Source organism: Actinocrispum sp. NPDC049592 (assembly GCF_040675465.1).
Classification (GTDB): Bacteria; Actinomycetota; Actinomycetes; order Mycobacteriales; family Pseudonocardiaceae; genus Kibdelosporangium.
Genome location: NZ_JBFAPA010000001.1, coordinates 1 through 57671 on the forward strand (window position 1 = coordinate 1; position 57671 = coordinate 57671).

Sequence of the window (57671 nt, forward strand, 5' to 3'; positions counted from 1 at the left end):
GCCCTGGACGCCGAGCACATCCAGGCCGGCTACGAGGCGGGTGTGCTGACGTTGCGGATCCCGGTCGCCGAGCGCGCCAAGCCCCGCAAGATCGCGATCAGCGCCAGCGGCGGCACCAAGCAGATCAACGCCTGATCAAGACGGTCCACACCGACCCCGGGGGACAGTCGTTCTCCGGGGTCCGGCCGGAACCTGTGCTGGTGGGAGGAGGATTCTGATGAGCCTGGACAAGCCGTGGAACGACGTGGCCGACCAATTGCGCCCCGCCCAGCCCGATCTCGATCTTCCGGACGACGAGTTCGTCGACGACGACCTCGTCATGGGGACAGAGCCGATCGAGGCCGATCCTGCCGACTTCGCCGACCAGCACCGCGTCGTGCCGTTGCCCGACGACCCCCTCGACGATCAAGCGTGGCCCTGACCGGCGGCGAGGTGTGGCGATGAGCGGTTGCTGCCCAGGATCGTCGCTGTCCACGCTGGACACGACCACCTGCGAGCGCGTGCGATCCGATCACTCGGCCGGGCAAGTCGCCAACACCTGCCGGGTGCTGCGTCACGCAACCGACGACGGCAAGCGTGCCACTCGCAAGATCCACGTCACGCCCGCACCGGATGTTCGAGGGCCTGAATCATCCGGTGACGCCCACTACGTTCCCTGTCGCGACGAGGGCTGAGTCATGCCGCCATCGCCCTTCCCGCCGCGCGATCCGTACGACGTACTCGGCGTCGCGCGGGTGGCCACATCCGCCGAGATCGCTGCGGCCTACCGGGCGCTGATCCGCGCCCTGCATCCCGACACCCAGCACGAACCCGCTGACCCTGCACGCTTGGACGATGTCATAGCCGCGTACGCGCTGCTGCGGGATCCGCACCGCCGAGCCACCTACGACAGCCGGCATCCGGTGGCCGGGCCACCGGACCCCATCTCGATTCCGGTCCGCGTGCACCCGGCCCGTCCGCGGCGGCAACCCGACATCCGGGTGGGTCCGGTCCGCCACCATCCCGAGTGACCTATGCGTGATGGCAAAGGAAGGGGACACCTGCCGGTCCACTCCAGACCAAGGCCGACCGGCACGCGGTCCTATTCGGACACGGTGACCGCGGCGAGGCGGAAGTACGACCCCGCCTGCGGCAGCCTGAAATCCCCATTGTGTGATCCGAACACATCCTGGTGATCCTTGTTTGCGGAGGCGTGGGATGGCTGCGGACCGCGCCACCGCAGCCATCCCACATTTCAGCGACCACAAGGGTCGAGGTTCACCGTTCCGAGGTAGCGCTCGGCGATCCGGCCGGCTTTGTCCATCGCGACGACGGCGACCCGGATCGGTCCGCTCGCGTCCTTCTTTCCTTGGTACGGGCCGACTGTGCCGGTCCACGTCGAGCCGCCGGCGTTGCGCATCTCGCTGTTGGCCGTTTTTCCACCCGTGTAGGTGCCCAGCCGGACGATGTACACGCCATCCGGTGATGTGACATTCACCCGGATCGTGGAGGTTTTCGGCCCGGGGCACCCGGTTGGGGAGATCTCGGTGCGCTCGATCGCGTCCGGGCCCGCGGTGATCGTGAGGCCCGGGTTCGGCTGCGCGGCGGGTGCTTGCGATGCGGCCACGGACGCCGCCGGGGTGTTGATCGGCGAACGTGGGCTGGGCAGGGTCGTCGGTTTGGGAGTGGCCGAGGTCGTTTCGCCTTGGGGCGCAGCGGACATCGACGGCGGGGCGGCCGCGACGACGGTCGGGGTCACGGTGGAAGGCGTTGGCGCGGCAGGAAGATCGGTCGCGTACGGCGCCGGCTTCACCACCGCGAAGGTCAGGCACGCGGCCGCACCCACACCGGCGGCGATCAGGCCTTTCTTGACCGCCAGGATCTTTCCCGCGCCGCCCATCGGCACGGTGAGCAGGCCGGGAACCGCACAGAGCAGCTCACGTGTGCGGTGCTTCTCCTTCTCGTGCCGCTCAGCGCACGGCGCGCAGCCGCGGATGTGCTCCTCGATGCCGCGCAACATCGACGGGGACGGCTCCTGCTGCGCCAGGCCCGCGAGGTACTCGCAGGTGGGGTTCGCGATCAGCCGGGCCGCGACGGCCGCCTCGGTGAACGTCTCGGACATCTTGCCGTCGGTGGCGCGCAGGCTCGCCTTCTTGATCTTCAACGCCTCGGCCGCGTCGTTGTCCGACATCCGGCCGGCACCCTCGGCGATCCGGATCCGCAGCCGTTTGTACTGCTTGCTCGTCAGGAACGGGCGCATCTGCTCGGCGAGCTGGTTCACCGCGATCAGGGCCAGGCGTTCCTCGGCCTCGTCCGGTGAGGCCTGCGCGGGAACGAGTTCCTCGGGCAACGGCCCGGTCTCCAGCCGCTTGAGCTTGCGCTTGAGCATCTCGTACGAGGTGTTGCGCGCGGCGGTGGTCAGGTAGGCCGAGGGCTTCTCCACGGTCCGGCCGTGCAGGTAGCGCGTCGCCCGCTCGAAGACCTCCTGGGTGGCGTCCTCGGCGTCTTCGTCGTTGCCCAGGATCTGCCGGCAGGTTCGGAACACCAGCGAGCGGTGTGTGACGGCCAGCAATGCCAGGCTCTCGGACTCTGTTGTCACGACTCATAAGACTTCGGAGAACCCGGTTTGGAGCATAGAAACCGGCGAGTAGTGCCCACACGTGTCAAGCACCAACCAGTCGAGTGAAACGTGGTCACTTCCCGTTAACCTCAACCCCATGTTCTTGTGGGGAGTGGCGGGATCCGGGTTCCAGTCCGAGGGATCGGCTCCGGACAGTAACTGGAAACGATACGCCAGGAACTACGGCGACTCGGTGGACTTCTTTCATCGCTGTGCCGAGGACATCGCGCTCGCCGCGGACCTCGGTGTGCGGGTGTTCCGGTTCTGCGTCGAGTGGGCGCGGGTGCAGCCGAAGCCGGGATCATGGGACTTCTCGTTCTACGACGAGGTGATCGCGCGGGTTCGCGCGGCCGGGATGCGTCCGATGATCACACTGGACCATTGGGTGTATCCGGCGTGGGCGGGCAACTGGGGTTCGCCGGAAATGCTCCAGCGGTGGCTGGACAACGCCGCGCAGGTGATCCGCCGGTACGCGGGCGACGGGACCCTGTGGATCACGTTCAACGAGCCAACCGTCTACATGGCACAGGAAATGCGGCTCGGGTCGTTCCGCCCGCAGATGCCGTTCCGGCTCGTGCGGGCGCACAAACACGCCTACCGGCTGATCCACGCCGCGGACCCGGACGCCTTGGTGTCCAGCAACGTCGCGTACATCCCGGTGGTGAACCGGTTGGCAGATCTGGGTTTCCTCGACTGGGTCAGCGACAGTCTCGATTTCGTCGGCATCGACTACTACTACGACGTCCGGCCAGGCAATCTCACCGCGCTGCACGGGGCTTCCGGCGAGCTGTGGCGGATCGACCCGGAGCCCCAAGGGATCTACCGCGCGCTGCGGCACTACGCCCGCCGGTTCCCGAAGCTGCCGCTGTACATCGTCGAGAACGGGATGCCGTCCGACGACGGCGCACCCCGGGCCGACGGCTATACCCGATCGGACCACCTCCGCGACCACGTCTACTGGATGCTGCGTGCGCGGAGTGAAGGCGTGCGGCTGATCGGGTACAACTACTGGAGCCTGACCGACAACTACGAGTGGGGCAGCTACCGGCCCCGGTTCGGTCTGTACACAGTGGACGTCGAGACCGATCCGGCGCTGGCCAGGAAGCCCACCGACGCCGTCGGCGCCTACCGCGCGATCGTCGCGGCCGACGGCCTCCCCGAAAGTTACCGGCCGGTCCGCTGACATTCCCAGAGCGCATTCCCGGCTGGGAACCCTTAAGGAATCCTGTCATTGTGGCCGGGCCGACACATTGGCCCGGATGGCCGGGTATCCTCGGCAACAACGAGTAGTCGCCGTAGAGGGGCTGTGTAAACGATGGCCGTGACCCGGGCAGCTGGAGTGGTGCCGCTGGTCGGCACACTGGCCGCGGCGGCGGCGCTGGCGGGAGTGGCCGTGTTCAGCGCCTCCAGCGCGGGGTGCGCGAGCCCAGGGCAGTACGTGCAGCGTGACGGGTATGTCGAGCTCGTCGGCGGCTGCATCGACCCCAAGAACCTGCCCCCAGCCCCGGCGACCCAGCAGGCCCCCGCCGCCCCAGGCCAGCAACCCGCCTTCTTCCAGCAGTAACGCACACACCTGCGCTACCGGCGCTCGCACACGCCCCGCCGCGGCCCCGGCTGATCACGCCCGTTCCTGAGACAACACCGAGTCTTGGCTTCCTGCCGGGCCCTGCGGTGCTCGACCGCCCTCACCCCGGGACCCACCACCTCGGCTCGCCCCTGGGCCCTCTGCATCGCCGCCATCCACCGCACTCGTTGCAGCCTCGGGACCCCCGCACTCGCCGCGGCCGACGATTCCCCACCAATTCCCTGGTACCAGCACCGCCGCAACCCCCGCCAGCCCACCGCGGACGCGCGCCAGGTAGTCCTCCGGAGCGAACACCGCGGCCCCAGCTGCCAGCTCGGCATGCCGCCTCAGGCAGCCCTCACACGCACACCGCAGCCTGATCGGCTTGGTCTCCCGGCCCCCGGCCACCAGCCCAGCATGCCGCTCAGGCAGCCCTCACAGGCACACCGCAGCCTGATCGGCTTTGATCTCCCCAGCCCCCGGCTACCAGCCCGGACGCCACCTCAAGCAGTCCTCACACGCACACCGCAGCCCTGATCTCCCCAGAGAACCGCCCCAATCCGGCCAGCCCACCACGGCGCGCAACGGTCACTCTGCGCCGTCCGGCCCACCGCACCCACGGCCCCCGCCCATGCGGCTGCAGGGGTCCCGCCGGGGGACCCCTGAATTTCACGTTACCAATGGGCACCGACGGAAATCGGCGCCCAAGATCGTCAGCCGAGGGCCTGCAGGAGGTCCTGCACCAGGTCAGTGCCGTCTTCGATGCCCACCGAAAGCCGGATCAGGCTGTCAGGGACCTCCAGCTCGGAGCCCGCGACGCTGGCGTGCGTCATCTTGTGGGGGTGCTCGATCAGGGACTCCACGCCGCCGAGGGACTCGGCCAGGATGAACAGCTTGGTCTTGGCCACGACGTCCAGCGCTGCCTGTTCGCCGCCCGTGACGGTGAACGACACCATGCCGCCGAACCGGCGCATCTGCTTCGCGGCGACCTCGTGGCCCGGGTGTTCACGCAGGCCGGGGTAGTACACGCGCTCGACGCGCGGGTGGCCGAGGAGGGCTTCGACGATGCGCTCGGCGTTGTCGGAGTGCCGCTCCATCCGCACCGCGAGGGTCTTCACGCCGCGAAGGGTCAGCCACGCGTCGAACGGACCGGGCACAGAGCCCGCGGCGTTGCGCAGGAACCCGAACCGCTCGTGCAGCTCATCGTCCGACGTGATCAGCGCGCCGCCGACGACGTCGGAGTGCCCGCCGAGGTACTTGGTCGTCGAGTGCAGCACCACGTCCGCGCCCAGGCCCAGCGGGGACTGCAGGTACGGGGTGGCGAAAGTGTTGTCCACCACCAGCTTCGCGCCCGCTTCGGCGGCGATCGCGGCCAGTCCCGCGAGATCCGAGATGGCCAGCAACGGGTTCGTCGGCGTCTCGCACCAGATCACCCGGGTGTTCGGGCGGATCGCGGCGCGCACGGCGGCGAGGTCGGACTGGTGCACGGGGGTGTGCTCGACGCCCCACAGGCTCAGCACCTTGTCGACGAGCCGGAAGGTGCCGCCGTAGGCGTCGTCGGGGATCACGATGTGGTCGCCGGGGCGCAGCAGCGTGCGCATGGCGACGTCACTCGCGGCCATGCCGGACGGGAACGCCAGCGCGTGCCTGCCGCCCTCCAGTGAGGCCAGACACTCCTCCAGGGCGGTCCTCGTGGGGTTGCGCGTACGCGAGTACTCGTAGCCGCCTTCCCGCAGGCCACCGACGCCGTCCTGGGCGAACGTCGAGGTCGCGTAGATGGGCGGGATCACCGAGCCGGTACGCGGGTCAGGCTGTTGTCCCACATGGATTGCCCTGGTCTCGAAACCGAGCCGGGTGTCCTCTTCTGACATATGCCAACTCTACGTGGAACGGGCCGGGCGACCACATCCTGGGATGGTTCGCCCGGCCCGGGTGAGGGGTCTCACCAGCCTTGCTGCTGGGGTGGATAGCCACCTTGCTGTGGGTAACCACCCTGTTGGGGATACCCGCCTTGCTGGTAGCCCTGCTGGGGGTATCCGCCCTGTTGGTAGCCCTGCTGGTAGCCGGGCTGCTGGAACGGGTCGGAGTCCGGGTTCGGGTTGTAGGCCTGCTGTTGCTGGAACCCGTCCGAGTTCGGGTACGGGTCATAAACAGCGCCACTGTCCCCGGTGTCACGCCGCAGGTGCCGGCGCGTGGACGGCAGGATCGCGAAGATGAGCGCCAGCGGCGCGCCGATCAGGGTCAGCGCCTGGAACGTCGACAGCGTGTCGCCGAACTTGAAGACCTCGGACACGAAACTGCCGATGGCGCCGGCTCCGCCCGCGCCCAGCAGCGGGAACAGGAAGAACCCGACGATCGCGAACAGCGCGCCGAACACGATCAGCACGGTGCCGGCGATCTTGCGGCCGAAGGTGAACATCGAGCCGAGCAACAGCAGCAGCGCGCCGACCGCGGGCACCGCGACCATGATCCAGAGCTTGACGGTCAGGTTGCCCAGGCCGATGGGCTTCATGATCAGCTCGTAGAACCGGACCAGGAACACGATCTCGAACGCGGTCACCGCGAGGGCGAGCAGCGCGGTGATCACCGCTGTCGCCGGGTTGGTTCTACTGCCGGACGGTGCCGAGGGGTAGCCACCACCGGAGTAGGGCTGTTGCTGGTAACCACCCTGTTGTGGATAGCTCACGACTGTCCCCCAAACCGCCCTTTGGGCTGGGTTGGTTGCTGGAGTTGGCGCGGCCACAGTAACCCAGCAGGGCGGCGATCAGGGGAGGTTTTGACTTGTTGACCAGACCGTGGCCAGCGGTTTTGACCCGATGGGGCAACAAAAGGGGCGTCCCGGCCAGCCGGCCGGAACGCCCCGTGCTCGTTCAGTCACTCACCATTGCTGGGGAGGCTGCTGCTGTTGCTGCTGCCCGTACCCAGGAGGTGGCGGCTGCTGGCCGTACCCGGGCGGCGGGCCGTAGCCGGGGGGCGGCTGCTGGCCGTAGCCAGGCGGGGGCTGCTGCCCGTACCCGGGCGGCGGCTGCTGGCCGTAGCCCTGCGGCGGCTGGCCGTACGGCGGCGGGCCACCGAAGGACGTCGGGCCGAACGCGGAGGCCTTGGGGTCCAGGAACTTCTTGGTCGCCGGGATGTAACCCATCGCGCCGACACCGCCGACGATGATGCCGGAGATCAGGTAGAACGGGGCGCTGAAGCCGGACGCGGCGATCATGAACACGATCGCGCCGACGAACAGCGCGGCGCCACCGGCGGCCGTGACCAGCACGGACAGCTGGTGCTTGAGGAAGATCAGCACCGCACCGGCGACCGCGGCGACGCCACCGAGGATCGCCAGGATCTCACCGATCCACAGCATCGCCGGGCTCGGCGCACCGGTCTCGATCCCGGCGGGCAGGCCCGCGATGGTGTCGCTGTACCGGCTGATCAGGCTGATGTCGCTGAGCGCGATGATCGCCGAGATCAGGCCGAGGATGCCGACGACACCGGCCAGGCCCCAGGTGATCATCTGCGGGTTGACGGTCTGGCCGCCGTACTGCGGGGCCGGGCCGAAACCCTGCTGCTGCGCGAAGCCGCCCTGCGGGGGATACCCGGGTGGCGGCGGCTGCCCATAGCCGGGCGGCGGCTGCTGGCCGAACGGCGACTGCTGCTGCGGCTGACCCGGCTGGCCGATCTGCTGGGTGTACTGCTGGGCCCCGGGGAACCCACCGGGCGGCGACGACTGCGGGTCGACCGCGCTGGGCGGCGGCTCGTACTGCGGGGCCGGCGGCGGCATCGACCCGGGCGGGACCATCTGGGTCGCGTCACCCTGCTGCGGCTGCTGCTGTCCCCCGCCGGGCTGTACGACCTGGGTCTTCTCCGGGCCGGGGTCCTGCGGCTGGCCCGGCTGCTGCTGGCCGGGCTGCAGAACCTGGGTGCGCTCGGGTTCCTGCTGCTGACCGGCCGGCTCCTGCGGGGGCTGGCCGCCCTGCCATGGCTGGTTCGGCGGCTGCGGAGCACTCATTGGGTAACAACTCCCTTGGCCTCTACCTGACGATCGGGTGTAACGCTAGTCGATGCACCGGCGATTCGCCCGGAACAACCCCGGTTCGGGAGTTACGAACTCACCATTGCCGTGGCGGTTGACCGTACTGCGCGGGGTACGCCGATGCGGGCGGACCCGCCACCACGACCACTGTGTTCACGATCCTGTCGGAGAACGTTCGCCGCTGCTCATCCCACAACGGGGCGAAAAACCCAGCGCAGACGGGCAAAGCGTCGACGATGTGCAAGAACGCGCGGCCCAGCGCGAGCCCGAACCCCACCGGCTGCCCGGTGTCCGCCCGGACCAGCTTGATGCCCGAAACCTTCTTCCCCAAAGTCTGCCCCTGCCCACCCAGATAGGCGACGTTGTAGAAGACATTGGCCAATGCGACCAGCTCAACAACCAAGAGCAACATAAGGTCACTGAACGTGGCGATCGCCGTCAAAGCCGCGATGACCCCATAGTCGACAAGCCCCGCCAGCGCCCGAGAACCCCAACTCGCGAACTGCCCCACGGGCGGCTGGCCGTAGGCGAACTGCGGCGGAAATGGCTGGGACTGTTGGAAAGGCTGGGGCGGAAAAGGTTGCGGAGGCTGGGGTTGCGCGGCTCCGGGGTAGAACGGCTGGAAGGGTTGCGGCTGAGCGGGTCCGGCCGGAAATGCCGGTGGCGCGGGCTGAACGGCCTGGAGTTGCTGGAACTGGGGAGTCGCGGTTGGGAACGGCTGGGGTCGGGCGGTTGCGGGCCGGACCACTTGGGTCGCTCCGGAAACGCCGCCGGACCGCATGGCCTGAGTGGCGTCCGGAACGCCACCAGGCTGAACCACCTGCGTCGCCTCCGGAGCACCGCCGGGCCGAACCACCTGAGTCGCCTCTGGAACGCCCCCGGGCCGGATCGCCTGCGTCGCTTCAGGAACACCGCCAGGCCGCACCATCCCAGTCGCCCCAGGTTGAACCACCTGCGTCGCTTCCGGGAGATTCCCGAGCCGGATCGCCTGCGCCCCTACCGGAACACCATCCGCGCCGACGACCTGAGTCGCCTCCACAGCACCCGCAGGGCGGACAACCTCAGTTGCCTCGGGGATACCGCCAGGCCGCGCAATCTGAGTCGCCGCCGATGCACTGCCTGCCCCTACGAGCTGCGTCGCGTCGGTTCCGGGCATCAACGCATGAGTCGCCTCGGCGGCACCACCGCCCCCGGATAACCGCGCCGCATCCGCCTGCGCAACAAAAGCCGCAGCCGCGGCACCACCCGGTGCCACTACCTGCGTCGCATCCGGAAGCGCCGCCCCGGGCCGCATGACCTGCGTCGGCTCAGGCGCACCTCCGGCCCCCACAACCTGCGGTGGCACTCCTGCCCACGGCGTCCCCACAGCTCGCGTCGGTTCCGGCGCCCCAGCCCCAAACCCACCAGCTCGCGCCAGCCCGGCACCGCCGCCTCGCATCGCCTCAGACGGCCCCGCACCGAGCCCGCCAGCCGGGCTCACAACCTGTGTCGCCTCGGGCAGCCCAGCGGGCCGCAGTGCCTCCGGAGCCCCGCCCAGGCCGACCAACTGCGTCGCATCCGCCTGCCCGATCAGAGCCGCAGCAGCCGCACCGCCCGGAGCCACCGCCTGCGTCGCGTCCGGAAGACCTGGCTGCGCACCAAAGCCTGGCCCGCCACCCAACCGGGCGCTCACATGCTGGGTTGCGTCCGGGTCGGGTGGCTGCTGGGGGCTGTTCAGGGTCTGGGTCCGGTCCTGGACCGGCTGATGATGGCCCCACTGGGGTTGTTGTGGTGCGCTCATTGGGACCCCCTCAGGTCACGTGGCGGCCCACGCTAGCTGAAGGGGTTCACCCGTTAGTGGGCGGCCAGGTAGCCCAGCAGGTCCTGGCGGGTCACGACGCCGGCGGGTTTGCCGTCGATCAACACCAGCGCGCCGTCGGCGCCGGCGAGGGCCTTCATCGCCATGGTGATCTGCTCCCCCGCGCCGATTGTCGGCAGCGGTGGGGACATGTGGCGGTCGAGGCGGTCGGCGAGGGCGGCCTTGCCGGTGAACAGGGCGTCGAGCAGGTCCCGTTCGTTGACGGCGCCCACGACCTCGGCGGCCATCACGGGCGGTTCCGCGCTCACGACGGGCATCTGGCTGACCGAGAACTCGCGGAGGTAGGACACGGCGTCCGCGACGGTCTCGGAGGGGTGCGCGTGCACCAGCTCGGGGATGCGGCCGTCCTTGCGGCGCAACACATCCCCGACGGTGGCGCCGGAGTGCTCGGGCGGCAGGAACCCGTACGAGGACATCCAGTTGTCGTTGAACACCTTCGACAGGTAACCGCGGCCGCCATCGGGCAGCAGCACCACGATCACGTCGTCCGGACCGCACCGCTCGGCGAGCTTCAACGCGGCCGCGGCGGCCATCCCGCAGGACCCGCCGACCAGCAGCGCCTCCTCGCGGGCGAGCCGACGGGTCACGGTGAACGACTCGGCGTCGGAGATCGCGATGATCTCGTCGCAGATGCCGCGGTCGTAGGTGTCCGGCCAGAAGTCCTCGCCGACGCCCTCGACCAGGTACGGACGGCCGGTGCCGCCGGAGTACACCGAGCCCTCGGGGTCCGCGCCGACGATCTTCACACGCCCGCCGGACACCTCCTTGAGGTACTTGCCGGTGCCGGAGACCGTGCCGCCGGTGCCGACACCCGCGACGAAGTGCGTGATCCGGCCTTCGGTCTGCCGCCACAGCTCCGGGCCGGTGGTCTCGTAGTGGCTGCGCGGGTTCTCCGGGTTGGCGTACTGGTTGGGCTTCCAGGCGCCGTCGATCTCGCGGACCAACCGGTCGGACACGTTGTAGTACGAGTCCGGGTGCTCCGGCGCGACCGCGGTCGGGCACACCACGACCTCGGCGCCGTACGCCTTGAGCACGTTGCGCTTGTCCTCGCTGACCTTGTCCGGGCAGACGAACACGCACTTGTAGCCCTTGCGCTGGGCGACCATCGCCAGGCCGACACCGGTGTTGCCGGAGGTCGGCTCGACGATGGTGCCACCCGGCTTGAGCTCGCCGGAGGCCTCGGCGGCCTCGATCATCCGGCTGGCGATGCGGTCCTTCACGCTGCCGCCCGGGTTGACGTACTCCACCTTGGCCAGCACCAGCGGCTGCAGGCCCTCGGCGACGGTGTTCAACCGGACCAGCGGCGTGTTGCCGATCAGGTCGACGACATGCTCGACGTACTCCACCACTGACTCCTTCGCGGCACTCCTGGGAACCCGTTCAGCCTAACCGCCTGCGCCGAGCCAAGTGAGGGCCGCGACGGTCAGCGTCTCGACACCGGTCCGCAGGGTCGGCTCGATCAGCGGCGCGAACTCCGGGGAGTGGTTGCTGGGCAACGAGTTCACCGTGTTCGTGGCGAGCGCGTTCAGCACCCGGTCGCGGTCGATGCCACCCCAGAACCAGAACACGGTTGGCACCCCCGCGGCCTCGCCGTAGATGCCGACGTCCTCACTTCCCGTGACGACCGGCATCGGGAACATGTTCTCCACACCGAAGTGCTCGGTGAACGCGGCCACCGTGGCCGCGGTCCGGTCCGGGTCGGAGACCAGCAGCGGCGCACTCGTGTGCCACTCGATCAGGGGTTCCTTCTCGGTGCCGCTCGCCGCGGCCTCCGCGCGCACGATTCGCTCGATCGCGGCTTTTATCTGTACCCGGACGTGTTCGGCGTAGCTGCGGATGTTGATCCCCAGCTCGGCCGTGTCCGGGATGATGTTGTCCTTGGTGCCCGCGTGCAGCTTGCCCACAGTGACCACGGCGGTATCACTTGGGTGAACTTCCCGGGCCACGATTCCCTGCAATCGCGTGACGATGTGCGCGGCCATCAGGATCGGGTCGACCGTGGTCTCCGGCCTCGACCCGTGCCCGCCCCGGCCGAACAACGTCACGTGCAGGTCATCCGAAGTGGCCATGATGGGTCCGCTGCCGTACCCGACCATCCCGGCCGGGAGCGGCCCGACGTGCTGACCGAGCACGATGTCCGGCTTGCCGAACCGGTCGAACAGACCGTCCGCGACCATCGCGCGGGCGCCGGTGGACAGCTCCTCGGCGGGCTGGAACACGATCAGCACCGTGCCCGACCAGGAGTCCTTCGCCCGGTCGAGCAGCGTCGCCGCGCCCAGCAGGCACGTCGTGTGCATGTCGTGCCCGCACGCGTGCATCACGGCCGGATCCGTGCTGGCGTAAGGCAATCCGGTCTTTTCCTGCATCGGCAGGGCGTCCATGTCCGCGCGGAGCATGACCACCGGACCATCACCGTTGCGCAGGACGCCGACCACGCCCGTGCCGCCGACACCGGTCGTCACCTGATAGCCCAGGGGTTCGAGGGCGCCGGCGACCTTGGCGGCGGTGCGGTGTTCCGCGAGCGACACTTCGGGGTGCCGGTGCAGGTCCCGGTAGAAGTCGGCCAGCTTCGGCCCGAGCCCGGGATGCCACTGGCGCAGAACGTCGTTCACCGTCCCGAGCCTACCCACGAACCGTGCACACCCTTACGTACCAGCCGTTTCACCCTTCTGGATCTTCACTGCACCAGGTAGTGGACGTACCTTTTGACTACAGGGGGTGTTTCGCATGAAACTGAGCGTGCACCTGTTGCTGGACACCTTGGTGGCCCAGACCGGCCCCGCACCGCGGCGGGAGTCGCTGGTCCCGGACTTCGGCATCCGGGTCGCCGCCAATTCGCTCTATCTGCCGTCGATCGGCCTTGACCACGAATGGTTCCGGGCACTCGCACACGATGGGCTGGTTCGCGGGATGACCGGGTCGCACATCGTGCACGTCGAGGATCCGCGGCTGCCCGTTCCCGAGCTGCTGGCGGAGTTGCGCTCGCGCTATCTCGCCACGCGCTACCGGTCGGACGTTCCGTTGCTGGACATCCTGCATCCGGTGCGGCCGGACATGAACGTGGTGGCACAGCTGGATTTGACGCTGGAGCACCGGGTGCGGACCGGTCTGCACGTCGGGCTGGACTGGGCGGTCGAGGCCGCCGACGGGATCCGGGCGTTCCGGATCCACGGCGACGGAGTGCCGCCGCTGCCAACGGACCGGCCAACGCTGAACTGGGTGCGGGAGTATCTGGCCCAGTCGGCCAGCGCCAGAGTTCCCCGGCTGCGAGTGGATGCGCTCGACCAGCACGGGAATGTCGTGCACACCAAGCCTTTGCGCGAGTGCGTGTCCGCGGAACTTTGGCACCGCGGGGAATTCTACGTGCTCGCGGACGGACGGTGGTTCCTCGTCGATCGGGCCCATCTTGCCCACCTGGAGGGTGAACTTGGTGGTTTACCCGATGTGACCGCGGAGCTCGCACAACGCACCTTCGTGGTGTCTTTGCCGCATCACGCCGATTTACTCACCGAAGAGATGGATTTGGTCTTCACCAAAAAGACATTCGCCCGGGGCAGTCAGACCGCGAAGCGATACCGGGAACGTGCGGAGACCCGGGCCGAACTCGCCGGCATTCACCGGCGCAATTGGCCTGCCGCACCGGCCAGGGAACCGCGGTTCGTGTACGCCCTGGCGGGACATCCGGGGACGCTGCCGTTCTTCAGCAAGGTCACCCTGCTGCACCATGTCGACCGGATCCGCGCCGAGGAGTTCGAAGTGGCCGTCGCCCGGCACCCCCTACCTGCGGTTACAGTGCCGTCACCGCGGACCGAAGGTCTGCCCCTAAGGGACCCGATCTAAGGGGCATTACTGGTGGGTCGCCTGGGTTTTTCCGTGTTTAATTCATGGCACCGGAGGGGAGGCGATCATGGGAGTCCTGGGGAGTATCCGGGTGGCGGCCATGACCGTCTTCACGGTCGGCGGGCTGTCCGGGGCGATGTACGGGTTCCTCGACCGGCAGGGCAAACGCGCGCGGACGCTGATCGGGCGGCCGACCCGCGACCCGCACCTGGCCGACGGTGTGTACGGAGCGCCAGGCCCGGCCCCGTTGAGGTTCGCTGTATTGGGTGACTCAGTTGCGGCTGGGCTGGGCGCGGAGAGCACCGACATGCTGCCGGGCGTGTTGCTGGCCCGTGGCCTGGCGGAGGAGTCGGGTCGCCCGGTTGAGCTGACGACGTACGCGATCGTGGGCGCGAACACGCGAACGTTGATCGCCCAAGTCGACAAAGCGATCTTGAATCCACCCGATCTGGTGCTTCTGATCATCGGCGGCAACGACGTCACCGGGAAGATGCGGGTCCGCACGTCGGCCGCGTTGCTGCGGATCGAGGTCGCCCGGCTGCGCAACGCGGGTGCACAGGTCGTGGTCGGCACCTGCCCCGATCTGGGGACGATCCGGCCGATCCCTCAGCCGTTGCGGTACATCGTGCGCAAGTGGGGGCAGATGCTCGCCCGTGCCCAGCGGGCGGCCGTGGAACGCGCCGGAGGCGTTCCGGTACCGATCGCCGACCTGGTCTCGCCGGAGTTCCACATCCGGCACTACGAGCTGTTCAGCCCGGACCGGTTCCATCCGAATGGCGCGGGATACCGGCACGCCGCGGACATCCTGCTGGCACCTTTGTGCGCGGCTGTGAAAAGTGGTCTTCACCGCGTTGCCACCCAGTGCTCCTGATGTAAGGCTGCGTACTGACGAGTAACTGTTGGTAGCGCAAAGGAGCTCCGCCATGCCCGAGGCCGTCATCGTCTCCGCCGCCCGGTCCCCCATCGGACGTGCCGGCAAGGGGTCCCTGGTGGACATCCGGCCGGACGACCTCGCCGTGCAGATGGTGCGGGCCGCCCTGGCCAAGGTGCCGCAGCTGGACCCGAAGCAGATCGACGACCTGATCCTGGGGTGCGGCCTGCCCGGTGGCGAGCAGGGCTTCAACATGGGCCGGATCCTCGCGGTGGAGCTGGGCTACGACCACCTGCCGGGGTGCACGGTGACCCGGTACTGCGCGTCCAGCCTGCAGTCGACCCGGATGGCCTTCCACGCCATCAAGGCCGGTGAGGGCAACGTGTTCATCAGCGCCGGCGTCGAGACCGTGTCGCGGTTCGCCAAGGGCAGCTCCGACTCCTGGCCGGACACCCACAACCCCCTGTTCGCCGACGCCGAGGCCCGCACCGTCGCCACGGCCGAGCACGGCGCCGACGAGTGGCACGACCCCCGCGAGGACGACCTGATCCCCGACGCGTACATCGCGATGGGCCAGACCGCCGAGAACCTGGCGCTGCTGAAGGACGTCAGCCGCGAGGAGATGGACCACTTCGGCGTGCGGTCGCAGAACCTGGCTGAGAAGGCCATCGCCGACGGCTTCTGGGCCAAGGACATCACCCCCATCACGCTGCCCAACGGCACGGTCGTCTCGGCCGACGACGGCCCCCGCCCCGGCGTGACGTACGAGAAGACCGCCGGTCTCAAGCCGGTGTTCCGCCCCGACGGCCGCGTGACCGCGGGCAACTGCTGCCCCCTGAACGACGGCGCAGCAGCCCTCGTGATCATGAGTGACACCAAGGCGGCCGAACTCGGGATCACCCCACTGGCGCGGATCGTCGCGACCGGCGTGTCGGGCCTCTCGCCCGAGATCATGGGCCTCGGCCCGGTGGAAGCGTCCAAGCGCGCCCTCGCACTCGCGGGCATGTCCATCAACGACATCGACCTCGTCGAGATCAACGAGGCGTTCGCCGCCCAGGTCATCCCTTCGTACAAGGACCTCGGCATCGACATCGATCGGCTGAACGTCAACGGCGGCGCCATCGCCGTGGGCCACCCCTTCGGCATGACCGGCGCCCGCATCACCTCGACCCTGATCAACAGCCTGCAGCACCACGACAAGCAGTTCGGGCTGGAGACGATGTGCGTCGGCGGCGGTCAGGGCATGGCCATGGTGCTCGAACGCCTCAGCTGAGGCCGTTTGGCCGACGTGGTTTGGCGCCGCTCCACGGCTCTTGGGCTGGTGGGGCGGCGCCTTCTGCTTGTGGTTCTTGACTGCGGTGGTCGGCCCGCAGCGGTGGGCGCGGATCGGTGTGGTGGCAATGGAAAAGCCCCCGCCGGGGCGGGGGCTTCTCGGTGGGGTGGATGTCAATCGCTGCTTTGGAGGGCCCAGAGGAGGCGCAGGATTTCGACGTAGAGCCACACGAGGGTGGTCATCAGGCCGAAGGCCGCGTACCAGGCCCACTTGCTGGGCAGGCCCTGGCGGATCATCTGGTCGGCCTGGTCGAAGTCGAGCAGCAGCATGAACGCCGCGATGCCGATGACGATCAGGCTGAACACGATCGCGAGGGGGCCGTTGCCGCGGATGCCGAGGGACACGCCGAACAGCGAGAAGATGAGGTTGGCCAGCATCAGCAGGACCGCGGCGCCAGCAGCCGCGATGACCCACTTGGTGAGCTTGGGGGTGACCTTCACCGCACCGGTGCGGTACACGACCAGCATCACGCCGAACACCAGGGCGGTGCCGAGCAGCGCCTGCAGGCCGAGGCCCGGGTACAGCGAGTTGACCACGGCCGTGAGGGCACCGAGGGCGACGCCTTCCGCGGCGGAGTAGGTCAGCACCAGCGCGGGGCTGGGGGTCTGCTTGAAGATCACGATCAGCGAGACGACCAGGCCGACCAGGAAGCCGATGATCAGCGGCGGGTAGGGGCTGATCGCCCCGCTGAGCACCATGACAGCGGTGATCACGCCGGTGAGCAGGGCGACGCCCAGGGTGATGGCGGTCTTCATCACCACGTCGTCGACGGTGATCGGCCGGTCGGCCTCAGCCGGCGGCGCCTCGTAGGTATAGCCGCCACCGTACTGCGGTGGCATGCCTGCCTGCGGGTTGCCGAAACCCGCGTATCCAACGCCTCCGCGCCCGGACAAGTTGCGGAACGCGGGGTTGCTCGAAGAACGCACCTGATCCTCCATGGGCCTGTTGTGGCCTTCATCGGGTTCAACGGCCGGGCGAGCCGGTTAGTTCCCGTCGGGTAAAGCCGACTTTACTCTCATTGGACCGTCTGTCGATCGCCGGTCAGCCTAGTAACCCCACGCCTGTGCATGTCACTCGTTCGAGCGTCTACCTTGAGGGCGATGTCAGCACAGCGAGCGAGGAACTGGCGGCCCATCAGCCTGTGGGCCGCGCTCGTGCTGACGTTCGTGATCTTGATAACGCTCGGCACCGTGCGCCCTGGCCAGGACAAACCCACCCCCGCGCCGGCGGCCGCGACGCAGGAGTGGCTGCACACCCTGCGCCCCGGCGAGAAGCCGCCACAGTTCGTGCTGTTCTCGTTCGACGGCGCCGGAGCGCACGAGCACTGGCAGAAGATGCTGGAGATCAGCCAGCGGTCGAACGCCCGGTTCAGCGCGTTCCTTTCCGGCGTCTACCTGCTGGCCGACGACCAGAAGACCCAGTACACCGGCCCCGGTCACCCGGCAGGTAAAGCTTCGATCTCTTTTGGCGGATCCCCGGACGAGGTGCGGACCCGCATCGCCGACCTGAACACCGCCAAGGACCACGGCATCGAGATCGGCACCCACTACAACGGCCACTTCTGCAAGGGCGCGGAGCCGAGCGTCGGCAGGTGGAACACCCAGCAGTGGCAGCTGGAGATCGACCAGTTCACCAAGTTCGTCACCCAGGCGGGCAACCAGGGCCTCAAGGTGGACCCGGCGGACATCAGAGGTGGCCGCACGCCGTGCCTGGAAGGCAGGTTCGACGCCCTGTTCGCCGCGCTGGCCAGCCGGAACATGACCTACGACTCCAGCAAGGTCTCCGACGGGATCGCCTGGCCCACCAAGGACAACGGCATCTGGGAGTTCTGGATGCCCGAGGTCCGGATGCCCGCCGTGGCGAACAAAAAAGTGATCATGATGGACTACAACCTCTGGTACGCGCTGAACAAGGCCAAGGACGACAAGTCCAAACGGGACGAGTACGCCCGCGCCACCACCGAGGTCTACCGGGCCGCCTACAACGCCGCGTTCAACGGCAACCGCGCCCCGCTGGTGGTGGCCAACCACTTCAACGACTGGGCCGGGGGCGCCTTCGACCTCGCGACCGAGCAGTTCATGGGCGAGGTCTGCACGAGGCCGGAGACCGTCTGCGCCACCTACTCGGATGTCATCAAGTGGATGGAGCTGCAGACCCCGGTCACGCTCGAAGGTCTGCGCAAACAGCCGAACGCGCAAACTTAGTCGCCGATCAGGCGGTCGCCGGGCACACCGTGAGAGGGGCTGGGACCGGAGCACTCAACCGATCGGGTGATCTTCCCGGTCCAACTGGGTTCGCGGTGCCTGGCGGACGAGGTTCCCGTTTCAGGATTCTGGTGTGGTGCAGGACGGCGATGCGCTCACGCTGATCATCAACGGCCCGGACGACGTGGCCGCGCTGACCGGCAGCCCGTTGCTGGACCGGGTGCTGCGCGTCGAGTTCAACTCCACCGGGCAGACCGTCGCACCGATCCTCCGGATGCTGCCGAACGTGCGAAGTGTGACCTTTGTGGACGATCCGCACGCCGCGCAGACCGTGCGAGCCGTCGACGAGCAGCTCCCTAACACCGTTAGAGCGCTGAACTTCGCCGGGTTCATGGCGACCACGTTCGACGACGACACCGCCGCCACCCTGTGCCGCTCGCCCCAAGTCGCTCAGCTGGAGCACTTGGCGCTCTACAACTGCAATCTCACCCGAAGAGGTGCGGAAGCCATCGGTGGTGGCACTTTCCGTGACCTCAAAGCACTTCATCTGGGCATAGGTCATCCGACGACGAACAGGATCGGCCCCGAAGGTGTGGCCGCGCTGACGCCGCTCAGCCACCTCGTCACACTGGATCTCGGCTTCAACCACATCGGCGACCAAGGCGTTCGGTCACTGCGCGCATTCCGGAACCTCGTGGAACTACACCTTCAGGGGAACGGCATCACCAACAAGGGCCTCCTCGCCCTCTGCGACATGCCGTTCCTGCGCCAGCTGACGTTCCTGGATCTGAGCCAGAACCGGATCACCGCCCGGGCGATGCGCCACCTGCACCGGACCGCCCCGCGCCTGGCGTCCTGACCCCGGAGTGCCGCACGCCCGCGCGTGCGGCACACTGAACCCCGCGCAAGCCTCTGACCTGCGACGATGACACGTTTCGGTGACCCGGGTTGCGCACGGATAATGAAAACCGATATCAATGTCGGGGTGAAGATCGCCTTCGTCGGAAAGGGAGGCAGCGGCAAGACCACGCTGGCCTCGCTGTTCCTCCGCCACCTGGCCGCGCTGAACCGGCCGACGCTGGCCGTGGACGCCGACATCAACCAGCACCTGGCCGGCGCCCTGGGCGCGTCCGAGCCGGAAACCGTTGCCCTGCCCACGCTCGGTGAGCACCTGCCGCTGATCAAGGACTACCTGCGCGGGGACAACCCGCGGATCGGCTCCGCCGCCGAGATGGTCAAGACCACCCCGGCCGGCCGTGGCTCCCGCCTGCTGCGCGTGGTCGAGGACAACCCCATCTACACCGCCTGCGTCCGCGAGGTTGACGGGGTGCGGCTGGCGGTGACCGGGCCGTTCGGGGAGGACGACCTGGGCGTCGCCTGCTACCACTCCAAGGTCGGCGCGGTCGAGCTGATGCTCAACCACATGGTCGACGACCGCGGCGAGTACGTCGTGGTGGACATGACCGCGGGCGCCGACTCGTTCGCCTCCGGCCTGTTCACCCGGTTCGACGTGACCTTCCTGGTCTGCGAGCCGACGGTGCGGTCGATCGGCGTGTACCGGCAGTACCTGGGCTACGCGCGGGACTTCGGGGTGAAGGTCGCGGTCGTCGGCAACAAGGTGTCCGACGACGAGGACCTCGCCTTCCTGCGCCAGGAGGTCGGCGACGACCTGCTGACCTGGGTCACCCGGTCGCAGCACGTGCGGGCCGCCGAGCGCGGGGACGTCCGGCCGATCGACGCGTTCGAGCCGGAGAACCGGGACGCGCTGCGCACCATGCACGCGCTGGTCGACGAGACCGCCAAGGACTGGGCCCGCTACCAGGAACAGGCTGTGGAGTTCCACCTGCGCAACGCCAAGGCTTGGGCCAACGAGCGCACCGGCCGCGACCTGGCCGGCCAGATCGACCCGGAGTTCACCCTTGGGGCGGTCCCCATGGCGGCCTCCGGCGTCAACGCTGGGTAAGCAACCAACCGCGAACACGGAGGTTATCCATGTCCTTGGACGTGCCAACCGCGCTGCTGGAGAAGGCGGAGCGGGGCGAGGTCACCGACGCCGAGTTCGTCAACTGCGTCCGCGTGTCCCTGCCGTACGCGTGGGACCTGATCAGCGAGGTGGCCGGGCGGGCCAAGCAGGGCGCCGCCCCCTTCGCCGACAACACCACGCCGCCGCCCAGTGAGGCCGAGCGCGGGCAACTGCTGCGGGCGCTGGCGTCCGACGCCATCCGCGGCGGCCTGGAGCGGCACTTCGGTGTGAAACTGTCGTTCCAGAACTGCCACCGGGTCGCGGCCTTCCTGCCGTCCGCTGTGGACACCGATGCCTACCGCGCGTTCATCTCGCCGCGCGGCCAGCTGCTCAACCAGTCCCCCGAGCTGCGGGACTGCTGACAATCCGCTGATTCAGCACGTTCCCGATGTGGCGCCACGGCGTCACATCGGGGGCAGAATCTCCGGTCATGGCGACCTATCTGGTGACGGGTGCGACGGGGCTGATCGGCCGACACCTCCTGCGGCGGCTGCTGGACGACGCCGGGCTCGAGCGGGTCTGGCTGGTCGTGCGGGCCGGGTCCCAGGACAAGCTGGCCAGGCTGGTGCGGACGATGCCGGCGCCCCAGCGGGTTACCACGATCGTGGGAGACATCTCCGAACCGAGATTGGGGATCTCCGAGCGGGAACTGACCACGCTGCGTGGCCGGGTCGACCACATCGTGCACCTCGCGGCCCTCTATGACGTGACAGCCGACGATGAAACGAGCGTCGCGGCGAACGTCGACGGCACACGGAACGTGATCGACCTGGCCGAGGACATCGAGGCCGGGTGCCTGCACCACGTGTCCTCCGTCGCGGTCGCCGGCGACTACCAGGGCACGTTCACCGAGGAGATGTTCGACGCCGGGCAACGCCTGGTCACGGCCTATCACCGGACGAAGTTCGAGTCCGAGCGGCTGGTGCGCGAGCAGGAGGCGGTGCCGTTCCGGATCTACCGGCCGGCGATCGTGGTCGGCCACTCGGTGACCGGCGAGATGGACAAGGTCGACGGGCCGTACTACTTCTTCCCCGCGCTGGCGCGGCTGGCAGCGTTGCCGAGCGTGCCAGTGGTCGCGCCGGACATCGGGAACACCAACATCGTGCCGGTCGACTACGTGGCGGATGCGTTGGCACGCCTGGTGAACAGGCCCGGGCTGGACGGCCGGACGTTCCACCTGGTCAACCCGGCGATGCAGTCCGCCAAGTCGGTGTACAACGCGTTCGCGCGCGCCGCGGGAGCGCCGACGGTGACCTGGGAGCTGGCCGAACGGGTCAGCAAACCGTTGGTGTCGTTGGCAAAGCTCTCGGAGTACCTACCCGGGTTCACTTTGGCTCGCGATGCGCTGCTGGATCGGCTGGGAATTCCCCCGATCGTGCTGTCGGCCCTCACTTTCGAGTCGAATTTCACCTCGACTCCGATCGAGGGACTGGAGGTTCCGTCACTGAACTCCTACGCGGACGTGTTGTGGCGGTACTGGCGTGAGCACCTGGATCCGTTCCGCGCCAGGCGTTCCGCGCGGCACGGGTCGCTCGACGGCCGCCGTGTGGTGATCACCGGCGCCTCTTCGGGGATCGGGCGAGCGACCGCGTTGAAGGTCGCCGCGGACGGCGGGGTGCCGTTGCTGGTCGCGCGGCGGGAGTCGGAGCTGGAGGAGGTGCGCGCGGAGATCCGGGCCGCGGGCGGGCACGCGTACGTGTACCCGTGCGACCTCACCGATGGCGAGTCGGTGGCCAAGACCGTCGCGGCGATGCTGGCCGAGCAGCCCGGGATCGACATGCTGGTCAACAACGCGGGCCGGTCGATCCGGCGGTCGATCCGGTTGTCGTACGACCGGTTCCACGACTACGAGCGCGCGATGGCGATCAACTACTTCGGCGCGGTGCGCCTGATTCTGGCCTTGTTGCCGCATATGACCGAACGGCGGTTCGGGCACATCGTGAACGTGTCGTCGATCGGCGTGCAGGGCATCGCGCCGCGGTTCTCCGCGTATGTGGCGTCGAAGGCGGCGCTGGACTACTTCAGCAAGATCGCCGCGACCGAGACGCACGGCGCCGGGGTCACGTTCACCACCGTCCACATGCCACTCGTGCGCACGCCGATGATCCGGCCGACCAAGATCTACGACGCCTTCCCCACGAAATCACCCGATCAGGCGGCGGACATGGTGATGGATGCGCTGCGTGACCGTCCCAAGCACATCGGCACCCCCACCGGCCTGGCCATCCAGGTCGCGTACACCTTGGCTCCCGGCCTGGTCGACGCCATCGCCTACCAGGGGTATCGCGTGTTCCCGGACTCCGCCGCCGCTGGTGGGAAGGGCCGTGTACAGGTCGGAAAGGGTGAACGGCAACTGTCCGCCGCGGCCGCCGCCCTCATGCGGATGACGCGTGGGTTCCACTGGTAGCCCTGGACACGGTGGGTATCGTCCTGCCATGGCCGACCCCTCAAACCCGCTCGGTTTCGACGTGGTCCGCCACGGTTTCGACCGTGGCCAGGTCCAGCAGCACGTCGCGAACCTCGAGTCGAACCTGCGCCTGCTGACCCAGGACCGGGACGCGGCCAGAGCCGAGCTGGCCGCGCTGATCCGCCAGGTGAACGAGCTGCGCGCGCAGGCCGCCGACAAGACGGTGCCGCTGACCGGCCGCAAGGAAGTCCACGAGCAGATGCGCGTGATGCTCGAAGTGACCAAGAACGAAGCCGCGGCCATCACAGCGGCGGCCCAGGCAGCAGCGGAGCAGGCGTTCGCCAGCGCGCAACAGGCCGCGTCGGCGTTGCGCAGCCGCTACGAGTTCCTCGTCGCAGACCTCGAAGCCCAGCAAACCCAGATGCAGGCCGACCACGCGGCGGCGATGGACCAGCTACGCCGACAGCTCGCCGAAGCGACCACCGACGCGGAGAACCGCCGGCGGCGCTTCGGTGAAGAAGCGGACGCACAACACCTCCAGGTCGAGCAGGAGTTCGAGTCGGCCATGGCGGCCAAACGGGCGGCGCTGGACCAGGAAGTCGCGGCGCGCAAGGACGCGAGCGAGAAGGAAGCCGCGCGCCTGGTGCGGGAAGCGACCGCGGACGCACAACGCCGCACCGCCGAAGCCGACCAGAAGGTCAACCAACTGACCACCCTCCGGCAGCGGGTGTCCGAGCGCCTGCGCGAAACCGGCCAGCTCCTCACCCAGAGCAGCAACCTCCTGGAACCCCTGGACACCGAAGCGGACATCATCTCCGGCAAAACCCAGCCCTGACCCCAGCTCAGCCCTCGTGAGTGTTTTCGGTCGTCAGAGCGACCGAAAACACTCTCGAAGCGTTGTCCGCGGTTATTTGGGTGCGTTCCATTCGGCGGTGATGGTGAAGTTCGCTTCCGCCGAGGACTTTCCGATGATCAGGCCCAGTTCGCCGCTGACCTTCAGGCCGAACTGCAGGGTCACTTTGTCGGGTGGGGTGGGGGTGTCGCGGAGGCGGTTGACTACGGCGTTCATCACCGGGGCCACTTGTTCCAGGCCTTTGTCGAGGGTGTGGGTCGCCACGTCGATGGCTTTGTCGGCGCGGGTGCTCGCGCGGTCGACGCCCGGGATGGTGTCGACCTCGACTAGCACTTTGTCGCCGCTTTCCAGTGTCATTTCGACTACGCGAGTCAAGGAACTCCCCTTCGGTGACCGATTCATGTCAACGTAGACAGCCACACTACGGGGCCAGGGGGTGCGATGGCGGAGACGGCGATCGTACGGGTCTGCCGCGCCGACGGCAGCGCGGCCGGAACGGGTTTCCTTGTCACGCCAAGGCTTGTGCTGACCTGCGCGCATGTGGTCGACGGCGATACCGTGCGGGTGGAGTTCCCGCTGCTGGAACGGGTTGACGGACAACCGGTTGCGGCCGTGCAGGCCGAGGTCATCAGCCTGCGGCCGGCGCGGGAGGACGACAGCGGGGACACGGCGCTGCTTGCGATCCGCGAACTGCCGAGGGGCGCGCGTCCCGCGAAGTTGGCGGCGGACAGTGGTGAGTGGGACGACGAACTACGAATCTTCGGGTTCCCGCAGCCGTTCGAGCACGGGGTGTGGGTGTCCGGGCGGTTGAGGTCCAGGCAGGGCGTCGGGTGGAAGCAGATGGAGTCCGGCCCCGGCCACCCCGGGATCGCTCCCGGCTTCAGCGGGTCGCCGGTGTGGTCGGGCGACGTGGTGATCGGGATGACGGTCGCCACGCACAACGCCCCGGACGCGACAACGGCCTACTTCATCCCGGTCGAGACGCTCAAGCAGGCGCACCCGGAGATCACCGTCCCGGCACGCAACCCCTACCGCGGGCTGGAACCGTTCCTGGAGGAGCACGCGGACGTCTTCTACGGCCGCACGGACGCCGTCCACCGCCTCACCGAAGCCGTGCGAACCCGGCCCGTTGTCGTGGTCTCCGGGCCGTCCGGGAGCGGCAAGTCGTCGCTGGTACTTGCCGGGTTGTTGCCACAGCTCAACAGCAGAGTGGTCCGGTTCCGGCCAGACCCGGTGCTGCGGCCCGCGGCAATGCTCGCGGCCGTGCTCGTGCCTGCGCTGGACCCGGGGCTCAGCGAAGTCGACATGTTGGTGGAGAAGGAGAAACTCGCCGGACTGCTGACCGATCCCTCGCCGGACCTGATCGCGTTGCTCGCGCAGCGGCTGGATGGGCTGCTGGTGTTCGCCGACCAGTTCGAGGAGATCGCGGCAAGCGACCCCGATGCGGCGCGGACACTGTTCGGCCTGCTCATCGCGCTGGCACCGGCGTTGAGGACCGTCATCACGCTGCGGTCGGCCTCGCTCGACGAGCTGCTCACCGAGACCACGGCCGAGACCCTCGACCACGGCGTGATGCTGTTGCCGCCCATGAGCCGCAGCGAGCTGTACGCGGCGGTCACCGGCCCGGTCACGCCCGGTGCGTTCGAACCTGGCCTGGTGGAACGAGTTCTCGACGACGCCGGCCACAACCGGTTGCCCCTTGTGCAGTTCGCGCTCACCCAACTCTGGGAAGGCGGCGCGTTGACGCACGCCGCCTACGACAAACTGGGCAGCGTTTCCGGCGCGCTGGTCACGTACGCCGAGGAGTGCTACCTCAAGCTCACCGAGACCGAACAAGCCGACGCCCGCAGGCTCTTCGTCCAGCTGGCCGTGCCCGAGGACGACGGCTTCGCGCGCAAACCCGCCCGGATCGCGGACCTCGACCCAGAACTGAAGCCCACCTTGGCGAAGCTCGCCGCCTACCGGCTGATCGTCCTCGACCACGCGGTGGACGGCGCCGAGATCGCCGACATCGTGCACCAAGCCCTGATCCAGCAATGGGACCGCCTCCGCACCTGGCTCACCGAGGACCGCGAGTTCCGCTCCTGGCAAGAACAACTCCGCCACCGCCTCGACGACCCCAACCGAGACCTCCTGCGCGGCAGCACCCTCATCCGGGCCCAGCACTGGCTCACCGAACGCCCCCACGACATCCCCACACCCCACCGGGATTTCATCAAGGCGAGTATTTCCAGGCAACGCCGGGAGATCCGGACCTGGCGCACGATCACCGCTGTCATCGCCGCCCTGGCCCTGATCGCGGGCACCTTGGGCGTAATCGCCTGGCAGTCCAACCTGGACAACGAACGCCAGCTCCACTCCCAGGCGTCGCACCTGCTTGGCCAGGAATCGCTGCGCCAGGCCACGAACGATCCGGTCACCGCACTCCAACTGGCGCTCTCGGCCTGGCACAACGACAAAGGCACACCGGAAGCCTACGAAGCCCTGCTACGTCAGCAATTGGCGATGGGCTCGGCGACGAGAATCCATCACAACCTGCTCGACGGCACTTTCGCCGACTGGACGTCGACGCCGGACGGACGCGTCATCGCCATAGCGGCCACCGACTCACGCGGCGGCAGGAACCTGACCGTCTGGCGAGACCTGACGGAGAGCAATCCGGTGGGAATGCGGGTGCTCCAGTTCTCCCGGACCGTAGGGTTCACCCTGTCCGACGACGGATCAACCATCGCTGTCGCCGGCGAGAACGGCAGCCTGAATGTCTGGAACCTCAAAGACGCCACCGCCGCGCCCACCGTGCTGCGCCCCAGCGAGACCGATACGCGGATCAGCGCCGCGGCGTTGGTCCTGTCCGGCGATGGCTCACGGTTGCTCGAGAAGGCAACGGTCTACTCCGGAACTGCCGAAAGATCCGCGCTGTCCGTCTGGGATGTCCACGCTCGCAAGATCGACCGCAGTCCGGTGGTCGGCGGCGAGGTCACCACGCTCGACTTCGGGCCGGATCCCGGCACGTTCCTGACCGGATCGTCGTACGGTCCAGTACAAGTGATGGACATCGCCACGGGCGCGCAGATCCGTGCGCTGCCGGTCAACAGCCGAATCGTCCTCGGTGGCGCCGCGGCCGCTCGGTGCACAAGCAGTTCCCAGGCGGATGTGGTGGATGTCCGGACCGGCCTTGTCCAGCGAGTCCTCCCGGACAACAGCTGCGGTGTCCTCGATCTTGACGCGACCAGCCGATACATCATCGACCGCCGTCCGGCCCGCGACGGCAACTACCAAGTGGTGATCCTGACCGATATCGCAACCGGGACGCGGTATCAGACGAGCACTCCCGATATCGGCGGCAACACCAAAACCCCCCAGCTCGCGGTCATCGCCAGACCGGGCGCAACGCCCACGGTGCTGGCAGTCTCCGACCGGTCAGTGCTGTCCCTGCGCACCACCAAACCGCCTCCGCCCACCGGCAGGCTCAGCGCCGCCAGCCCGGACGGGCACTACGGCTTCACGATCGGACCCGGATCCTTCTCCCTGGTCGACCTGCGAACCAACACCGAGACCGCCAGGAAGCCGGATACCTGGAAGATCTGGAACACTTCCTTGTTCACTTCTGACAGCAGCAGGCTTGTCCTCAATCAGGACGACAGCCTCATTGTGCTGACGGTGCCGGACCTTCGCGAGGAACGCCGTATCGCCGCGAAGGACTACGCGGACTCCCGGTGCACCCCGCACTTCCTCGCGACCGACGGAAGCGGGCTGATCGTCCTTTGTGGAGCCCGTCTGTCCCGGTGGGATGCGAGCACCGGGGCTCAGCTTGACCGGCCGGACGACCTCCCCCTCGTGTACCAGGCGAACTCGCTGACTGCACGGCCCGGCCACGCGGACCAATTCTTCGCGCCTTCACCAGACCGGATCCTGCTCTGGAACATCCGCGAGCACCGGCTGATCTCGACAATCCAGCTCAACGGCCTGGAAGGCATCCCATCGTCTGTCGTCGCCGATCCAACGGGCAGCAAAGTCGCGGTATACACCGAACAGTCGATTCGTGTCTGGGACCTCGCTGCGAACGCGTGGCTGTACCGACCCATCTCACCGTCCACCAAGATCGGCTACATCCTGGGGTTCGGCCCTGCTGACACCCTGCTGACGCAGAACACCCCGACCGTCATGATCTGGAAGCTGAAGGAGAATGCGCTGTACGCGTCGGTCAACCTGCCCGGGGACGTACTTGACTCAGCCCGCCTGCACGGCGACCGCCTGACATATGCCGGTGACAGCACCCAGATCAACATCTCGCTCGACCCGGAAACCATTGTCCGGGACCTGTGTCAGGCCTCGGATCGCGAGGCTACGCAGGATGAGTTGCGGCTTTATCCGCCGGGGGCGTTGACAGACCGGCCTTGCCGGTGACGGACGCACAGGTGTCGAGGATTGTCTGGGCGATCAGGTCTGGTTCGTCGTGCATGGGGACGTGGCCGCAGCCCGGGAGGCTGACGTGGCGGGCGTTGGGCAGGAGCTCTGCGGCGCGGCGGGCCTGGGTGGGCCAGAGGATGCGGTCGCGGGTGCCCCAGGCGATCGTGACGGGGACGGTGGGGGGTGGGCTGGTGAAGAAGTAGTCGCGGCCGGCGGCGGCCACGGCGTCGAAGCCTGGTGCGGCTGCCATGGCGGCGAGGTCGCCGAGCATCACCTCCACCGGGACCCTGGATGGGTGTCCGAAGAGGAGGCTTCCACTGACCATCCGGAGGGGTTTGCGGTTCATCACCGCGGCTTGGGTCCGCGGCGAGAGTCTGCCGGTGGTGCGGATCATCGTCAGCAGGCGCAGGGCCCAGGCACGGCCGCGGGCGGAGGTCCAGAAGCCCGCGGGGGCAAGGGCCGTGACTGATTGGGCGTGGCCGCGGGAGGCCAGCTCGAGGGCCAGCATGCCGCCCAGGGAGTTGCCCGCCAGGTGTGGCTGGGTGATGCCCAGGGACGCGAAGGTTTCCACGGCCGCGTCGACCGCCGCTTCGACCGAGTAGGGCGCCGGGAGGGCTGGGGAGTTGCCGAAGCCCGGCAGGTCCAGGGCGATCACGTCATGGGTCTCGGCGAGCCGGTCCATCACCGGTTCCCAAGCCTGCCAACGGTGCCCGATCCCGTGCATGAGCACCAACGGGCTGCCCGAACCCCGGCGTTCGTAGTTGACGGTCATTTCGACACCTCCACCTTCCGGGCAAGCACCCGCATCACGCTGGGAGCGAACCGGTACCCGGCGAGCGCCGCCTTGGCCTCCACCGTCACCGGGACCACCGCCTTGTTCTGCCGCACCGCGGCCACGATCTCGCGCGCCACCCCCGAAGGCGGGAAGTTGCGGCGCTTGTAGTTCCGGGCCGCACGGTCGCGCATGGCTTCCTGCTGAGCCGCGGAAACACCCAGGAACGAGGTATTCCGCGTGATCGGTGTGTCCACGATGCCCGGGCAGATCGCGCTCACCCCGATGCCGTGCTTGGCCATCTCGGCACGCAGACACTCGGACAGCATCAGCACGGCGGCCTTGGTCGTCGAGTACGCGGGCAGCTCCTGGTTCGGGGTGTACGCCGCGGCCGAGGCGAGGTTGACGATGTGCCCGCCCTCCCCCGAGGCGGCCATCAGCTCACCGAACGCCGTACAACCGTTGACCACACCGAACAAGTTCACGTCCACGATCCGATGCCAGTCCTCAATGGACATACGGAACACCGATCCGTGCATGCCGATCCCGGCGTTGTTGATCACGACGTTGGGTACGCCATGCTCACTCGCCACCTGGGAGGCAAGCTCCGTCACAGCAGCGGTATCGGTCACATCCAGCTGGTAGGCGACCGAGCCGGTCAAAGCCGCGGTCTCCTTGGCGGCAGCCAGGTTGACATCCGTGACGACCACGAAAGCCCCGCGCGAGGCGAACTCCAACGCGGTCGCCCGGCCGATCCCACTCCCGGCGCCGGTGATGAACACGACGTCCCGGCCGGACTTGGCTCGGTCCAAAGCAGGCGCGGCCGGACCACCATCCACATGCGACACGAACTCGTCGACCATCCGCGCGATCACAGCGGGTTTGGTCAACGCCACCCAGTGACGGCCGACCACCTTGCGGCGCCACAAGTTCGGCGCCCACACCGGCAGATCCTCAAGCAGTCCAGGGGTCACGTACTTGTCGCCCGTCGGCGCGATGACCTGCACAGGCAGCTCGGTCCGACGCTCGCGAGGTGAACGCATCCGCTGGAAGATGTTGGCCCGGTACAGCTTGATCCCATGCACGGCATCGCGAACCCGAGGCGCGCGGGGAAGTCCCTCGACGCGGGCGACAACCTTGCCCGCACCCAGCCGCCACGCCAACGAAGGCAGCACCGGCAGGTGGAAGAACCCGATGTACCAGGAATGCAGCTGCTGGTTGAGCACCTTCAGCCGATGCCGGATCCCCCGCCGCCGGTTCCAATGTCCGATGTGGTCCAGGCACGGCCCGGAAATGGTGGTGTACGAGGAGATCCGACCCTCGGCGCGCGGATCGGTGACCGCCTCCCACGCCTGGATCGAGCCCCAGTCGTGCGCCACAACGTGCACAGGCGCGCCGACAGCGTCGATCACCGCGAAAAGGTCGTCCGCCAGCAACTCGAGCCGGTAGTCCGCGACAGCAGACGGCTTGGACGAGGCACCCGCGCCTCGAACGTCATACGTGACAACGTGATACCGCGAGGACAACGAGGAAACGACGCCGTCCCACAACGTGTGGTTGTCCGGATAGCCATGCACAAGCAGCACAGTCGGTTTGGCGGTGTCGCCCGAGGAGTAGACCGCGAGCGACACATCGCCAGACCGAATCGTCCGCTGTGCACTCATTGGCCGCTCCCGTCGTCAGTGACTACCAGGAACGTTACAACGGACGTTGTCATCGTGCCAAGGAAAAGTATTGTTTTCGCAGGTCAGACATGGTTACCGTGAGTAGGATCAGAGCACGTACTGTCGGAACCACCCGATCGTGGCGATCCACGCCGCCTCGGCCTGAGCGGCGTTGTACCGAGCCCCGGTGTCGTTGTGGAACGCGTGATCCACGCCCGGGAACACGCTCACTTTGTACGGTTTGCCAGACTTGCGAAGCTCCGCCTCGACCGAGTCCTTCGTGTCGGTGATCCGGGTGTCCTTCTCGGCGTAGATCGCCAGGACAGCAGCCGTGGTCTTGCCCAGTCCGGCCAAGTTCGACGGCGCCGGACCGTAGAACGGCACAGCGGCCTTCACGTCCGCCCCGGCGGCCAGGGTGTTCCACGTCATCCCACCGCCGAAGCAGAACCCGGTCAGGCCCAGCTTGGTGCCGCTTCCACCGCCCGCCAGCGCCTCCAGGGCCTGCCGGACGTCGGACACCATCTCCTCGGCCGGGCGCTTGGCCAGCGCCGCCGAGTAGGCCGCGGAGTCGGTGAGCTTGTCCGCTCCCCCGTCCCGCGACAGAAGATCGACCGACAACCCGTGGAACCCGGCCGTGGCCACGCGCCGGACGACGTCCTTGATGTGCGCGGTCAGTCCCCGGTTCTCGTGGATCACCAGGATCCCGCCCGCGGCGGCGCCCGAAGGCTTGGCGCTGTAGGTGATCAGCGGCGCCCCGTCGGACCCGCTGACCGGGAACGACGCGACCTTGATCCGCGGGTCGTCCTCGCGGACGGTGATCCCGTCGGTGGTCGGCTGCGCGGGCGGGGTCGCGAAGTCCTGCGGGTTGTCGCTGGTCCGCGCGGTCGGCGAGACCGGCGCGCCGGTCGGTTCGGTGCTGCATCCCATGGCGCTCAACAACGTCACGGTGGCGGCCGCGCTCCCGGTGATCAGGGTGACGCGGCGCAGCAGCTCCCGGCGGGTGATCACCCCGTCGTTGAAGTCCTCGATGTGCTCCTCGACCACATAACGCTCGAACTCGGTCATCGGCTGCTCCTGAGCAGGGCTTCGAGCCGGTCGCCCACCATGTCCGGGAGCACGCGCGCGGTCGACCGGGCCACTGCCGCGGTCAGCGCGGAGATCACGACCGGGGGCAGGCGGCGCAGCACGTCGGCGTAGTACGGCACCTCATCACCCTTAGGCAACCAGTCGTCACCCTTCGGATCAAGGACATAACGGCGAATCAGCCCGACCAACAGCGAAGCGACATGGTCGACCTCGCGCTGCATCTCGTCGGCCAGGGTGAGCGCCTCGCCCAGCGGCACGCCGAGTTTCACCAGCTCATGGCCCGCTTCCAGCAGCCTGGGACTGGGTGCGACGAAGCCGAGTCCCGCACGCCGCAGCAGTCCCAGCTCCAGTGCCTTGCGGGTGTTCGCCGGGGTCAGCTGCGAGCCGAACATCTGCCGGAGCTGACGGACCGTGATCGGCGTGGGCAGCTCGGTCGTCCATGGCGTGCCCATCGCCTCCTCCATGCCCAGCACGTCGGCGAGGCTGCGGCCGGACTCCCAGGCCGCCAGCATCTCGGCGATCTGCGCGAACGCGTAGCCGCGGCCGAGCATGTTCGTGACCAACCGCAGCCGGGCCAGGTGGGCGTCGGTGTAGATGGCCGTGCGGCCCTGCCGGAACGGCGGCGGCAGCAGGCCGCGATCCTGGTACACCCGGATGTTGCGGACCGAACTTCCGCTCACCCTGGCGAGTTCTTCGATCCTGTACTCGGCCACGCTGGCATGCTAGGTGCCCATGCGGACGTTGATCGCCATTGTGGCCAGTGTGGTGGGTGCCGCCGCTGTCGTGTTCAGCATGTTCCAGCCCTGGTACCGGGACCGGCAGGGCCGCCAGATCCCGCTGAACGAGCTGTGGAACGGGGTCACCTCGACCACCACGGACGTGATCAACTCATTGTTCCTGCCGATCGCGGTGTCGGCGGTGCTGGTGTTGTTCGGGCTGATCGTGGGCCGCCGGTGGGTGATGGCGATCGGCACGCTGATCGCGGTGGGCGTGTTCGTGGCGTTCCTCGGCCAGCAGATGAACTCGGCCGACGCACTCGCCTCGCAGTTCAAACAGGGCTTCTGGGATGCAGCCGGTGGGTGGTTGCTGATGCTCATCGGGTCCATCTCGAGGCGCCCCAGCTCGAAGGATGTCCCCTAAGGGGTGGTCCGCCCACAGACTGACGCTTTCGCACGCTTGCGGCCCCTAGTGTCGACGGCATGTCGGTCAATGCCCGAAATGCCCTGACTGAGCGTGGCCTGAACGCCGCTGACGTGGCACAACGCGTAGCGGCGGGCCAGACCAACGACGTGCCGGCGCGGGCCAGCCGGACCGTCGGGCAGATCGTCCGCGCGAACGTGTTCACCCGGATCAACGCGATCTACGGCGTGCTGTTCGCGATCATCCTGTCCACCGGGTACTTCATCGACGGCCTGTTCGGCCTGCTGATCATCTTCAACAGCGGCATCGGCATGATCCAGGAGCTGCGGGCCAAGAACACCCTGGAGAAGCTGGCCATCGTCGGCCAGGCACGGCCGCGGGTCCGGCGCGACGGCGTGGCCGCGGAGCTGCCGCCCAACGAGGTCGTGCTGGACGACGTGATCGAGCTGGGGCCGGGCGACCAGGTGGTCGTGGACGGGGTCGTGCTCACGGCGGACGCGCTCGAGGTCGACGAGTCGCTGCTGACCGGCGAGTCCGACCCGGTCGTCAAACACCCCGGCGACCAGGTGCTGTCCGGCAGCTTCGTGGTCGCCGGCGGCGGCGCCTACCAGGCCACCCGGGTCGGCAAGGACGCCTACGCGGCCAAGCTCGCCGACGAGGCCAGCAAGTTCACGCTGGTCAAGTCCGAACTGCGGTCCGGGATCGACAAGATCCTCAAGTACATCACCTGGATGATGATCCCGGCGGGCGCGCTGACCATCTACAACCAGCTGTTCAACGTCAACGCGCCGCTGGCGGACGCGTTGCGGGGCATGGTCGCCGCGCTCGTGCCGATGGTGCCCGAGGGCCTGGTGCTGCTGACCAGCGTTGCGTTCGCGGTCGGTGTGATCCGGCTGGGGCGCAGGCAGTGCCTGGTGCAGGAGCTGCCCGCGATCGAGGGCCTGGCCCGGGTGGACGTCGTGTGCGCGGACAAGACGGGCACGTTGACCGAGAACGGGATGTGGGTCTGCAAGGTCCGGACCTATGACGGCGATGTGTCGCACGCGCTGGCGGCCATGGCCCGCAGCGAGACCCGGCCGAACGCTTCGCTGCTCGCGATCGGTGAGGCGTACCCGGACGACCCGGGCTGGACGGAGACCGCGGTGGCGCCGTTCTCGTCGGCGCGCAAGTGGAGCGGGGCTTCCTTCGACGGGCAAGGGCATTGGCTGCTGGGCGCGCCGGATGTGTTGCTACCAGCGGAAAGCGCGGAACGGGCCGAGGCCGAGCAGATCGGGGCCCAAGGTCTGCGCGTGCTTCTGTTGGGGACCACAGATGTCCGCGTTGACACGCCGGACGCGCCGGGGAACGTCACTCCGGCGGCGTTGGTGATCCTGGAACAGAAGGTCCGGCCGGACGCCAAGGACACCCTCGAGTACTTCGCCTCGCAGAAGGTCACCGTGAAGGTGATCTCCGGGGACAACGCGGTTTCCGTTGGCGCGGTGGCGAGTTCCCTCGACCTGCCGCACGCGACGAACCCGATGGACGCCCGGAACCTCCCGGAGGACAAGGAGGAACTCGCCGATACCGTGGAAGGCCACGGCGTGTTCGGCCGGGTCACGCCCGCGCAGAAACGAGCGATGGTCGGGGCGTTGCAGTCCCGCGGGCACACGGTCGCGATGACCGGCGACGGCGTGAACGACGTGCTCGCGTTGAAGGACGCGGACATCGGCGTGGCGATGGGCGCGGGCAGCCCGGCCACCCGGGCAGTCGCGCAGATCGTGTTGCTGGACAACAAGTTCGCGACCCTGCCGTACGTGGTCGGCGAGGGGCGGCGGGTGATCGGCAACATCGAACGGGTCTCGAACCTGTTCCTCACCAAGACGGTCTACTCGGTGCTGCTGGCGTTGCTGGTCGGCATCGCGCAGGTGAACTACCCGTTCCTGCCGCGGCACGTGACCGTGATCGCGTGGTTCACCATCGGCCTGCCCGCGTTCGTGCTCTCCTTGGCGCCCAACAACGAACAAGCCCGCAGCGGGTTTGTGGCGCGGGTGCTGAAGCTGGCGATACCGTCCGGGATCGTCATCGGCACAACGACTTTCATCTCGTACATGGCCGTGCACGTCAAGGCGACGCCGGCGCAGGCGGGCACGACCGCGCTGGTCACGTTGATCATCGTGGCGTTGTGGGTGCTGTCGATCGTGGCCCGGCCGTACAAGTGGTGGAAGCTCGTGCTGATCGGCTTCATGGCGCTGGGATCGCTGCTGCTGTTCGTGATCCCGTTCGTCCGCGAGTTCTTCGAGATCGACCCCAGCGTCCCCGGTTACACCTGGACGGGCGTGCTCTGGGCGGCGATCGGCGTGGTACTCGTCGAAGGGATCTGGTGGATCCAGCGGGCGATCACGTCACGCCGCGCGGCGATGGCCGGCGGGGCGTAGCCAGGGCCGGCTGGGCCGTTCCTGTCGTCGGTCGTCGAAGTCCGCTGCGGTGTGGTCGAAATCGGTGTTCTGGCGCTCGGTCGGGGCCGGATCGCTGTCTCGCTTGTGCCGGCGTTGAACGAGATAGAGCAACGCCACGCCGACCAGCAACGGCAAGTGCGACAACACCCGCGTCCCCGGAACGCCGACTGTGGCCGCGTCGATGATCGAGAACACCGCCAGCGCGGCCACGAACACCGCGACCGCGGGCAGCAGTCCGGTGGCGCGCCTGGGTTGCCAGGCGGCGGCGAGCATGGCCAGACCGAGCGCGAGGTTCCAGGCCACGCCCTCGTCGATCAGGTGACCGGTCAGGATCGCGTGGTTGTGCACGTCCGTACCGAAAAGCTGGGCGACCGCGAGCAGCAGCTGCAGCAGACCGATCCCGGCGAGCGCGAACCGGACCACCGGGCGGCGCCGCGGCTTCGCCTCGGCCAGGACCGCGCCGACGAGATCCGGCGTCGGGGTGACCGGCCGGACCCGGACCCGCCGGGTCAGCAGCGTCGCGTCGGCATACCAGGCCTGACACTTCGGACAGATCGCCAGATGCTCGTCGACCTCGGCGGCGGGAACCGGTTCGGTCTCCCCATCCAGCCGCGCGGACAAGGCTTCCGTGCACGTCCCGCACTCCATGCCTACATAGTCGCGCGCGCCCGCGGCGCGGTTCCCGTCAGCCGTTGCGTTCGAACAAGGCGAGCAGATCTTCGCGGCCGAACATACGGGCGGTGTCCACGGCGGACGGCTGGCCCGCGAACGGATCAGCGCCCGCGTCGAGGAGGATATTCACGATTTCGTCGTCATCATGGAAAACCGCTCCCGCGAGCGGGGTCTGACCACCTTCGTTGGCCTTCCCCGCATTGGCGCCGAGCCGTACGAGAGCCCGGACGGTCTCGATGTGACCGTGGTAGGCCGCGAGCATCAGCAGGGTGTTGCCGCCCTCGTTGCTCAGGTCGACCGGCACACCCGCGGTGACCAGCGACTCCAACTCCTCGGTCGCACCGCCACGGGCCGCGGTGAAGGCACGCTCGTTGTCCTGTTCGTCCGCCACCCGTCCAGCCTGGCACAGCAGGCCAGGGCACCGGCAACCATCCGATGACCGGGCCTATTGTGGTCAGATAACGTTTCGGAAATGATTTGCACCGGGCGAATACGACGAGTCAGCATATGTGCGCCCTCCGTGAGAATAATACGGAGTGCTTCAGGTTGATCGCACTTTGTATCTCTTCCGCCCGGCACACACGGCGCCGGACATGAGAAAGGGCGGTTCACATCCATTGGTTTCATGGACATGAACCGCCCGGTCAACGTGCCCCCGACCGGATTCGAACCGGCACTCCAACCCTTTTAAGGGGCTTGCCTCTGCCATTGGGCTACGGGGGCGCAGGAAGCCTAAGCGTTCCGGCGCCCCCTTTGGGGAGGTTTTGCAACAACTCATCCGGCTGGCCCAGTGAATTGGTCCGGTCAGCTCTTGGCCGCACGCGCGAATTCGGTCTTCGGGTCCTGGATCTGGCCCATGGAGATGACCTCACGGCGGAACACGAATGCGCCCAGCCAGTCGAACATGATCCGGACCTTGCGGTTGAACGTGGGCATCCGCGAGAGGTGGTACCCCCGGTGCAGCAGCCACGCCAGGAACCCCTTCAGCCGGATCACGCCCAACACGTCTGAGACGCCCTTGTACAGCCCCAATGACGCGACCGAGCCGGCGTACTTGTGGAAGTAGGGCTTGGGCTTCTTACCACGGATCGAGGCCAGCACGTTGGGCACCAGGCGTTTTGCCTGGCGGACGGCGTGCTGCGCGGACGGGCTGCAGGTGGCCGTCGGGTCCTCCTTGATCCGGGACAGGTCCGGCACGCCCGCGTTGTCGCCGGCCGCCCACGCGTCGGACAGGCCCGCGACCTGCAGGTCGGCCGTGCAGCGGACCCGGCCGCGCTCGTCGAGCGGCAGGTCGGTCTGCTGCAGCATGGGGTTGGCCTTCACGCCCGCGGTCCAGATCACCGTGTCTGCGTCGAACTCGGTGCCGTCGTCCAGCACGATGTGCCCGTTCTCCAGGGTCTTGACCCGGGTGTCCAGGAACACCTCGATCCCGCGCTTCTCCAGGACCTTGACGGTGTACACGCCCATCTTGGCGCTCACCTCGGGCATGATCCGCCCGGTGGCCTCGACCAGCACCCAGCGCATGTCCTTGGCGCTGATGTTGTCGTAGTAGCGGATGGCGTAGCGGGCCATGTCCTCCAGCTCGGCCAGCGCCTCGACGCCCGCGTACCCGCCGCCGATGACCAGGAAGGTCAGCAGCTTGCGGCGCAGTTCGGGGTCGTCGGTGGAGGCGGCCAGGTCCAGCCGGGACAGCACGTGGTTGCGCAGGTAGATCGCCTCGCCCACGGTCTTGAAGCCAATGCCCTGCTCGGCCAGGCCGGGGATGGGCAGCAGCCGGGAGATGGACCCGAGGGCGGAGATCAGCACGTCGTAGGAGATCTGCTGGACGTGCCCGTCGATGGACTCGACCGTCGCGGTCTTGTTCGCGTGCTCGATCTTGGTCACGCGGCCGGTCAGCACGTGACAGCGGCGCAGCACCTTGCGCAGCGGCACGACCACGTGCCGCGGCTCGATGGAACCGGCCGCCGCCTCCGGGAGGAACGGCTGGTAGGTCATGTGCGGCTGGGGGTCGACGACCGTCACCGAGGCCTCGAGGGACCGTAGTTTCCTCTGCAGGCCCAACGCGGTGTACAGCCCGACATACCCACCGCCGACGATGAGGATCCGCTTCGGCTGTTTCTTGCCCTTGGCCATGCTTCTATGGTGACACCTCGCGGGCCGTCCTGCCCGGCGCCCCTGTCCAGGTGTGACCGGGATCGCGGGTTCACTGTGGACGATTCAAGATCAATCGTGCCGCCACCACCACGACCCCGGCCGCCGCGAGCAGCCCGGCGATCTCCAAACCCGTTGGCAGCACTGACTTCGGCGCGATCGCGGCGATGGCGGCCGCGGCGAACGCAGTGGTCTGGACCACAGCGAACCGGATGGCGGCCGGGCGCAGCGCGGACGGGTGAACCCGAGCAGTGCCAGGAATCACAGCGGCCAGCGCCGATCCGATGTGGACGAGGTGGACCAGCGGCAACAACACCAGAACGGTGATGTCCAACGGACTGTCGAACCGGATCGCCGCGCAGACGGCCGTGGTGATCACGGTCAGGCCCGCCGCGGGCGAGGCGGGCACGAGCGAGGCGACCAGACCGAACAGGCCGATCAGCCCGGCCAGTGCGACCCCGTTCGCCAGCAACAGCAGCGTTATCACAGCGGTGGCCAGCAGAACTGTGCCGCGCAACACCCACGCGGGCACTCCCTCGGACAAGGTCATCGCCGCCGCCCCCTCGCCAGCGAACGCAGCATCCCGGGCACCTGGCCGCCCCAGCGCATCACCGGAATCCCGTGCTGCCGCAACGTTTCCAGTCGCACGGCGTGCTCGGCCCGCAACACCTCGAGCACGGCCCGGCCATAGGGCTCACGGGCGGCGGGGACAAGTCGTTCGGGTAACAGATCCATTGCCAGCACACGAGTTCCACGTCGCACCACGGTGGCGGTGAGGTCGATGACGGCGTCGTCGAGGAACGGCGAGAACACGATCACCAGGGCGCCCGAGGGTGCCTGCTGGGGCCGCAGGATCGGCTTGGACGCGTACCCGACCGCGCGCGAACACGTCACCAACTGATGCCGCAACCGGAGCAGTTGCCGTGTACCGGAGCCGGGCTGGAGGCTCAGGTGCGGCCGCCCGAGGTCGACAAGCCCCACGCGGTCGCCCTGGCGCAGGTAGCTGGCCCCCAGCGCGGTCGCCGCGCGCACGGCGGTGTCAAGGCTGCCATCGGGTCGCACGGCCGTGCCGAGGACCGCCAGGGACCACTCACCGATGTTCGGCCCCACATCGACCCGGGTGTCGATGGCCAGGATCAAGGTCGCGTCGGCGTCCGCGTGGTACTCGCGGACATGCGGGGTGAGCACGCCGGTCGCGGCGGAGGCTCGCAGCGAGACCCGCCAGTCGATGCGTTTGAGCTGGTCACCGGAGTGGAACGGGCGGATGTCGCGCAGCTCGGTGCTGTCCCCGGGCCGAGGCGAGCGGTGCACGCCGACCAGCCCGGACGGCCGCGGCGAGAGCGGACCCGCGGGCAGCAGGCTCACCGGCGGCAGCACGCGCCGCCACAGCTCGACGCTCAGGTGCGGGCCGTGCACCTGCAGGCCGTCCGGCCCGGCGAACAGGTAGTCCGGCCGCAGCGCCACGCTGTCGCCCCAGCCCGCGTGCCGCAGTTCGGTGCGGACCTCACCGATCTTGGCAGGCATCAGGTGCACGCGGCCGACGCCGAGGGTCCCCGGCCGGGGCGCGCGCAGGGCGACGAGCTCGGCGTCCGGGTCCGCCTCGATGTCGAACTTCACCTCGACGCCCTGGCCGGACCCGACCGTGCCGACCGACTGCGGCACGCTGACGGTTGGCTCGCGGTCGAGCTTGCGGGTCGCGAGAGCCGCGCTGACCAGCAACGGAACGCCGAAAACCACCAGGACGAGTGAATGGGCCAGCACGCCGGCGACCACGAGCCCGGCACCGCCGACCACCGCGCGGAACATCGCGTCGGTGTTGCGCCACTGGCGTTCGTCGCCGCGCTTGCTCGCCCACTTGATCGTGGGCAGGCTCATCGCGTGCTCGCTGGGCCAGGGACCTTGTTCAGCAGCTCGGTGACCACCTGGACGCCGGTCGTGCCGGTGCTCCACGTCTCCGCTCGCAGTGTCAACCGGTGCGCCAAGGCTGAGACCGCACACTCCTTGACGTCCTCGGGCAGGACGTAGTTGCGGCCGTCCATGACTGCCAGGCAGCGCGACACGAGCAGCAGGGCCTGGGAGCCACGCGGGGAAGCACCGATCTCGACGGCCTGGTGGGCCCGGGTCGCCGCGGCCAGGTCGACGCAGTAGCGAAGCACGTCCGGGTCGACGTCGACCTGCTCAACGCCCGCTTGCAGGGCAAGCAGGCGTTCGGCGTCCACGACCGCCTTGACCTCGGTCTCCTCCTGGCGCCGGGCCAGCCGCCGGAGCAGGACCTCGACCTCCTCGTTGACCGGTGGGTAGCCGACGTCCAGGCGCAGCAGGAACCGGTCCAGCTGGGCCTCGGGCAGCGGGTACGTGCCCTCGTACTCGACCGGGTTCGCGGTGGCCAGGACGTGGAACGGGCGGGTCAGCACATGCGTGTTGCCCTCGACGGTGACCTGGCGTTCCTGCATGGCCTCCAGCAGCGCCGACTGGGTCTTCGGCGGGGTCCGGTTGATCTCGTCCGCCAGCAGCAGACCGGTGAAGATCGGGCCGGGGCGGAAGCCGAACTCCTGGCGGGCCGGGTCGTACAGGTACGAGCCGGTCACGTCCGCGGGCAGCAGGTCCGGGGTGCACTGCAGGCGCCGGAAATCCAGGCCAAGTGCCTGCGCGAGGCTGCGGGCCATCAACGTCTTTCCCAGTCCTGGCACGTCTTCCAGCAACACATGCCCACCGGCCAGCACCGCGGCCATGGCCAGCCGGACGGTCCGCTCGCGGCCGACGACCACCGTGCCGACCGCGTCGAGCACCGCCCGGCAGTCGGCGGCGATCGTCTCGACGTCTAGTCCATCGTGGACAGTCACTTTCCCTCCAGACGGCTGAGCAGCTCGGTCAGCCGGTGCGGGGACGGCAGCTTGGCGTCCCGGTCGGTCAGCAAGGTGTGCAGTTCCTGGCCCAGCACGGCTTTCGCGCGCTCGTCGGCCAGGCTCTCCAGGTCGTGGAAGCGCTGCCGCAGGGTCGCGAGCGCGAGCCGGTGCAGCCTCGGCTGGACGCGGCCGCGGAACCGGTGCTTGTCCTTCGCGGCCTCGTCCAGCCAGTTGGCCAGGTTGCTGGCCTGGTGCACGGTGATCGTGTGCTGCTGGCCTGGAACGTCGTGCCACGCCGGGGTTGCGACGTCGGCGGCCAGCAGGGCGACCAGGACCGCCGCCGTGATCGGGACGGCGATCAGGATGGCCCAGCCCAGCGGAATGCCCATGCCACCGACCGAGATCATCCCGGCGAACAACCCGCTCGACAGGGCGGCCACCATCGCGAGTGCCGGTCTCACTTGGCCTCCAAGGCGATCCGTTCGAGAGCGGCGCGAGCTACGGCCACGTCGTCCGCGGTCACCCGGTCCGCCTGGCCGAACCTGGCCCGCTGGTACACGGACTTGAGGTCCCGCAAGGCGTTCTCGTCGGCGTGGTGCTCGGTCAGCACGGCTTCGGTGAACTCACTGGGGGTCTGGTGCGGTTCACGTTCGGTCCCACTGGCCGCGGCCTCGGTCTCCAGGTGGACCCACGCGGCGATCACCGCGTCCGACGGCGGCCCGCCCACGTGTCTGTCCATTGCGGACACAGCGTCCTTGGTGACCTCGCTGAGCCAACCGGCTTCGCCGGACGGTCCATAGACGCCGACCCGGCTGCGTTCCCGCCTTCGGTTGCGCAACAGGCGAAGGCCGGAGATCGCGACGAGCACGAACGCCACCAGGACCAGCACGAGGACCAGCGTCAGCAAGGCGTCGATGATGTCCGAGCCGCCCGGTGGCGGGTCGGTGATCATGGTGACCGGCCCGGGCGTGTAGAGCTCGTTGGTGAGGTCCACGTCCGACGATGAGGGCGGTTTGGTCGGTATGCCCGATGTCCCCCAGGACACCATCGCGGCCAGCACCAACAGGGCCGCGAGGGCGAACAGCAACGGCAGTCTGGCTCTCACTCCCCCACCTAACGTTTCGTCACCAGGCGCGCGGCCAGGGCGGCCAGCACCGCGACCCCGGCCAGCCCGGCCACCTCCAACGCGGTCGGTGTGACCGTTGCAGGCACGATAGCGGCAACCGCGGCGATCGCGAAGACACTGGCCTGGACAACGATGAACCTCACGGCGGCCGGCCGCAGCGCGCTGGGATGCACCCTTGCGGTCGCCGGAACCGTGGCGCTGATGGCCGATCCAATGTGGACTAGATGGACCAGCGGCAGCAACGCGAGCATGCTCAAGGCGAACGGGCTCGTTCCCGACGTCGCCGCGCTCACTGCCGTTGCCGCTATGACGAATGCGGGTGCGGGGGACGCGGGTGCCACCGCTGACAGGATTCCGAACGTGGCTATGGCGAGTACGGGCAAAGTGGCGACGTGCTGCGCCCGCAGGAGCAGCACGATCAGTCCGACGGCGACGACGATCGCGCCTCGCAGCAGCCACACCGGGAAACCGGCGCCGAGCTTCATCGCCGCCTCCTGGCCAGGTTCCGCAGTGCGGTGGGCAGCTCGTCGCCCCAGCGGACGACCGCGATCCCGTGTTCCCGCAAGGTGTTCAGCCGCGCCGCATGTTCGGCCCGGACGATCGTGAGCACCACTTCACCCCACGGGTCCTTGGCCTCCGGCTTGAGCTGCGCGGGCAGCAGGTCGATGGCCAGCACGCGGACCCCGCGGCGAACGATCGTGGCGGTCAGGTCGACCATGGCGTTGTCCAGGAACGGCGAAAGGACCATCACGAGCGCCCCCGCGGGCGCTTGCTGGGGCCGCAGAGTCGGTTTGGGCGTCCACTCGGCAGCCCTTGTGCACAACACGAGCTGGTGCCGGAGTTTGAGCAGGTGCCTCGGCCCGGATCCGGGAGCCAGACTGAGCTGTGGCCAGCCGAGGTCGGCCAAGCCCACTCGATCGCCTTGCCGGAGATAGCTCGCGGCCAATGAGGTGGCCGCTTTTACCGCCGTGTCAAGAGTTCCCTTGTCGCGCAGGCCGATCGCCGGGGTGGCCCAGTCACCTATGTCCTGGCCGATGTCCAGTCTGGTGTCGAGGGCGATGATCAGGGTCGCGTCGGCGTCGGCGTGTCGTTCGCGGATGTGCGGGGTCATGACGCCGGTCGACGCGGCCGCGCTGAGCGTGACCCGCCAGTCGATCCTCCTGAGCCGGTCGCCGGGCTGGAAGACGCGGATGTCCCGGAGTTCCGTGCTGTCACCGGGTCTGGGCGACCGGTGCACGCCGACGAGCCCGGACGGCCTGGGCGGCAACGGCCCGGTCGGCAGCGCAACCACCGGCGGCAGCACGATTCTGGTGCCTTCCGTGCCCACGATCGGCCCGTAGATCCGCAGTGCGTCCGGTCCGGCGAACAGTCGGTCGGGGCGCAGGTCGACGCCCTCGCCCCAGCTGGTCCGGCTCAGTTCGGTGCGGATCTCCTTGGTATTGCCCGGAAGCAGGTGGACGCGGCCGACGCCTATGGTCTTTCCCCTTGGCGCTCTGAGCGCGGTCAGTTCGACGCCTTCGCCGGGTTCGATCTCGAAGACGATCTCGACGCGCTTGCCGGGTTCCATGGTGCGGGGCATCCGCGGCTGGCGGACCTTGGGTTCGCCCAGGTGCGGCAGGGCGATCACCGCGCTGAGCAACAGCGGCGCACCGAACAACACCAGCGTGATCGTGTGCGCGACCACTCCCGCCGCGATGAGCGCGACACCGACGACCACCGCCCGGTACATCGCGTCGGTGTTGCGCCAGCGGTCGGTGTCCCGCTGGCTGCGCAACCACTTCACCACCCGGTTCATCCGTTCTCCAGGCGGGACAACAACTCGGTGAGCCGGCGCGGGCTGGGCAGGGTGGCGTCCGTTGTGGTCAGCAGGGTGTGGAGTTCCGCGCCGAGTTCCCGTCTGGCACGGTCGTCTTGGAGGTCGGCGAGGTCGTGCAGGCCTGGGCGTCGCCTGAGCGTGTTGAGGGCGAGCTCGCAGAGGCGGGGCTGGATCCGGCGCTGGAACCGGTTCTGGTCGCGGGCCGCTTCGGCCAGCCGGCTGGACAACGCGGAGGCTTGGTGGGTGGTCAGGGATTCGTCGGGCCGCGGTACGGGGTGCCAGAGCGGAGCGGCCGCGCCTACTAGGTGGGTCGCCAGGAAAGTGCAGGCCGCGAACGGTAAGGCCACGACGATCGCCCAGAACGGTGGCACCACCACCAACCACCGTGCGGCCGCGCCCACCGCGACCCCTACCGCGACCGCGATCAGGGCCGCGCTCAACGGCTTCACGGCACCATCTCGATCTGTTCGAGCGCCCGGCGCGCCTCGGCGACATCGTCGGCGGTGATGTCCTCGGGGTTGCCGAACCTGGCGCGGTGGTACAGGGCTCGTAGGTGCTGGAGAGCGTGTGCGTTGGCGTGGTAGCGGGTGAGGACGGCTTCGGTGAACTCGCTGGGTGTCTGGTGGGGTTCGCGGTCCAGGCCGCTGGCCGCGGCTTCGGTCTCCAACTGCACCCACGCAGCTATCACCGCGTCCGACGGCGGCCCACCGCTGTGTCTGTCCATTTCGGACAAGGCGCGGCGGGTCGCCTTCGTCATCCACGCGGTCGGCGGTTCGTCCAGATCGGCGCCGACCAGTTTGGGCGCGGCCTGACGCAGGCGCTTGCGGCGTAAGCGGATCCCGGACAGCACATAGAACACCCCGGACAGCCCGAACAGCGCCATCACGCCCAGCACGACGATCAGCACCACCGCGCCATACGCCACCGGCTCCAGCGACGCGTCACTCTGCCTCGCCGTCCGCCCCAGCCCCGACCACACCGGACCGGAGTCCCGTTCCAACGTCCCCACCGGGATTCCCGACGTCCCGCGCGCCACAACCACGGCCAGCAGCACAAAAGCCGCTACCGCAAGCACCACCGGCACCCGGACCCGCACCCACCGAGCATGCCTCATCCACCCCGGAACAACCGCAACAATTACGCAGCGCTCAGCTGTCCTGCGCAGGCCTCGAGCCCAGCGCCCGGGCGCGGTCGACGAGGGTGCGCAGGCCGTCGGTGAGGTGCCATTCGGGGCAGGTGACCTTGCATTTCTCCAGGTGGTCGGGGTAGCGGTCGGCCCAGGTCCCGACCTGCCAGCCGGGCCACGCGAGTTTGTCCGGCAGCCCGCAGAAGGCGTCCATGGTCCACAGGCCGATGGTCTTCGCCGGGATGTCGATGTGCACGCCGGACCGCGGCAGGTCGCACTCGGTGACCTTGGCGTCCTCCGGCAGGAGGTCGACGCATTCGGGGCCGAGGGCGAGAACCTCGTCGATGGCCGGCCGCACGGCGTACGCGTCGATCTCGCCGGACTCGCGGACCACGCTGACCAGCTGGTCGGGGTCGTCTTCGGCGGCGGCCGGGTCGATGACGCTGTGCTCGGTGCGGACCTCGGCGCGGTCCAGGCCGAGGTAGGCGAGCAGGTCGGCGAGGCCGTCGTAGGCCCAGCGGACCTCCCACTCCGGCCAGGTGTGCGCCAGCGTGGTCAGCAGAGCGGCCCGGTGCGCGTAGCCGGTGGTGTGGGTGGTGAAGAACAGCAGGACCTTGTGCGGCTGGTCGACCAGGACGGCGGACTCGCACCAGACGTCGTCCGACCACTGTTCGGTCTTCTGCTGCTCACGGATCCGGCGCAACGCCGAGGCCGGACCGGCGGCCAGGTCGAGGTCGAGCTCCGCCGCCCGCGACCCTGCCGCGTACCGCTGCCAGCCGTAGTCGTCGAGCAGGACATATACCGCGCGCTCAGGCATCGGCCGCTCTCCTCAGCACCGACTCGACCATCGCCGGGGTCAGCTTGCCGGTGAACGTGTTCTGCTGGCTGACGTGGTAGCAGCCGAACAGCCGCAGGTCACGGCCGCCATCGGTGGCCGTGAGCGTCACTTCCACACCGTGGCCGAACTTGGGCCGGGGCATCGGTACCTCCCAGAACGCCAGCGCGGGCAGCAACGCCTGCCAGCCGAACGCGCCGAGCACGACTATCGATCGCAGGGTCGGGCGCAGCAGCTCCAGCTCCCGCACCAGCCACGGCTTGCAGGTGTCCCGCTCGCCCGGCGTGGGTTTGTTGGCCGGCGGCGCGCACTTCACCGGCGAGGTGATGCGCACACCGTAGAGCTCCAGGCCGTCGCCGATGTGGGTCGCCGTCGGCTGGGACGCCAGGCCGACCTCGTACATCGCCGCGTAGAGGAAGTCGCCGGACCGGTCGCCGGTGAACATCCGGCCGGTCCGGTTCGCCCCGTGCGCGGCGGGCGCGAGACCGACGATCGCCAGGTGCGCGTCCGCCGGGCCGAACCCGGGCACCGGGCGGCCCCAGTAGACCTGGTCGCGGAAGGCCGCACGCTTCTCCCTGGCCACCTGCTCACGCCAGCTGACCAGGCGCGGGCAGGCCCGGCACGAGGTCACGGCCAGGTCGAGTTCGGCGAGGGTCTCCGGCATGGTTGACGATTGTCCACCACATAGAGTTCGGCCATGGCAGATGATCAGGAGCAGCCGCGGAAAGCCGAGCCCACGGACGACATCGTCACGTCCAGTCACACCCTCGGCGACCTGGCGTACACAGCCAGTGCCGGCCGCGTCGTCCTGCGGCACGAGGTGCTCACCGACGGCAAGTTCGACGGGCACATCGCCAAGGCCGAGGTGTTCGTCACCACCTACACCCTCGACGGCGCCGACCCGGCCACCCGGCCGGTGACGTTCGCGTTCAACGGCGGCCCCGGCTCCTCCAGCGTCTGGTTGCACCTGGGCGTGTTCGGGCCCCGCCGGGTCGTCATGGGCGACGCGGGCAACCTGGCCTCCCCGCCCTACTCCCTCGTGGACAACCCCGAGTCCCTGCTCAAGGTGACCGACCTGGTGTTCATCGACCCGGTGTCGACCGGGTACTCCCGGGCCGTCAAGGGCGAGAAGCCCGGCGACTACCACGGGTTCAAAGCCGACCTCGAGTCGGTCGGCGAGATCATCCGGCTGTGGACATCCAGGCACGGACGGTGGCTCTCGCCGAAGTTCCTCGCCGGGGAGTCCTACGGCACCCTGCGCGCGGCGGGCCTCGCCGACCATCTACAGACCCAGCACGGGATGTACCTCAACGGGGTCATGCTGATCTCGTCCATTCTGGACTACGGCACGGTGGACTTCTCGGAGGGCAACGACCTCCCGTACGTGCTGTACCTACCCACCTACGCTGCCATTGCGCACTACCACGGGTTGCACGGCTCACGCCCCTTGAACGAGGTCCTGACCGAGGCGGAGGAATTCGCCTCCCGCGACTACCTGATGGCCCTGGAACGCGGGTCCCGGCTGACCGATCGTCAGTCCATTGTAGACCGAATTGCGACACTGACCGGTCTGTCCGCCGACTACGTGGACCGGGTCGACCTGCGGATCGAGCACGTCCGGTTCTTCACCGAACTGCTGCGGTCCCGGCGTCAGGTCGCCGGCCGGCTGGACGGCCGTTTCCTTGGCTGGGAAGAGGACTACGCACGGGAGCGGTTCGCGGAGGACCCTTCCTACTCGGCGATCCTCGGCCCGTTCACCGCGGCACTCAACCACTACGTGCGCTCAGAACTGAACTACCACAACGACCTCCCGTACGAGATCCTCACCGGCAACGTGCACCCCTGGTCCTTCAAGGAGTTCGAGAACGCCACCGTCACGGTAGCCAGCAAACTCGCCTCCGCCATGCGCGCGAACACCCACCTCAAGGTCCACGTCGCCTCCGGCTACACCGACGGCGCCACGCCGTACTACGCGGCCGAGCATGTGCTGGCGCACTTGCCAATCCCCGCTGAACTCCGGGCGAACATCGAGACGAAGTACTACGAAGCGGGCCACATGATGTACATCCACGAGCCATCCCGCATCCAGCAATCCGCCGACCTCACCGCCTTCATCGCGGCATCCATCCCCTCGCCTTAATGCCCCCAGCCCATCGCGGCGCCTAGTAGGCACCCACGCCCAGACATGCCAGAGGCCCTTCCCCACCCGGGAAAGGGCCTCTGCCGAGAAAACTTACTTCAGGAACTCGGCTCCACGAGTAACCGCGGCCCAAGCGTCAACAGCGCCATGACCGTAGAACCCGTTGAAGTCCAAAGTGCCCTCACAGGTCGCGGTGTAGCTCGCGTCGCGACCCTCCTTGAGGTAATCCACCGTCCGCGGCGTCGGGCACGGGATCTTCGCGGCCGTGCCCTCGAGGACGCGCTCGACCTTGTCCGGGTCCATGGAGACCTTGTTGCCGCTGTACTTGCCGTACTGGCTCACGATCAGCGCCGCCACACCGGTCGCGTGCGGCGAGGCCATCGAGGTGCCCTGCAGCGGGCGGTACACGGCGGGGACGCCGTCCTTGTTCAGCACCTTCACACCGGCAGCGACACCGTCGGGGGTCACGTTGCCGGCCGCGTCGACGAGACCCTCGGTCTGCGCGACGTTCAGCGGGTAGGTGGACAGGATCTCGTTGTCCAGGCTGCGGAACCACGGGGTGCCGAAGCCGTCCCGGAAGTACCCGCCCGGGGCGGACACCGAGATGTTCTCCAGGCCGTAGGTCGAGTAGTCGGCCTTGGCCTGCGACGGGCCGAACGAGGACACGTTGATCACGTGCGGGCCCTCGGACGGCATCGACAGGCAGGTGCTGTTGTCGACGGTCCGGGTGTGCGCGGTGTTGGCCGGGTAGTCCGGGCTGGTGGCGTCCGGCTGCGGCTTGCCGCTGTCGGTGTGCTCGTTGCCGTACGCGGACATCAGGGTGACGCCCTTGCGGTGCGCGTAGTTCAGCGCGCGGATCATCGCGGTCTTGATGGTCCGCTGCTGCGCCTGCTGCTCCGGGGTGTCGGCCGGGTTGTTGTCGCAGTTGTACAGCCACGGGTCCACATAGAACGACATGTTGACCACGTCGAGGCCCGCGTCACCGGCGTAGGTCAGCGCGTCCACCGTCGGCTGCAGGAAGAAGAACCCGCTGTCCTGGCCGGCGCGGACGTTGACGATCGTCACGCCCGGGGCCACACCCGAAAGGCCGAACCCGTTGGCCGCCGCGGCGATGATGCCGGCGACGTGCGTGCCGTGACCACCGTTGTCCACATCGGACGGGTCGACGCAGCCGCGGTACTCACACGGGCCGTCCACTTCCTGGCCCAGCTCGTCGAACGGGATGTCCCGGGTGAAGTTGCGGGACAGCGCCTTGTCGAAGTTCGGCTTGATGTCCGGGTGGCTGCCGTCCACACCGGTGTCAATGATGCCGACCTTGACCCGCTTGTCACCGGGCTGCTTGGTGCGCGCCAGGTCCGACCGCACGGACTTGAGGCCCCACTGGCCGTCGTCCAGCGGGTCGTTGCCGACCGGCTTGGCCGCCTTGTTCTTGTCGGCCTTGCCGATGCCTTCCTTCTCCACCTTGTTGCGGTCCGGCGTCACCTTGCCGTTCGGCGCCTTGCCCACGGAACGCGAACGCGCGGCCGAGAACACCGCACGGGACTGGGACATCCGCTGGGTGAAACCGTTCTCCGGCGCGGAGACGGTCAGCAGGCCGACCTCGTCGTTGCGCTTCACCACGGTGCCGCCGGCGGCGCGAACGGCCTGAGCGGCGGCCTCGGCGCCGTTCTCCGAGGCGGCCAGAACGTTGTACTCCACTGTCTTGCCGGACAGGGCCGGGGCCGCCGCGGCGGTCGGGACGACCGCCAGCGTCAGCAGCAACGGCAACGCCGAAGCCGCGATCAGTGTCTTCCTCACAGGAACTCTGCTCCCCTCGTCACGGCAGCGTAGGCATCCACCTGGCCGTGTCCGTAGAAACCGTTGAACTGCACATCGCCCTCGCAGGTCGCGGTGAAGGACGCGTCGCGTCCTTCCTTGAGGTAGTCGACCGTACGCGGTGTGGGGCACGGTGTCTTGAAAGCCGTACCCTCAATAACTTTTTGCACCCGATCGGGGTTCATCGTTACTTGGCCACCGGAGTATTTCCCGTACTGGCTGACAATCAGCGCAGCCACCCCGGCGGCGTGCGGCGAGGCCATCGAGGTTCCCTGCAGCCACTGGTAGAAGCCGACCGTACCGTCCGGTTTGGTCGCCTTCTGGATACCGGCCGTCACGCCGGCCGGCGTGATGTTGCCGGCCGCGTCGATGAGCCCGGCCGCCAGCGCCACGTTGCGGGGCATTGTGGACAGGATCTCGTTCTCCAGCGTTCGGTACCACCGAGTACCGAAACCGTCACGGAAGAAGCCACCCGGCGCGGACACCGAGATCTGCTCCAGGCCGTAGTTCGAGTAGTCGGCCTTCTTACCGGTCGGGCCGAGCGCCGACACACCGATGCTGTGCGGGCCCTCGATCGGCAGCGACAGGCAGGTCGCGTTGTCGATCTGGCGCGGATGCGCTGTCCCGGCCGGGAAGTTGGGGCTGGACGCGTCGGGCTGCGGAGCACCGAGGTCGGAGTGCTGGTTGCCCAGCGACACGACCTGGGTAACGCCGTGCTGGTACGCGTAGTTCATCGCCCGGAAGGTCGCGGTCTTGATGGTTCGCTGCTGCGCCTGTTGTTCCGGGGTGTCGGCCGGGTTGTTGTCGCAGTTGTACAGCCACGGGTCGGTGAAGAACGACATGTTCACCACGTCCAGGCCCGCGTCACCGGAGTACGTCATCGCGTCCACAACGGACTGCAGGAAGAACGTGCCGGAGTCCTGGCCGCCGCGGATGCTGACGATCGTCACGCCCGGGGCCACACCGGAAACACCGAAACCGTCGGCGGCCGCGGCGATCGTGCCGGCCACGTGCGTGCCGTGCCCGTTGTCGTCCCAGTCCGACGGGTCGACGCAGCCACGGAACTCACAAGGCCCGTCGAACACCTGGCCCAGCTCGTCGAACGGCATGTCACGGACGAAGTTGCGGGACAGCGCCTTGTCGAAGTTCGGCTTGATGTCCGGGTGGTTGCCGTCCACGCCGGTGTCCAGGATCCCGACCTTGACCCGCTTGTCGCCGATGGTCCTGGTGCGCGCGAGGTCCGCGCGGACCGACGTCAGACCCCAGAGCTTGTCGTCCAACGGGTCCATACCAGCGGTCTTGGCCGCCTTTTGTTGGCCCGCCGGTGCTTTGTTCGATGCGCCGGCGCCCTCCTTCTCCACGGCGTCGGGGCGTGGAGCGGGGGCCGCCTTGGGCGCGTAGCCGACCGGGCGGGTCCGGGAAGCCGCGAAGACTCCCCGTGACCGGCTGACACGCTCGGTGAAACCCTTCTCCGGGGCCGAGACGGTGATCAGGCCGACGGCCTTGTTGCTGGCGACAACGGTTCCCCCGGCGGCACGGGCGGCGGCCTCGATGGCGGCGGTGCCGCTCGCGTCCGAGGCCAGGACGCTGTACTCGACGGTCTTGCCGGACAGTGCGGGTAACGCCGACGCGGCGGGTGCCGCGACCGCGGTGAGCGTGGCGTACAGCGGTAACACCGCTACCGCCAACGCGGTCTTACGTCTCACGAACACTCCTTTGCTACGGAACGACGACCTGCGCCTCCGCGAAGTGGCAGGCGCTCGGGTGCCCCGCCACCCGGGTGATCAGCTCTGGTTCGTGCTCTGCGCAGACATCCTGCGCCTTCCAGCACCTCGTGCGGAACCGACATCCGGAGGGTGGATTGACCGGACTGGGTACGTCGCCCGCCAGCCGGATGACCTCCCTACGGCCACGTAGCTGCGGATCCGGCACCGGAACGGCGGAAAGCAGCGCCTGGGTATACGGATGTGAGGGCTGGCGGTAAATTTCGTCCTCGGTGCCGATTTCGACAACCTTGCCCAGGTACATCACCGCGACCCGGTCGGACAGGTGCCGGACCACCGACAGGTCGTGCGCGATGAACACATAGGACAGACCCAGGTCCCGCTGCAGCTCGCCGAGCAGGTTCATCACCTGGGCCTGAATCGACACGTCCAATGCGGACACCGGCTCGTCGCAGACGATCACCTTGGGCCGCAGGGCAAGCGCGCGGGCGATGCCGATCCGCTGGCGCTGCCCGCCGGAGAACTGGTGCGGGTAGCGGTTGATGTGCTCCGGGTTGAGGCCGACCAGGTCCAGCAGCTCGCGCACCTTGCCCTCGCGGGACCCCTTGGGCGCCACCTCGGGGTGGATCTCGAACGGCTCACCGATGATGTCGCCGACGGTCATCCGCGGGTTGAGCGAGGTGTACGGGTCCTGCAGCACGATCTGGATGTCGCGGCGCAGCTTGCGCAGCTCGGCGCCCTTGAGCGCGAACATGTCCCGGCCCTCGAACCGGGCGGTGCCCGCGGTCGGCGGCTCCAGGCGCATCAGCACCTGAGCCAGAGTGGACTTCCCGCAGCCGGATTCGCCCACCACGCCGAGGGTCTCGCCCTTGTAGAGGTCGAACGAGACCCCGTCGACCGCCTTCACCTGCCCGATCGTGCGTTTGAACAGCACGCCGACCCGGACCGGGAAGTGCTTGACCAGGTCGCGCACCTCGAGAATGGCCTCAGCCATGGCGGACCAGCTCCTCCGCGAAGTGACAGGCAGAGAACCGGTCGCCCGGCAGCCGCCGGAACTCCGGAACGTCCTTTGTGCACACGTCCCGCGCCCGCGCGCACCTGGGATGGAACGGGCAGCCGGATGGGATTCTGGCCAGGCTCGGCGGCAGGCCCTTGATCGCGGTCAGCTCCTGGCCCTTGAGGTCCAGCCGTGGCAAGGAAGCCAGCAGCGCCTCGGTGTAGGGGTGCCGGGGTTCCCGGAACAGGGCGAAGACGTCGGCCTGCTCAACGATCCGGCCCGCGTACATCACCGCGATCCGGTCGGCCACCTCGGCGACCACCCCCAGGTCGTGCGTGATCAGGATCAGGCCCATGTCCCGTTCCCGCTGGATGTCCCGCAGCAGGTCCATGATCTGCGCCTGCACGGTCACGTCCAGCGCGGTGGTCGGCTCGTCCGCGATCAGCAGCTCCGGGTCCAGCGCCAGCGACATCGCGATCATCGCGCGTTGCCGCATCCCGCCGGAGAACTCGTGCGGGTAGCTCTTGACCCGGCCCTTGGCGTTCGGGATCTTCACCAGGTCCAGCAGCTCGATCGCGCGCTTGCGGGCCTCGGCGCGGCTCATCCCCCGCCGCACCCGCAGCTGTTCCTCGATCTGGAACCCGACCGTGAACACCGGGTTCAACGCCGAAAGCGCGTCCTGGAAGATCATCGCGATGCCGTCGCCACGGACCTCCATCCGCCGTGAAGGCCGTGCTGCTAACAGGTTCTCACCGTGGAACCGGACCTCGCCGCCCAGGACGACCGCGGGCGGCACGTCCAGGATGCCCATGATCGTCTGAGCGGTGACGCTCTTGCCGGAACCCGACTCGCCCAGCACCGCCAGCGTCTCACCCGCCTCGACGTAGTATGAGACTCCATTGAGGACACTCGCAACACCGTCGCGAGTGCGGAACTCCACCCGCAGGTCCTCGACCTCCAGCAAGGGGCCGGTCTTTCGCTCGGCAACGAACTCGCCCTGCTCCCCGTCGTACACTGCTTCGATGCTCGATCCCGCAAGCGGATCTTCGGGAGACATTGACGCTCCTACCGTGACTTCGGGTCGAGGGCGTCGCGGACAGCGTCGCCGAGCATGACGAAGGCCAACACGGTGATGGTCACCAGACCGGCCGGGAACAACAGCTCGTGCGGTGAGGTCTGCACGTAGTCCTTGCCATCGTTGATCATCACGCCCCAGGACACGACCGGCGGCCGGATCCCGATGCCCAGGTACGCCAGGGTCGCCTCAGCCGCGATGAACGCGCCCAACGCGATGGTGGCGTACACGAGAACAGGCGCAACGGTGTTGGGCAGCATGTGCCGGAAGATGATCCGCCGGGTGCTCGCGCCCAGCGCCCTCGCGGCCTTCACGTAGTCCAGCTGTCTGGCCACGATCGTCGCCGACCGCATGATCCGCATGGACACCGGCCAGGACAGCACCGCGATCGACACCACGACCTGGATGACGATCCTCGCCTCGCTCGGCGTGGTGCCCGGCGGGTTGAGCGTGGTCAGGATGACGATCGCGCCGAGGATGAACGGCAGGCCCGCGAAGATGTCGCCGAACCGGGAGATGAACGAGTCGGTCAGCCGCCCGTAGAACCCGGCGATGATGCCCATCAACGATCCGATGAGGACAGTCAGGACCGTCGCCAGCAGGCCGACTATCAGCGTCGCCCGAGCGCCGTGCATCGCCCGCGCCCAGATGTCGTAGCCCTGGAACGAGTATCCGAACCAGGCGTCCGCGGACGGTGGCTCGGACTGGTGGTTCAGGTCGTTGAAGTCGGCCGGCCGCGAGGTGAACAGACCGGGGAAGAACGCCATCAGCACCACCAGCAGGATGATCACGCTGGAGACGTAGAACATCGGCTTGCGCCGCAGCTGGGCCCACGCGTCACCCCACAGGCTGCGTGGTTTTCGTTGCTGCAGCGCCGAATCGTCCGCAGTCGCCAGGTCGGCCACCTCGGCCGCGGCGAAGGTCTCCAGTCCGGGGGTACCGGGGTCAGTCATAGCGGATCCTCGGGTCGAGAACGGCGTACAGCAGGTCCACGATCAGGCTCATGGTGAGATACACCAGCACCAGCAGGGTCACCACAGTCGTGACCAGGAAGCCTTCCTTCTCAGCCACATTGCGGAAGATCAGCCCGCCGATGCCGTTGATGTTGAACACACCCTCGGTGACCACCGCGCCACCCATCAGGTTGCCGATATCGGTACCCAGAAAGGTGATCACCGGAATCGCCGAGTTCCGCAGCAGGTGCACGCCGACCACCCGCCGCTGCGGCTGTCCTTTCGCGACAGCCGTCCGGACGAAGTCGGCATGCCGGTTCTCGGTGACCGAGGTCCGCGTCAGCCTTGTCACGTAAGCCATTGAGACACTGCCCAGGACGAACCCCGGCACGATCAGCTCACCGAACGTGGCATCCGACGACACCGTGGGGTCGATGATCCCCCACTCCACGCCGAGCACGATCTGCAGGATCGACCCGGTCACGAAGACCGGCAGGGAGATCAGGAAAAGCGTGGCGACCAGCACCAGGTTGTCCAGGAAACCCCGGCCCTTCAACCCGGTCAGCACACCCGCGATGCCGCCGATCACGATCTGGATGGCCACCGCGACCAGCGCCAGCCGCACGGTCACCGGATAGGCGTCGCCGATCTGGTCCCCGATCGACAGCCCGTTGAACGTCTCGCCGAAGTCCCCGGTGACCAGCCGCCCGAGATAGCCGAAGTACTGCACGAAAACCGACTGGTCCAGGCCGAACTTCTCGTTCATCCCGGCGATGAACGCCGCCGGGCACTCCCGCTCCCCGCACATCCCCGCGAACGGGTCCCCGGGGATCGCCCAGACCAGCACGTACACCAGAAAAGTCGTCCCGACGAACACCGGGACGAACTGAAGAAGGCGCCGCAACAGATAGCGACCCATGGCCACTCCTAGAAAACTGGTGGGAGCGAAACCCCTCGTGAGTGGTTTTGCTCGTTCCGGCAAGCAAAACCACTCACGAGGGTCACTGGGTCACTTGGGTTCGACGGAGGCGTACTCGAGCTGGCGGCGGAAGTTCAGCTGGGCCGACTTGAGGTTCTTCGACCTGGCGCCGACGCCCTTCTCCACCCACGTCGGGATCTTCGGCATCTCGTTCACAAGCAGGTGGTGCGCCTGCTGGTAGAACTTCAACGCCTCAGCCTTGTCCGCCGTGGAGTCGCCCTTCTTCAACAGGGCGTCCACCTCGGGGTTGCTCCACTTCGAGTCGTTGGACGACGCGCCGGTGCGGAAGATCGGGTTGAGGAAGTTCTCGATCGAGGCGTAGTCCGCGCCCCAGTCCGAGCGGCCCAGACCGGTCAGCTTGCGGCCGACGATGATCTGGCGGAACTGGCCGAAGTCGGTGGCCGGCACGAAGGTGCACTCGATGCCCAGCGCGTTCTTGATGCTGTTGCAGGCCGCCTCCAGCGGCTCCTTGCGGCCACCGTCCGCATTGGACGCGATGGTCACCTTGCCGGTGAAGCCGGACTTGGCCAGCAGCTGCTTGGCCCGCACCGGGTCGTACTTGCAGAAGTCCGCGCACACGTTGGGCTCGTAGCCGTCCACGCCCGGCGGCACCCAGCCGTCGGCGGGGATGAAGGTGTCGTTGAGCACCGTCTTGGTGATCTGCTCCCGGTTGATGGCCAGCGAAAGCGCGTGCCGCAGGTCCGGGCTCTTGTACTCCGGCAGGTAGTCCGGCACCGAGAGGGCCGCGATACCGAGCAGGTTGGCCTGCAGCACCTGGTCCTTCAGGTCGGTCTTGTACTTGCCGCCCGCCTTGGCCGACGGCGGCAGCGCCTCCATGAAGTCCAGCTTGTCCGACAGCAGGTCCTTGTACGCGGCCTCCTGCGACGAGTAGATCTTGATCACCAGGGTCTTGAACTTGACCTTCTTGCTGGCGTCCGGGTAGTCGTCGTTGCGGGTCATCCGGATCTCGGAGTTCGGCGTGAACGAGACGAACTTCAGCGGCCCGTTGCCGATCGGGTTCTTGGCGAACTCGTCCGGGGTCATCGTGAAGAACTTGTCCGGCAGCGGGGCGAACACCCGGTAGCCGATCTTCTGGTCCCACACCGAGGACGGCGCGGACAGGGTGGCGGTGAACTCGTAGTCGTTCACGATCTTCAGGCCGGACATGGTCTTCTGCGCCGGGGTGGCCGGTTTCTGCGGTCCGTCCGGGCCGTCCGGGTCCTCGGTGAAGACCTGGTCGAAGCCCTCGATCTGGGCGAAGAAGTCGGACGCCAGCTGCGCGTTGGGCCCGTAGGCGGCGAAGTTCCAGGCGTCGACGAAGTTCTTCGCCTTGACCTCGGTGCCGTCGTGGAACTTCCAGCCCTTCTTGATCTTGATGTCGAAGGTCTTGGAGTCGCTGGTGGTGATCGACTCGGCCACCAGGTTGTACGGCTTGCCGTCCTCCGGCCGCAGCCCGACCAGCCCGGAGTAGAGGCCCTCGATGAACTTCGCGGCACCGGCGTCGGTGGCGTTGGCCGGCAGCATGTTGGTCTGCGGCTGGGTGCCGTAGATCGACACGGTGGCGTCACTGTTGCCGGAGGTGGTGGGCCCACTGCCGGTGTCCTTGTTGCCACCGCCGCATCCCGTGAGCGCCACCGATAACGCCAGTGGCATCGCCACGAGCGCAGCCTTGCGTGTCCGCATGTGACTCCCTCTCGATTGCCCCCAGCTCCCGCATGGTGAGAGGACGTTAACTTGGGCACCGAGGTCCTTGGAGTTACAAACCAGTCACGATGTTGGGCATTTACTCCGGTTGGTCCAGTTCGAAAGTTGCGTTCTTCGGCCAAACCAGTGTCACAGCTGGGACAGCGCGATCCCGTCGAGGATGTCGTGCTCGCTGATGACCAGCTCGCCGATGCCGCTCAGGTGCCGGCCGACGACGTCGATGACCAACGAACCGCCGCCGATCACGTCCACCCGGCCGGGGTGCATGACGGGGATCGCCGCGCGCTCGTCGTGGTTGAGCGACAACAGGTTCTTGGTGATCTCGGCCAGCCGGTCCATCGACACCCGGGACAGGTGGATGGCGTCCGAGTCGTACTCCGGCAGATCGAGGGCGATGCCGCCGATCGTCGTCGCCGTCCCGGCCACGCCGACCCACGTACGCGCCTCGGCGACGGGCACCACGGCGAACGCGTCGGCGAGGACCTGCTCGGCCATCTCCGTTGCCGCGGCGATCTCCTCGGCCGTCGGCGGGTCGCTGCGCAGGCACCGCTCGGTGATCCGCACACAGCCGACGTCCACAGACTTCGCCGCGCTGGGAGAAGCCGTCACGCCGTCCCATGTGCCCA

General features: G+C 68.1%; 53 protein-coding genes and 1 tRNA gene (1 of these 54 running past the window's edge). 18 read left to right on the forward strand and 36 right to left on the reverse strand.

The annotated features are described in order from the left end of the window. The 3 genes from AB0J95_RS00005 to AB0J95_RS00015 form a co-directional block, all read left to right on the forward strand. On the forward strand, positions 1-135 hold a 135-nt coding region (locus AB0J95_RS00005), incomplete at its 5' end, for an Hsp20 family protein (protein ID WP_364753361.1). Positions 136-217: 82 nt separating this feature from the next. Further along, complete coding sequence (locus tag AB0J95_RS00010) at positions 218-421, forward strand: hypothetical protein (protein ID WP_364750031.1); 204 nt, start codon at positions 218-220, stop codon at positions 419-421. A gap of 256 nt (positions 422-677) precedes the next feature. Further along, positions 678-1010 (forward strand): DnaJ domain-containing protein, encoded by a 333-nt coding sequence (locus tag AB0J95_RS00015; RefSeq protein ID WP_364750033.1) that lies wholly within the window; start codon positions 678-680, stop codon positions 1008-1010. 224 nt (positions 1011-1234) lie between these two features. Here AB0J95_RS00015 and AB0J95_RS00020 read toward each other — a convergent pair whose 3' ends face one another. Beyond that, positions 1235-2578 (reverse strand): sigma-70 family RNA polymerase sigma factor, encoded by a 1344-nt coding sequence (locus AB0J95_RS00020; protein WP_364750035.1) that lies wholly within the window; start codon positions 2576-2578, stop codon positions 1235-1237. Between the two features lie 118 nt (positions 2579-2696). Between AB0J95_RS00020 and AB0J95_RS00025 the strand changes: the two genes are divergently transcribed. Together AB0J95_RS00025 and AB0J95_RS00030 are read left to right on the forward strand one after the other, a co-directional pair. Continuing rightward, on the forward strand, positions 2697-3782 hold the full coding sequence (locus AB0J95_RS00025) for a family 1 glycosylhydrolase (RefSeq protein WP_364750037.1): 1086 nt from the start codon (positions 2697-2699) through the stop codon (positions 3780-3782). Between the two features lie 138 nt (positions 3783-3920). Next, on the forward strand, positions 3921-4163 hold the full coding sequence (locus AB0J95_RS00030; RefSeq protein ID WP_364750039.1) for a hypothetical protein: 243 nt from the start codon (positions 3921-3923) through the stop codon (positions 4161-4163). Positions 4164-4876: 713 nt separating this feature from the next. Here the strand turns inward: AB0J95_RS00030 and AB0J95_RS00035 are convergent. The 6 genes from AB0J95_RS00035 to AB0J95_RS00060 all read right to left on the reverse strand — a co-directional run bounded on the left by AB0J95_RS00035 (position 4877) and on the right by AB0J95_RS00060 (position 12660). Then, positions 4877-6034 (reverse strand): cystathionine gamma-synthase, encoded by a 1158-nt coding sequence (locus AB0J95_RS00035; RefSeq protein ID WP_364750042.1) that lies wholly within the window; start codon positions 6032-6034, stop codon positions 4877-4879. Between the two features lie 71 nt (positions 6035-6105). Next, the gene (locus AB0J95_RS00040) at positions 6106-6849 is read right to left on the reverse strand and encodes a hypothetical protein (protein WP_364750045.1); all 744 of its coding nucleotides are present in this window, start codon (positions 6847-6849) and stop codon (positions 6106-6108) included. Positions 6850-7041: 192 nt separating this feature from the next. Beyond that, a complete protein-coding gene (locus AB0J95_RS00045; protein WP_364750048.1) occupies positions 7042-8166 on the reverse strand; it encodes a hypothetical protein in 1125 nt (374 codons plus the stop codon). Between the two features lie 100 nt (positions 8167-8266). Next, the gene (locus tag AB0J95_RS00050; RefSeq protein WP_364750050.1) at positions 8267-9970 is read right to left on the reverse strand and encodes an RDD family protein; all 1704 of its coding nucleotides are present in this window, start codon (positions 9968-9970) and stop codon (positions 8267-8269) included. Between the two features lie 53 nt (positions 9971-10023). Further along, positions 10024-11394 (reverse strand): cystathionine beta-synthase, encoded by a 1371-nt coding sequence (locus AB0J95_RS00055; RefSeq protein ID WP_364750053.1) that lies wholly within the window; start codon positions 11392-11394, stop codon positions 10024-10026. A gap of 39 nt (positions 11395-11433) precedes the next feature. Next, complete coding sequence (locus AB0J95_RS00060) at positions 11434-12660, reverse strand: amidohydrolase (protein WP_364750056.1); 1227 nt, start codon at positions 12658-12660, stop codon at positions 11434-11436. Positions 12661-12775: 115 nt separating this feature from the next. Between AB0J95_RS00060 and AB0J95_RS00065 the strand changes: the two genes are divergently transcribed. The 3 genes from AB0J95_RS00065 (at position 12776) to AB0J95_RS00075 (ending at position 16032) form a co-directional block, all read left to right on the forward strand. Next, positions 12776-13888 carry a DUF6119 family protein gene (locus AB0J95_RS00065; RefSeq protein ID WP_364750059.1) on the forward strand — a complete coding sequence of 371 codons (1113 nt, stop codon included), beginning with the start codon at positions 12776-12778 and terminating at the stop codon, positions 13886-13888. Positions 13889-13955: 67 nt separating this feature from the next. Continuing rightward, complete coding sequence (locus AB0J95_RS00070) at positions 13956-14759, forward strand: SGNH/GDSL hydrolase family protein (protein ID WP_364750062.1); 804 nt, start codon at positions 13956-13958, stop codon at positions 14757-14759. 52 nt (positions 14760-14811) lie between these two features. Continuing rightward, positions 14812-16032, forward strand: coding sequence for an acetyl-CoA C-acetyltransferase (locus AB0J95_RS00075; RefSeq protein ID WP_364750065.1), 1221 nt, complete (start codon positions 14812-14814; stop codon positions 16030-16032). 173 nt (positions 16033-16205) lie between these two features. Here the strand turns inward: AB0J95_RS00075 and AB0J95_RS00080 are convergent, their stop codons facing one another. Further along, positions 16206-17018, reverse strand: coding sequence for a Bax inhibitor-1/YccA family protein (locus AB0J95_RS00080; protein ID WP_364750067.1), 813 nt, complete (start codon positions 17016-17018; stop codon positions 16206-16208). A gap of 174 nt (positions 17019-17192) precedes the next feature. Here AB0J95_RS00080 and AB0J95_RS00085 point away from each other — a divergent pair, with 174 nt between their 5' ends. From AB0J95_RS00085 to AB0J95_RS00110, 6 genes are all read left to right on the forward strand, one after another. After that, complete coding sequence (locus AB0J95_RS00085; protein ID WP_364750069.1) at positions 17193-18296, forward strand: polysaccharide deacetylase; 1104 nt, start codon at positions 17193-17195, stop codon at positions 18294-18296. Positions 18297-18429: 133 nt separating this feature from the next. Then, positions 18430-19155 carry a hypothetical protein gene (locus tag AB0J95_RS00090; RefSeq protein WP_364750072.1) on the forward strand — a complete coding sequence of 242 codons (726 nt, stop codon included), beginning with the start codon at positions 18430-18432 and terminating at the stop codon, positions 19153-19155. Positions 19156-19281: 126 nt separating this feature from the next. Next, on the forward strand, positions 19282-20259 hold the full coding sequence (locus tag AB0J95_RS00095; protein WP_364750075.1) for an ATP-binding protein: 978 nt from the start codon (positions 19282-19284) through the stop codon (positions 20257-20259). A 29-nt stretch (positions 20260-20288) separates the two neighbouring features. Then, positions 20289-20681: an SCO5389 family protein gene (locus AB0J95_RS00100; protein WP_364750078.1), complete on the forward strand. Its 393-nt coding sequence runs from the start codon at positions 20289-20291 to the stop codon at positions 20679-20681. A gap of 68 nt (positions 20682-20749) precedes the next feature. Next, on the forward strand, positions 20750-22726 hold the full coding sequence (locus AB0J95_RS00105) for an SDR family oxidoreductase (RefSeq protein WP_364750080.1): 1977 nt from the start codon (positions 20750-20752) through the stop codon (positions 22724-22726). Positions 22727-22754: 28 nt separating this feature from the next. Further along, positions 22755-23561 (forward strand): hypothetical protein, encoded by an 807-nt coding sequence (locus AB0J95_RS00110; protein ID WP_364750082.1) that lies wholly within the window; start codon positions 22755-22757, stop codon positions 23559-23561. A gap of 72 nt (positions 23562-23633) precedes the next feature. On the opposite strand, the gene AB0J95_RS00115 is transcribed toward AB0J95_RS00110, so the two are convergent. After that, entirely contained in the window at positions 23634-23936 is a 303-nt protein-coding gene (locus tag AB0J95_RS00115; protein ID WP_364750083.1) for a CU044_2847 family protein, read from the reverse strand. Positions 23937-24020: 84 nt separating this feature from the next. On the opposite strand from AB0J95_RS00115, the gene AB0J95_RS00120 reads away from it, so the two are divergent. After that, entirely contained in the window at positions 24021-27986 is a 3966-nt protein-coding gene (locus AB0J95_RS00120) for a trypsin-like peptidase domain-containing protein (RefSeq protein ID WP_364750085.1), read from the forward strand. On the opposite strand, the gene AB0J95_RS00125 is transcribed toward AB0J95_RS00120, so the two are convergent. From AB0J95_RS00125 to AB0J95_RS00140, 4 genes are all read right to left on the reverse strand, one after another. Beyond that, positions 27925-28761, reverse strand: a complete 837-nt coding sequence (locus tag AB0J95_RS00125; RefSeq protein WP_364750087.1) for an alpha/beta hydrolase — start codon at positions 28759-28761, stop codon at positions 27925-27927. The genes AB0J95_RS00120 and AB0J95_RS00125 overlap by 62 nt on opposite strands. Beyond that, positions 28758-30425, reverse strand: a complete 1668-nt coding sequence (locus AB0J95_RS00130) for an SDR family oxidoreductase (RefSeq protein ID WP_364750089.1) — start codon at positions 30423-30425, stop codon at positions 28758-28760. The genes AB0J95_RS00125 and AB0J95_RS00130 overlap by 4 nt, the downstream gene beginning before the upstream one ends. A 108-nt stretch (positions 30426-30533) precedes the next feature. Beyond that, positions 30534-31490: a dienelactone hydrolase family protein gene (locus AB0J95_RS00135; protein WP_364750091.1), complete on the reverse strand. Its 957-nt coding sequence runs from the start codon at positions 31488-31490 to the stop codon at positions 30534-30536. After that, a complete protein-coding gene (locus AB0J95_RS00140; protein ID WP_364750093.1) occupies positions 31487-32224 on the reverse strand; it encodes a MerR family transcriptional regulator in 738 nt (245 codons plus the stop codon). The genes AB0J95_RS00135 and AB0J95_RS00140 overlap by 4 nt, the downstream gene beginning before the upstream one ends. Positions 32225-32243: 19 nt before the next feature. On the opposite strand from AB0J95_RS00140, the gene AB0J95_RS00145 reads away from it, so the two are divergent. Together AB0J95_RS00145 and AB0J95_RS00150 are read left to right on the forward strand one after the other, a co-directional pair. Further along, positions 32244-32651, forward strand: coding sequence for a hypothetical protein (locus AB0J95_RS00145; RefSeq protein WP_364750095.1), 408 nt, complete (start codon positions 32244-32246; stop codon positions 32649-32651). A gap of 59 nt (positions 32652-32710) precedes the next feature. Beyond that, entirely contained in the window at positions 32711-35065 is a 2355-nt protein-coding gene (locus AB0J95_RS00150; RefSeq protein ID WP_364750097.1) for an HAD-IC family P-type ATPase, read from the forward strand. Here AB0J95_RS00150 and AB0J95_RS00155 read toward each other — a convergent pair. The 15 genes from AB0J95_RS00155 to AB0J95_RS00225 all read right to left on the reverse strand — a co-directional run bounded on the left by AB0J95_RS00155 (position 35033) and on the right by AB0J95_RS00225 (position 46322). Continuing rightward, a complete protein-coding gene (locus AB0J95_RS00155; protein ID WP_364750099.1) occupies positions 35033-35734 on the reverse strand; it encodes a zf-HC2 domain-containing protein in 702 nt (233 codons plus the stop codon). The two genes, AB0J95_RS00150 and AB0J95_RS00155, sit on opposite strands and share 33 nt — an antisense overlap. A 37-nt stretch (positions 35735-35771) precedes the next feature. After that, positions 35772-36149, reverse strand: a complete 378-nt coding sequence (locus AB0J95_RS00160) for an ankyrin repeat domain-containing protein (protein WP_364750101.1) — start codon at positions 36147-36149, stop codon at positions 35772-35774. Between the two features lie 259 nt (positions 36150-36408). Next, positions 36409-36481, reverse strand: a tRNA-Leu gene (locus tag AB0J95_RS00165). Between the two features lie 81 nt (positions 36482-36562). Next, on the reverse strand, positions 36563-37891 hold the full coding sequence (locus AB0J95_RS00170) for an NAD(P)/FAD-dependent oxidoreductase (RefSeq protein ID WP_364750102.1): 1329 nt from the start codon (positions 37889-37891) through the stop codon (positions 36563-36565). A gap of 70 nt (positions 37892-37961) precedes the next feature. After that, positions 37962-38459, reverse strand: a complete 498-nt coding sequence (locus AB0J95_RS00175) for a hypothetical protein (RefSeq protein WP_364750105.1) — start codon at positions 38457-38459, stop codon at positions 37962-37964. Continuing rightward, a complete protein-coding gene (locus AB0J95_RS00180) occupies positions 38456-39784 on the reverse strand; it encodes a DUF58 domain-containing protein (RefSeq protein ID WP_364750108.1) in 1329 nt (442 codons plus the stop codon). Before AB0J95_RS00180 ends, AB0J95_RS00175 begins: the two co-directional genes overlap by 4 nt. Beyond that, entirely contained in the window at positions 39781-40752 is a 972-nt protein-coding gene (locus AB0J95_RS00185; protein WP_364750111.1) for a MoxR family ATPase, read from the reverse strand. The genes AB0J95_RS00180 and AB0J95_RS00185 overlap by 4 nt, the downstream gene beginning before the upstream one ends. Next, positions 40749-41216, reverse strand: a complete 468-nt coding sequence (locus AB0J95_RS00190) for a hypothetical protein (RefSeq protein ID WP_364750114.1) — start codon at positions 41214-41216, stop codon at positions 40749-40751. Before AB0J95_RS00190 ends, AB0J95_RS00185 begins: the two co-directional genes overlap by 4 nt. Beyond that, positions 41213-41860 (reverse strand): DUF4129 domain-containing protein, encoded by a 648-nt coding sequence (locus tag AB0J95_RS00195; RefSeq protein WP_364750117.1) that lies wholly within the window; start codon positions 41858-41860, stop codon positions 41213-41215. The genes AB0J95_RS00190 and AB0J95_RS00195 overlap by 4 nt, the downstream gene beginning before the upstream one ends. Positions 41861-41868: 8 nt before the next feature. Then, positions 41869-42366 carry a hypothetical protein gene (locus AB0J95_RS00200; RefSeq protein ID WP_364750120.1) on the reverse strand — a complete coding sequence of 166 codons (498 nt, stop codon included), beginning with the start codon at positions 42364-42366 and terminating at the stop codon, positions 41869-41871. Then, on the reverse strand, positions 42363-43676 hold the full coding sequence (locus AB0J95_RS00205; RefSeq protein WP_364750123.1) for a DUF58 domain-containing protein: 1314 nt from the start codon (positions 43674-43676) through the stop codon (positions 42363-42365). The genes AB0J95_RS00200 and AB0J95_RS00205 overlap by 4 nt, the downstream gene beginning before the upstream one ends. Beyond that, on the reverse strand, positions 43673-44146 hold the full coding sequence (locus AB0J95_RS00210) for a hypothetical protein (RefSeq protein WP_364750126.1): 474 nt from the start codon (positions 44144-44146) through the stop codon (positions 43673-43675). The genes AB0J95_RS00205 and AB0J95_RS00210 overlap by 4 nt, the downstream gene beginning before the upstream one ends. Next, a complete protein-coding gene (locus AB0J95_RS00215) occupies positions 44143-44793 on the reverse strand; it encodes a DUF4129 domain-containing protein (RefSeq protein WP_364750129.1) in 651 nt (216 codons plus the stop codon). Before AB0J95_RS00215 ends, AB0J95_RS00210 begins: the two co-directional genes overlap by 4 nt. Before the next feature lie 52 nt (positions 44794-44845). Beyond that, complete coding sequence (locus AB0J95_RS00220) at positions 44846-45640, reverse strand: hypothetical protein (protein WP_364750132.1); 795 nt, start codon at positions 45638-45640, stop codon at positions 44846-44848. Next, on the reverse strand, positions 45633-46322 hold the full coding sequence (locus AB0J95_RS00225) for a uracil-DNA glycosylase (protein ID WP_364750134.1): 690 nt from the start codon (positions 46320-46322) through the stop codon (positions 45633-45635). The genes AB0J95_RS00220 and AB0J95_RS00225 overlap by 8 nt, the downstream gene beginning before the upstream one ends. Positions 46323-46355: 33 nt before the next feature. On the opposite strand from AB0J95_RS00225, the gene AB0J95_RS00230 reads away from it, so the two are divergent. After that, the gene (locus AB0J95_RS00230) at positions 46356-47798 is read left to right on the forward strand and encodes a peptidase S10 (RefSeq protein WP_364750136.1); all 1443 of its coding nucleotides are present in this window, start codon (positions 46356-46358) and stop codon (positions 47796-47798) included. 93 nt (positions 47799-47891) lie between these two features. Here AB0J95_RS00230 and AB0J95_RS00235 read toward each other — a convergent pair whose 3' ends face one another. From AB0J95_RS00235 to AB0J95_RS00270, 8 genes are all read right to left on the reverse strand, one after another. Next, positions 47892-49595: a S8 family serine peptidase gene (locus tag AB0J95_RS00235; protein WP_364750139.1), complete on the reverse strand. Its 1704-nt coding sequence runs from the start codon at positions 49593-49595 to the stop codon at positions 47892-47894. Continuing rightward, complete coding sequence (locus tag AB0J95_RS00240; protein ID WP_364750142.1) at positions 49592-51319, reverse strand: S8 family serine peptidase; 1728 nt, start codon at positions 51317-51319, stop codon at positions 49592-49594. Before AB0J95_RS00240 ends, AB0J95_RS00235 begins: the two co-directional genes overlap by 4 nt. 13 nt (positions 51320-51332) lie before the next feature. Then, positions 51333-52331 carry a dipeptide ABC transporter ATP-binding protein gene (locus tag AB0J95_RS00245; RefSeq protein ID WP_364750145.1) on the reverse strand — a complete coding sequence of 333 codons (999 nt, stop codon included), beginning with the start codon at positions 52329-52331 and terminating at the stop codon, positions 51333-51335. Next, positions 52324-53349, reverse strand: a complete 1026-nt coding sequence (locus tag AB0J95_RS00250; RefSeq protein WP_364750148.1) for an ABC transporter ATP-binding protein — start codon at positions 53347-53349, stop codon at positions 52324-52326. Before AB0J95_RS00250 ends, AB0J95_RS00245 begins: the two co-directional genes overlap by 8 nt. 50 nt (positions 53350-53399) lie before the next feature. Next, positions 53400-54362 carry an ABC transporter permease gene (locus AB0J95_RS00255; RefSeq protein WP_364750151.1) on the reverse strand — a complete coding sequence of 321 codons (963 nt, stop codon included), beginning with the start codon at positions 54360-54362 and terminating at the stop codon, positions 53400-53402. Further along, a complete protein-coding gene (locus AB0J95_RS00260; protein WP_364750154.1) occupies positions 54355-55281 on the reverse strand; it encodes an ABC transporter permease in 927 nt (308 codons plus the stop codon). Before AB0J95_RS00260 ends, AB0J95_RS00255 begins: the two co-directional genes overlap by 8 nt. Positions 55282-55371: 90 nt before the next feature. Continuing rightward, on the reverse strand, positions 55372-57024 hold the full coding sequence (locus AB0J95_RS00265; RefSeq protein WP_364750157.1) for an ABC transporter substrate-binding protein: 1653 nt from the start codon (positions 57022-57024) through the stop codon (positions 55372-55374). Between the two features lie 150 nt (positions 57025-57174). Beyond that, positions 57175-57671, reverse strand: partial view of a Ppx/GppA phosphatase family protein gene (locus tag AB0J95_RS00270; RefSeq protein ID WP_364750160.1) — the 3' portion only. 448 nt of this gene lie beyond the right edge of the window; only the last 497 of its 945 coding nucleotides appear in the window; the start codon falls outside the window, past its right edge; its stop codon occupies positions 57175-57177.

Excerpts from the sequence above, each read along its gene's own strand:
- AB0J95_RS00125 (WP_364750087.1), bottom strand. The coding sequence starts at position 28,761 with ATGACCGTCAACTACGAACGCCGGGGTTCGGGCAGCCCGTTGGTGCTC.
- AB0J95_RS00180 (WP_364750108.1), bottom strand. The coding sequence starts at position 39,784 with ATGAGCCTGCCCACGATCAAGTGGGCGAGCAAGCGCGGCGACGAACGC.
- AB0J95_RS00100 (WP_364750078.1), top strand. The coding sequence starts at position 20,289 with ATGTCCTTGGACGTGCCAACCGCGCTGCTGGAGAAGGCGGAGCGGGGC.
- AB0J95_RS00135 (WP_364750091.1), bottom strand. The coding sequence starts at position 31,490 with ATGACCGAGTTCGAGCGTTATGTGGTCGAGGAGCACATCGAGGACTTC.
- AB0J95_RS00255 (WP_364750151.1), bottom strand. The coding sequence starts at position 54,362 with ATGACTGACCCCGGTACCCCCGGACTGGAGACCTTCGCCGCGGCCGAG.
- AB0J95_RS00015 (WP_364750033.1), top strand. The coding sequence starts at position 678 with ATGCCGCCATCGCCCTTCCCGCCGCGCGATCCGTACGACGTACTCGGC.
- AB0J95_RS00065 (WP_364750059.1), top strand. The coding sequence starts at position 12,776 with ATGAAACTGAGCGTGCACCTGTTGCTGGACACCTTGGTGGCCCAGACC.
- AB0J95_RS00150 (WP_364750097.1), top strand. The coding sequence starts at position 32,711 with ATGTCGGTCAATGCCCGAAATGCCCTGACTGAGCGTGGCCTGAACGCC.
- AB0J95_RS00220 (WP_364750132.1), bottom strand. The coding sequence starts at position 45,640 with ATGCCTGAGCGCGCGGTATATGTCCTGCTCGACGACTACGGCTGGCAG.
- AB0J95_RS00205 (WP_364750123.1), bottom strand. The coding sequence starts at position 43,676 with ATGAACCGGGTGGTGAAGTGGTTGCGCAGCCAGCGGGACACCGACCGC.
- AB0J95_RS00025 (WP_364750037.1), top strand. The coding sequence starts at position 2,697 with ATGTTCTTGTGGGGAGTGGCGGGATCCGGGTTCCAGTCCGAGGGATCG.
- AB0J95_RS00175 (WP_364750105.1), bottom strand. The coding sequence starts at position 38,459 with ATGACCTTGTCCGAGGGAGTGCCCGCGTGGGTGTTGCGCGGCACAGTT.
- AB0J95_RS00105 (WP_364750080.1), top strand. The coding sequence starts at position 20,750 with ATGGCGACCTATCTGGTGACGGGTGCGACGGGGCTGATCGGCCGACAC.
- AB0J95_RS00050 (WP_364750050.1), bottom strand. The coding sequence starts at position 9,970 with ATGAGCGCACCACAACAACCCCAGTGGGGCCATCATCAGCCGGTCCAG.
- AB0J95_RS00170 (WP_364750102.1), bottom strand. The coding sequence starts at position 37,891 with ATGGCCAAGGGCAAGAAACAGCCGAAGCGGATCCTCATCGTCGGCGGT.
- AB0J95_RS00115 (WP_364750083.1), bottom strand. The coding sequence starts at position 23,936 with ATGACACTGGAAAGCGGCGACAAAGTGCTAGTCGAGGTCGACACCATC.
- AB0J95_RS00075 (WP_364750065.1), top strand. The coding sequence starts at position 14,812 with ATGCCCGAGGCCGTCATCGTCTCCGCCGCCCGGTCCCCCATCGGACGT.
- AB0J95_RS00230 (WP_364750136.1), top strand. The coding sequence starts at position 46,356 with ATGGCAGATGATCAGGAGCAGCCGCGGAAAGCCGAGCCCACGGACGAC.
- AB0J95_RS00225 (WP_364750134.1), bottom strand. The coding sequence starts at position 46,322 with ATGCCGGAGACCCTCGCCGAACTCGACCTGGCCGTGACCTCGTGCCGG.
- AB0J95_RS00145 (WP_364750095.1), top strand. The coding sequence starts at position 32,244 with ATGCGGACGTTGATCGCCATTGTGGCCAGTGTGGTGGGTGCCGCCGCT.
- AB0J95_RS00130 (WP_364750089.1), bottom strand. The coding sequence starts at position 30,425 with ATGAGTGCACAGCGGACGATTCGGTCTGGCGATGTGTCGCTCGCGGTC.
- AB0J95_RS00245 (WP_364750145.1), bottom strand. The coding sequence starts at position 52,331 with ATGGCTGAGGCCATTCTCGAGGTGCGCGACCTGGTCAAGCACTTCCCG.
- AB0J95_RS00110 (WP_364750082.1), top strand. The coding sequence starts at position 22,755 with ATGGCCGACCCCTCAAACCCGCTCGGTTTCGACGTGGTCCGCCACGGT.
- AB0J95_RS00155 (WP_364750099.1), bottom strand. The coding sequence starts at position 35,734 with ATGGAGTGCGGGACGTGCACGGAAGCCTTGTCCGCGCGGCTGGATGGG.
- AB0J95_RS00010 (WP_364750031.1), top strand. The coding sequence starts at position 218 with ATGAGCCTGGACAAGCCGTGGAACGACGTGGCCGACCAATTGCGCCCC.
- AB0J95_RS00260 (WP_364750154.1), bottom strand. The coding sequence starts at position 55,281 with ATGGGTCGCTATCTGTTGCGGCGCCTTCTTCAGTTCGTCCCGGTGTTC.
- AB0J95_RS00085 (WP_364750069.1), top strand. The coding sequence starts at position 17,193 with ATGTCAGCACAGCGAGCGAGGAACTGGCGGCCCATCAGCCTGTGGGCC.
- AB0J95_RS00045 (WP_364750048.1), bottom strand. The coding sequence starts at position 8,166 with ATGAGTGCTCCGCAGCCGCCGAACCAGCCATGGCAGGGCGGCCAGCCC.
- AB0J95_RS00200 (WP_364750120.1), bottom strand. The coding sequence starts at position 42,366 with ATGAAGCTCGGCGCCGGTTTCCCGGTGTGGCTGCTGCGAGGCGCGATC.
- AB0J95_RS00120 (WP_364750085.1), top strand. The coding sequence starts at position 24,021 with ATGGCGGAGACGGCGATCGTACGGGTCTGCCGCGCCGACGGCAGCGCG.
- AB0J95_RS00070 (WP_364750062.1), top strand. The coding sequence starts at position 13,956 with ATGGGAGTCCTGGGGAGTATCCGGGTGGCGGCCATGACCGTCTTCACG.
- AB0J95_RS00035 (WP_364750042.1), bottom strand. The coding sequence starts at position 6,034 with ATGTCAGAAGAGGACACCCGGCTCGGTTTCGAGACCAGGGCAATCCAT.
- AB0J95_RS00265 (WP_364750157.1), bottom strand. The coding sequence starts at position 57,024 with ATGCGGACACGCAAGGCTGCGCTCGTGGCGATGCCACTGGCGTTATCG.